The organism is Streptomyces sp. NPDC006879 (assembly GCF_042869595.1).
GTDB lineage: Bacteria > Actinomycetota > Actinomycetes > Streptomycetales > Streptomycetaceae > Streptomyces.
Map to the genome: position 1 here is coordinate 1 of NZ_JBIAGC010000014.1, position 54,921 is coordinate 54,921.

Annotated in this window: 54 protein-coding genes and 2 pseudogenes (1 of these 56 only partly in view); 36 read left to right on the plus strand and 20 right to left on the minus strand. The window is 69.0% G+C overall.

All coding sequences use genetic code 11. The annotated features are described in order from the left end of the window. Positions 1–357: 357 nt before the first annotated feature. Positions 358–1,638 (minus strand): M6 family metalloprotease domain-containing protein, encoded by a 1,281-nt coding sequence (locus ACFYMC_RS13655; RefSeq protein WP_388523471.1) that lies wholly within the window; start codon positions 1,636–1,638, stop codon positions 358–360. A 392-nt stretch (positions 1,639–2,030) separates the two neighbouring features. On the opposite strand from ACFYMC_RS13655, the gene ACFYMC_RS13660 reads away from it, so the two are divergent. From ACFYMC_RS13660 to ACFYMC_RS13670, 3 genes are all read left to right on the plus strand, one after another. Next, the gene (locus tag ACFYMC_RS13660; protein WP_388523816.1) at positions 2,031–2,639 is read left to right on the plus strand and encodes a TetR/AcrR family transcriptional regulator; all 609 of its coding nucleotides are present in this window, start codon (positions 2,031–2,033) and stop codon (positions 2,637–2,639) included. Positions 2,640–2,909: 270 nt separating this feature from the next. Then, positions 2,910–4,442 (plus strand): MFS transporter, encoded by a 1,533-nt coding sequence (locus ACFYMC_RS13665; protein ID WP_388523474.1) that lies wholly within the window; start codon positions 2,910–2,912, stop codon positions 4,440–4,442. Between the two features lie 222 nt (positions 4,443–4,664). After that, positions 4,665–5,432, plus strand: a complete 768-nt coding sequence (locus ACFYMC_RS13670) for a dioxygenase (protein WP_388523819.1) — start codon at positions 4,665–4,667, stop codon at positions 5,430–5,432. A 234-nt stretch (positions 5,433–5,666) separates the two neighbouring features. On the opposite strand, the gene ACFYMC_RS13675 is transcribed toward ACFYMC_RS13670, so the two are convergent. Then, on the minus strand, positions 5,667–6,374 hold the full coding sequence (locus ACFYMC_RS13675) for a hypothetical protein (protein WP_388523477.1): 708 nt from the start codon (positions 6,372–6,374) through the stop codon (positions 5,667–5,669). Between the two features lie 258 nt (positions 6,375–6,632). Here ACFYMC_RS13675 and ACFYMC_RS13680 point away from each other — a divergent pair, with 258 nt between their 5' ends. Continuing rightward, on the plus strand, positions 6,633–8,114 hold the full coding sequence (locus tag ACFYMC_RS13680; protein WP_388523480.1) for a hypothetical protein: 1,482 nt from the start codon (positions 6,633–6,635) through the stop codon (positions 8,112–8,114). Positions 8,115–8,488: 374 nt separating this feature from the next. Further along, positions 8,489–9,478, plus strand: a complete 990-nt coding sequence (locus ACFYMC_RS13685; protein ID WP_388523483.1) for an RNA polymerase sigma factor RpoD/SigA — start codon at positions 8,489–8,491, stop codon at positions 9,476–9,478. A gap of 104 nt (positions 9,479–9,582) precedes the next feature. On the opposite strand, the gene ACFYMC_RS13690 is transcribed toward ACFYMC_RS13685, so the two are convergent. Continuing rightward, positions 9,583–10,551 (minus strand): helix-turn-helix transcriptional regulator, encoded by a 969-nt coding sequence (locus tag ACFYMC_RS13690; protein ID WP_388523486.1) that lies wholly within the window; start codon positions 10,549–10,551, stop codon positions 9,583–9,585. A 63-nt stretch (positions 10,552–10,614) separates the two neighbouring features. On the opposite strand from ACFYMC_RS13690, the gene ACFYMC_RS13695 reads away from it, so the two are divergent. Continuing rightward, complete coding sequence (locus ACFYMC_RS13695; protein WP_388523489.1) at positions 10,615–12,171, plus strand: MFS transporter; 1,557 nt, start codon at positions 10,615–10,617, stop codon at positions 12,169–12,171. Positions 12,172–12,360: 189 nt separating this feature from the next. Then, complete coding sequence (locus tag ACFYMC_RS13700; RefSeq protein WP_388523492.1) at positions 12,361–12,999, plus strand: class I SAM-dependent methyltransferase; 639 nt, start codon at positions 12,361–12,363, stop codon at positions 12,997–12,999. Between the two features lie 153 nt (positions 13,000–13,152). Here the strand turns inward: ACFYMC_RS13700 and ACFYMC_RS13705 are convergent, their stop codons facing one another. Both ACFYMC_RS13705 and ACFYMC_RS13710 read right to left on the minus strand, forming a co-directional pair. Beyond that, positions 13,153–13,941, minus strand: coding sequence for a DUF6227 family protein (locus ACFYMC_RS13705; protein WP_388523495.1), 789 nt, complete (start codon positions 13,939–13,941; stop codon positions 13,153–13,155). Between the two features lie 187 nt (positions 13,942–14,128). Beyond that, positions 14,129–15,196 carry a P1 family peptidase gene (locus tag ACFYMC_RS13710; protein WP_388523497.1) on the minus strand — a complete coding sequence of 356 codons (1,068 nt, stop codon included), beginning with the start codon at positions 15,194–15,196 and terminating at the stop codon, positions 14,129–14,131. 100 nt (positions 15,197–15,296) lie between these two features. Between ACFYMC_RS13710 and ACFYMC_RS13715 the strand changes: the two genes are divergently transcribed. Continuing rightward, positions 15,297–15,944 carry a vitamin K epoxide reductase family protein gene (locus ACFYMC_RS13715; protein ID WP_388523500.1) on the plus strand — a complete coding sequence of 216 codons (648 nt, stop codon included), beginning with the start codon at positions 15,297–15,299 and terminating at the stop codon, positions 15,942–15,944. 132 nt (positions 15,945–16,076) lie between these two features. Here ACFYMC_RS13715 and ACFYMC_RS13720 read toward each other — a convergent pair whose 3' ends face one another. Next, on the minus strand, positions 16,077–16,478 hold the full coding sequence (locus ACFYMC_RS13720; protein ID WP_388523503.1) for a rodlin: 402 nt from the start codon (positions 16,476–16,478) through the stop codon (positions 16,077–16,079). A 181-nt stretch (positions 16,479–16,659) separates the two neighbouring features. On the opposite strand from ACFYMC_RS13720, the gene ACFYMC_RS13725 reads away from it, so the two are divergent. Together ACFYMC_RS13725 and ACFYMC_RS13730 are read left to right on the plus strand one after the other, a co-directional pair. Continuing rightward, positions 16,660–17,211: a hypothetical protein gene (locus tag ACFYMC_RS13725; protein WP_388523505.1), complete on the plus strand. Its 552-nt coding sequence runs from the start codon at positions 16,660–16,662 to the stop codon at positions 17,209–17,211. Between the two features lie 119 nt (positions 17,212–17,330). Further along, positions 17,331–17,570, plus strand: coding sequence for a chaplin (locus ACFYMC_RS13730; RefSeq protein ID WP_388523508.1), 240 nt, complete (start codon positions 17,331–17,333; stop codon positions 17,568–17,570). 201 nt (positions 17,571–17,771) lie between these two features. On the opposite strand, the gene ACFYMC_RS13735 is transcribed toward ACFYMC_RS13730, so the two are convergent. From ACFYMC_RS13735 to ACFYMC_RS13750, 4 genes are all read right to left on the minus strand, one after another. After that, positions 17,772–18,107 carry a hypothetical protein gene (locus tag ACFYMC_RS13735; RefSeq protein ID WP_388523511.1) on the minus strand — a complete coding sequence of 112 codons (336 nt, stop codon included), beginning with the start codon at positions 18,105–18,107 and terminating at the stop codon, positions 17,772–17,774. Between the two features lie 180 nt (positions 18,108–18,287). Beyond that, positions 18,288–19,451 (minus strand): chaplin, encoded by a 1,164-nt coding sequence (locus ACFYMC_RS13740; RefSeq protein WP_388523513.1) that lies wholly within the window; start codon positions 19,449–19,451, stop codon positions 18,288–18,290. A 111-nt stretch (positions 19,452–19,562) separates the two neighbouring features. After that, entirely contained in the window at positions 19,563–19,796 is a 234-nt protein-coding gene (locus ACFYMC_RS13745; protein WP_388523822.1) for a chaplin, read from the minus strand. 246 nt (positions 19,797–20,042) lie between these two features. Beyond that, entirely contained in the window at positions 20,043–20,453 is a 411-nt protein-coding gene (locus ACFYMC_RS13750; RefSeq protein WP_388523516.1) for a rodlin, read from the minus strand. A 338-nt stretch (positions 20,454–20,791) separates the two neighbouring features. Here ACFYMC_RS13750 and ACFYMC_RS13755 point away from each other — a divergent pair, with 338 nt between their 5' ends. The 9 genes from ACFYMC_RS13755 (at position 20,792) to ACFYMC_RS13795 (ending at position 31,807) form a co-directional block, all read left to right on the plus strand. Further along, on the plus strand, positions 20,792–21,934 hold the full coding sequence (locus ACFYMC_RS13755; protein ID WP_388523519.1) for a DUF3344 domain-containing protein: 1,143 nt from the start codon (positions 20,792–20,794) through the stop codon (positions 21,932–21,934). 65 nt (positions 21,935–21,999) lie between these two features. Continuing rightward, positions 22,000–23,172, plus strand: coding sequence for a glycosyltransferase family 4 protein (locus tag ACFYMC_RS13760; protein WP_388523522.1), 1,173 nt, complete (start codon positions 22,000–22,002; stop codon positions 23,170–23,172). Continuing rightward, complete coding sequence (locus ACFYMC_RS13765) at positions 23,169–24,671, plus strand: exopolysaccharide biosynthesis polyprenyl glycosylphosphotransferase (RefSeq protein ID WP_388523525.1); 1,503 nt, start codon at positions 23,169–23,171, stop codon at positions 24,669–24,671. The genes ACFYMC_RS13760 and ACFYMC_RS13765 overlap by 4 nt, the downstream gene beginning before the upstream one ends. A gap of 113 nt (positions 24,672–24,784) precedes the next feature. Then, the gene (locus tag ACFYMC_RS13770; protein ID WP_388523825.1) at positions 24,785–26,026 is read left to right on the plus strand and encodes an O-antigen ligase family protein; all 1,242 of its coding nucleotides are present in this window, start codon (positions 24,785–24,787) and stop codon (positions 26,024–26,026) included. Then, complete coding sequence (gene murJ / locus ACFYMC_RS13775; protein WP_388523528.1) at positions 26,023–27,870, plus strand: murein biosynthesis integral membrane protein MurJ; 1,848 nt, start codon at positions 26,023–26,025, stop codon at positions 27,868–27,870. Before ACFYMC_RS13770 ends, murJ begins: the two co-directional genes overlap by 4 nt. Beyond that, positions 27,860–28,642 (plus strand): polysaccharide deacetylase family protein, encoded by a 783-nt coding sequence (locus ACFYMC_RS13780; RefSeq protein ID WP_388523531.1) that lies wholly within the window; start codon positions 27,860–27,862, stop codon positions 28,640–28,642. Before murJ ends, ACFYMC_RS13780 begins: the two co-directional genes overlap by 11 nt. Then, positions 28,642–29,841 carry a glycosyltransferase gene (locus tag ACFYMC_RS13785; protein WP_388523534.1) on the plus strand — a complete coding sequence of 400 codons (1,200 nt, stop codon included), beginning with the start codon at positions 28,642–28,644 and terminating at the stop codon, positions 29,839–29,841. Before ACFYMC_RS13780 ends, ACFYMC_RS13785 begins: the two co-directional genes overlap by 1 nt. An 8-nt stretch (positions 29,842–29,849) precedes the next feature. Further along, positions 29,850–30,629: a lipopolysaccharide biosynthesis protein gene (locus tag ACFYMC_RS13790; protein WP_388523537.1), complete on the plus strand. Its 780-nt coding sequence runs from the start codon at positions 29,850–29,852 to the stop codon at positions 30,627–30,629. Next, the gene (locus ACFYMC_RS13795; protein WP_388523540.1) at positions 30,626–31,807 is read left to right on the plus strand and encodes a GNAT family N-acetyltransferase; all 1,182 of its coding nucleotides are present in this window, start codon (positions 30,626–30,628) and stop codon (positions 31,805–31,807) included. Before ACFYMC_RS13790 ends, ACFYMC_RS13795 begins: the two co-directional genes overlap by 4 nt. A 5-nt stretch (positions 31,808–31,812) precedes the next feature. On the opposite strand, the gene ACFYMC_RS13800 is transcribed toward ACFYMC_RS13795, so the two are convergent. Then, a complete protein-coding gene (locus ACFYMC_RS13800) occupies positions 31,813–33,225 on the minus strand; it encodes a glycoside hydrolase family 26 protein (RefSeq protein WP_388523543.1) in 1,413 nt (470 codons plus the stop codon). Between the two features lie 146 nt (positions 33,226–33,371). Here ACFYMC_RS13800 and ACFYMC_RS13805 point away from each other — a divergent pair, with 146 nt between their 5' ends. The 4 genes from ACFYMC_RS13805 to ACFYMC_RS13820 all read left to right on the plus strand — a co-directional run bounded on the left by ACFYMC_RS13805 (position 33,372) and on the right by ACFYMC_RS13820 (position 38,752). Further along, complete coding sequence (locus ACFYMC_RS13805) at positions 33,372–34,739, plus strand: ATP-grasp domain-containing protein (RefSeq protein WP_388523547.1); 1,368 nt, start codon at positions 33,372–33,374, stop codon at positions 34,737–34,739. A 64-nt stretch (positions 34,740–34,803) separates the two neighbouring features. Continuing rightward, the gene (locus tag ACFYMC_RS13810; protein WP_388523549.1) at positions 34,804–36,066 is read left to right on the plus strand and encodes an NAD(P)-binding domain-containing protein; all 1,263 of its coding nucleotides are present in this window, start codon (positions 34,804–34,806) and stop codon (positions 36,064–36,066) included. Positions 36,067–36,365: 299 nt separating this feature from the next. Beyond that, a complete protein-coding gene (locus ACFYMC_RS13815) occupies positions 36,366–38,465 on the plus strand; it encodes a SpoIIE family protein phosphatase (protein WP_388523552.1) in 2,100 nt (699 codons plus the stop codon). 125 nt (positions 38,466–38,590) lie between these two features. Next, the gene (locus tag ACFYMC_RS13820; RefSeq protein ID WP_388523555.1) at positions 38,591–38,752 is read left to right on the plus strand and encodes a hypothetical protein; all 162 of its coding nucleotides are present in this window, start codon (positions 38,591–38,593) and stop codon (positions 38,750–38,752) included. A 32-nt stretch (positions 38,753–38,784) separates the two neighbouring features. On the opposite strand, the gene ACFYMC_RS13825 is transcribed toward ACFYMC_RS13820, so the two are convergent. Next, entirely contained in the window at positions 38,785–39,204 is a 420-nt protein-coding gene (locus tag ACFYMC_RS13825) for a DUF6299 family protein (protein WP_388523558.1), read from the minus strand. A 176-nt stretch (positions 39,205–39,380) separates the two neighbouring features. On the opposite strand from ACFYMC_RS13825, the gene ACFYMC_RS13830 reads away from it, so the two are divergent. Together ACFYMC_RS13830 and ACFYMC_RS13835 are read left to right on the plus strand one after the other, a co-directional pair. Then, positions 39,381–39,950, plus strand: a complete 570-nt coding sequence (locus ACFYMC_RS13830; RefSeq protein ID WP_388523561.1) for a DUF4352 domain-containing protein — start codon at positions 39,381–39,383, stop codon at positions 39,948–39,950. Between the two features lie 58 nt (positions 39,951–40,008). Further along, on the plus strand, positions 40,009–40,509 hold the full coding sequence (locus ACFYMC_RS13835; RefSeq protein WP_388523564.1) for a DUF5949 family protein: 501 nt from the start codon (positions 40,009–40,011) through the stop codon (positions 40,507–40,509). Between the two features lie 213 nt (positions 40,510–40,722). Here ACFYMC_RS13835 and ACFYMC_RS13840 read toward each other — a convergent pair whose 3' ends face one another. Both ACFYMC_RS13840 and ACFYMC_RS13845 read right to left on the minus strand, forming a co-directional pair. Beyond that, complete coding sequence (locus tag ACFYMC_RS13840; RefSeq protein WP_388523567.1) at positions 40,723–42,024, minus strand: cytochrome P450; 1,302 nt, start codon at positions 42,022–42,024, stop codon at positions 40,723–40,725. A 143-nt stretch (positions 42,025–42,167) separates the two neighbouring features. Then, positions 42,168–43,151: pseudogene (locus ACFYMC_RS13845) on the minus strand (low temperature requirement protein A); the annotation flags it as partial. 166 nt (positions 43,152–43,317) lie between these two features. On the opposite strand from ACFYMC_RS13845, the gene ACFYMC_RS13850 reads away from it, so the two are divergent. The 10 genes from ACFYMC_RS13850 to ACFYMC_RS13895 all read left to right on the plus strand — a co-directional run bounded on the left by ACFYMC_RS13850 (position 43,318) and on the right by ACFYMC_RS13895 (position 50,989). Next, complete coding sequence (locus tag ACFYMC_RS13850; RefSeq protein WP_388523571.1) at positions 43,318–45,015, plus strand: recombinase family protein; 1,698 nt, start codon at positions 43,318–43,320, stop codon at positions 45,013–45,015. A 724-nt stretch (positions 45,016–45,739) separates the two neighbouring features. After that, a complete protein-coding gene (locus ACFYMC_RS13855; RefSeq protein ID WP_388523574.1) occupies positions 45,740–46,252 on the plus strand; it encodes a hypothetical protein in 513 nt (170 codons plus the stop codon). Positions 46,253–46,378: 126 nt separating this feature from the next. Further along, the gene (locus ACFYMC_RS13860; RefSeq protein ID WP_388523577.1) at positions 46,379–47,551 is read left to right on the plus strand and encodes a phage major capsid protein; all 1,173 of its coding nucleotides are present in this window, start codon (positions 46,379–46,381) and stop codon (positions 47,549–47,551) included. Positions 47,552–47,566: 15 nt separating this feature from the next. Further along, on the plus strand, positions 47,567–47,743 hold the full coding sequence (locus ACFYMC_RS13865; RefSeq protein WP_388523580.1) for a hypothetical protein: 177 nt from the start codon (positions 47,567–47,569) through the stop codon (positions 47,741–47,743). A 604-nt stretch (positions 47,744–48,347) separates the two neighbouring features. After that, positions 48,348–48,776: a hypothetical protein gene (locus tag ACFYMC_RS13870; protein WP_388523582.1), complete on the plus strand. Its 429-nt coding sequence runs from the start codon at positions 48,348–48,350 to the stop codon at positions 48,774–48,776. Beyond that, complete coding sequence (locus tag ACFYMC_RS13875) at positions 48,776–48,958, plus strand: hypothetical protein (RefSeq protein WP_388523585.1); 183 nt, start codon at positions 48,776–48,778, stop codon at positions 48,956–48,958. Before ACFYMC_RS13870 ends, ACFYMC_RS13875 begins: the two co-directional genes overlap by 1 nt. A 142-nt stretch (positions 48,959–49,100) precedes the next feature. Continuing rightward, positions 49,101–49,343 (plus strand): hypothetical protein, encoded by a 243-nt coding sequence (locus ACFYMC_RS13880; protein WP_355629820.1) that lies wholly within the window; start codon positions 49,101–49,103, stop codon positions 49,341–49,343. Then, positions 49,315–49,839: a DUF6879 family protein gene (locus ACFYMC_RS13885; RefSeq protein ID WP_388523588.1), complete on the plus strand. Its 525-nt coding sequence runs from the start codon at positions 49,315–49,317 to the stop codon at positions 49,837–49,839. The genes ACFYMC_RS13880 and ACFYMC_RS13885 overlap by 29 nt, the downstream gene beginning before the upstream one ends. A 15-nt stretch (positions 49,840–49,854) precedes the next feature. Continuing rightward, the gene (locus ACFYMC_RS13890; protein WP_388523590.1) at positions 49,855–50,703 is read left to right on the plus strand and encodes a helix-turn-helix domain-containing protein; all 849 of its coding nucleotides are present in this window, start codon (positions 49,855–49,857) and stop codon (positions 50,701–50,703) included. Between the two features lie 88 nt (positions 50,704–50,791). Beyond that, complete coding sequence (locus ACFYMC_RS13895) at positions 50,792–50,989, plus strand: hypothetical protein (protein ID WP_388523593.1); 198 nt, start codon at positions 50,792–50,794, stop codon at positions 50,987–50,989. A gap of 378 nt (positions 50,990–51,367) precedes the next feature. Here ACFYMC_RS13895 and ACFYMC_RS13900 read toward each other — a convergent pair. After that, a pseudogene (locus ACFYMC_RS13900) lies at positions 51,368–51,574 on the minus strand (low temperature requirement protein A); the annotation flags it as partial. A gap of 254 nt (positions 51,575–51,828) precedes the next feature. Here ACFYMC_RS13900 and ACFYMC_RS13905 point away from each other — a divergent pair. Then, the gene (locus ACFYMC_RS13905; protein WP_388523595.1) at positions 51,829–52,044 is read left to right on the plus strand and encodes a hypothetical protein; all 216 of its coding nucleotides are present in this window, start codon (positions 51,829–51,831) and stop codon (positions 52,042–52,044) included. Between the two features lie 31 nt (positions 52,045–52,075). Here the strand turns inward: ACFYMC_RS13905 and mscL are convergent, their stop codons facing one another. From mscL to ACFYMC_RS13930, 5 genes are all read right to left on the minus strand, one after another. Then, a complete protein-coding gene (gene mscL, locus ACFYMC_RS13910; RefSeq protein ID WP_388523598.1) occupies positions 52,076–52,555 on the minus strand; it encodes a large conductance mechanosensitive channel protein MscL in 480 nt (159 codons plus the stop codon). Between the two features lie 123 nt (positions 52,556–52,678). Then, the gene (locus ACFYMC_RS13915) at positions 52,679–53,266 is read right to left on the minus strand and encodes a hypothetical protein (RefSeq protein WP_388523601.1); all 588 of its coding nucleotides are present in this window, start codon (positions 53,264–53,266) and stop codon (positions 52,679–52,681) included. A gap of 172 nt (positions 53,267–53,438) precedes the next feature. Continuing rightward, the gene (locus ACFYMC_RS13920; RefSeq protein ID WP_388523604.1) at positions 53,439–54,272 is read right to left on the minus strand and encodes an S-methyl-5'-thioadenosine phosphorylase; all 834 of its coding nucleotides are present in this window, start codon (positions 54,270–54,272) and stop codon (positions 53,439–53,441) included. Positions 54,273–54,404: 132 nt separating this feature from the next. Then, a complete protein-coding gene (locus ACFYMC_RS13925) occupies positions 54,405–54,707 on the minus strand; it encodes an FmdB family zinc ribbon protein (RefSeq protein WP_388523607.1) in 303 nt (100 codons plus the stop codon). 68 nt (positions 54,708–54,775) lie between these two features. Beyond that, positions 54,776–54,921, minus strand: partial view of an MFS transporter gene (locus ACFYMC_RS13930; RefSeq protein ID WP_388523610.1) — the 3' end only. 1,189 nt of this gene lie beyond the right edge of the window; 146 of the gene's 1,335 nt are visible here — the last part of the coding sequence; the start codon falls outside the window, past its right edge — the gene reads right to left on this strand; it ends in the stop codon at positions 54,776–54,778.

A 54,921-nucleotide genomic window follows, 5' to 3' on the forward strand; every position in this document is an offset into this window, starting at 1 on the left:
CCGGGCCGACAGATCAAACACAAGGCACAAGCAGCCAGCCAGAGTACGAGTCAGGCGCGGCCGGAGCGACACGACCATCATCACAGCCGGAGTAGCCCTAGTTCGTGTTCGCGACCGACCAGCGGCCAGCGACCTTTGACGTCTGGCAAACCGGGCTCCCGACGCGATCGAAGATCCTTCCTGTCAATTCATCTTATGAGCTGTCCCGCATGAACTGTCGGGCACATTTCTTGGTGCGCGACTCCAGCCGGCTGGTGCGCGACGCAGGCCGCGACGTGTCGTGTCGGGTGGTGCACCACGAGTGAGGCGCCCTCGTGGGTTTGGCGCCCACCGGCCACCAGCTACCGGGGACGGGGCTCATGGCCTGGTGATGCGGACCTGGTAGCTGCCGTCGTCCAACTCTGCCACGACGGTCACGCCGATGCCGGAGTCCTCGTCCCGGAAGGTCTCGCCCGCTATGAAGGGCGCGTCGGAGAGCTCGGCGTGCACGTTGGGGCGGCGGGTGCAGCCTCCGCTCGCGGCCTGGCTGTCGGAGACGGTGATCGGGCCCTGGCCGGTGTCGATGTCGGAGTCGACCTTGTAGATCAGCACGCCCGGCCTGCAGACGGCCTCGTCGTTGCCCGCCGGGGTACGCACCTCGACGGCGAACCCCGCGCTTTCGGAGATCGGAGCGAAGGCCAGTTTGGTGCCGCCGGCGACGGCGAGGGGGGACAGGACGTGTTCGCTGGTGCCGCGGGTCGCGGCGCAGCTGATCTGGCTGTTGTCGAGCCAGCCGAGTTTCCACTTGTGCCAGCCGAGGAGGTCGTTGTTGGCCCCCCAGTCCTCGGACATGACGTCCCAGTGGCCGACGGCTGCTCCCCCCTCGGAGGTGTACAGGTCGGGGAGTCCGAAGACGTGTCCGTTCTCGTGGGGGAGGACGCGGTAGCCGGTCTCCTGGTAGGAGCCGGAACCGTCGTCCTGGCGGCTGTACACGAACGACGTGTTGGAGAGCGGGACCCCGTCGGCGACCGGCGCTTCGGCGTTGCCGGAGAAGGTCACGGAGAGCACGGTGTCGAGCGCGGACGGGCCGGCGTTCGGCGTGATGAGGATGTTCACCAGGTCGTACTGGCTGAAGTCCACCTCGCTGTCGGCGGCCGTGACGATGTGCTCGACGAGCCGGCGGTAGCCGGGTTCGTAGGGGGAGCCGCGACCGATGCCGTACTGGGCGAAGGGCATGGGCATGCGCAGCCAGTCGCGTATCGGAGCTTCGGGCCGGTAGACCAGTCGCCCGTAGGAGCTGGTGCGGAACCAGTCCGCGGTCTGGGGGAAGAACTCCGCGAGTCGGTCGAGGGCGGTGCCTTCGCCTTCGGCGTCCGGGAAGTCGATCATCAGGTTCAGTGCGCGGACCTCGCCGGTGGAGCGGGAGTAGCCCGGCGGCGTCGGTAGGCCCTCGGACATCTGGACGCCGAGGGTTCCGGTGATCTGGCAGGGGGAGAGGGTGGACTCGTTCGTGGTGGCCGCTTTGGGCCCCGCTCCGCCGTTGGTGTGGGGGGAGGTTCCGGTGCTCGCGGTGGCGGTGAGGCCGAGGGCGAGGATGGTCAGGCCGACGTAGGCGCGGGCTCGACCCGGTGGGCGTATCCGGCGGCGGGTCCGCGGCATGCCATCGCCTCACCTTCGGGCCTGAGGCAGCCGGCCGATCCCGATCTGCGCTCCGTCCTGGTCAGCCTGTGTCGGGTGTGGGCCGTGCGCCCGTCGAGCGCGGCCGATCGGGGCGGGGGATGAGCTTCCTGTGAGACAGGTCACATGAGCTCATGAAATAACCGGGGAGCGCCTCCCCGTTTACTCAAGCGTCACTAAGTGGGGACTCGATCCCCGCTTGAGTGGAGGCAGCACAGTCAGCCAGCACTGAGGAGATCGTCGTGGACACCGCCACCGTCGAGGGAGACGCCCTGCGCGCAGCGGGTGGTCGCGGCGCGTGCCAGTCACATGGCGATGCCACTTCGCAGGCGTACGCCGGCTGCGAGCGCACCACGCGCCCCCGTAAGGACGCGTTGCGCAATCGGGAGCGCATTCTCGCGGCGGCCCGCGAGGCTTTCGTCGAACACGGCGCCGAAGTGGCCATCGATGAGGTGGCCCGGCGGGCCGGTGTCGGCAACGCCACTGTCTACCGGCACTTTCCCGACCGTGCCGCTCTCGTCCACCACGTGGTCCTGTACGTCATGGGCCGCGTCATGGGCGAGGTGGAGTCGGCGCTGGATGCTGAACCGGATGCCTTCGCCGCCCTGCGGCGCTTCGTGCACGCCGCCGCGGACGAGCGGATCGGCGCCCTGTGTCCCATCCTCAGTGCGGGCTTCGACGGCGAGCACCCCGAACTCCTCGACGCCCTCGACCAGCTCGGTGGGGCGGTGGAGGGCCTGGTCGCGCGAGCGCGGGCGGAGGGCGGTCTACGGCCGGATGTGGAGTCCGGTGACCTGATGCTCGCGTTGACCCAGCTCAGCCGCCCGCTGCCGGGGGGCGCCTGCCCGGACGCGGATCGTTTCGTTCACCGTCACCTCCAGCTGTTCCTCGATGGGCTACAGGCTCCCGCCCGGTCCGAACTACCGGGTGCCGCAGTGACGTTGGGGGCGCTGCGGGGAGCATCGGTGGAACGCCGCCCATGAACTGACCGCCAACACCGGCCGACAGCAAGCTCGTTCGGGGGCTGCGCCCGGTGCGGGTGCGCGCCGGGCGCCGGTGAAACTTCCGGCACCCGCCCCTCGCCCGCGCCGTCCATCCGAAGGCGCACCCCCCTTGACCGTACGACTCCACAAGTGCTCAACCCGCCCGCCGCCCGCATCCCTTGAGGCCTCCAGGTGGGTGGGCCGGTCCCATCCCGGCGCTTGTCGAGCAGCCCGAAATTTCATGTCACTCCTCACGAAGTGGGTACATCCGTGTCCAAGACCGCCGAGTCGCTTGCGCCGGCCCCTGATCCAAGTCGCTGGAAAGCGCTGGTCTTCATCGCCCTTGCCCAGTTGATGGTCGTGCTCGACGCCACCATCGTGAACATCGCCCTGCCCTCCGCCCAGCAGGACCTGGGCATCTCCGACGGCAACCGGCAGTGGGTCATCACCGCCTACGCCCTGGCCTTTGGTGGTCTGCTGCTCTTCGGCGGGCGCATCGCCGACCTGTGGGGTCGCAAGCGGGCCTTCGTGGTCGGGCTGGCCGGCTTCGCCGCTGCTTCGGCGCTCGGCGGCGCCGCCACCGGGCAAGCCACGATGCTCGGCGCCCGCGCCCTGCAGGGCGCCTTCGGGGCGCTCCTGGCGCCCGCCGCGCTCTCCCTGCTCGCGGTGATGTTCACCGACGCCAAGGAGCGTGCGAAGGCCTTCGGTATTTACGGTGCCATCGCGGGTGGTGGCGGCGCTGTCGGCCTGATCCTCGGCGGCTTCCTGACCGAGTACCTGAACTGGCGCTGGACGTTCTTCGTCAACATTCCGTTCGCGGTCGTCGCCGCGGTCGGTGCCTATCTGGTCATCCGGGAGCCCTCGGGTACCCGTAACCGCGCTCCGCTCGACATCCCGGGTGTGCTCCTGTCCACCTTGGGGCTGGTGTCCCTGGTCTACGGCTTCACCCGCGCCGAGTCCGAGGGTTGGAGCGATGCGACGACCATCGGCCTGTTCGTCGGGGCGGCGGTGCTGCTGGGGGCGTTCGTCTTCACGGAGTCCAAGGTCCGTTCCCCCCTGCTCCCGCTGCGCGTTCTGACCGAACGCAACCGTGGTGGCGTGTACCTGTCGCTGGGTCTCGCCGTCATCGCGATGTTCGGCCTGTTCCTCTTCCTGACGTACTACCTCCAGGTCGTGAAGGGCTATTCGCCGGTGAAGACCGGCTTCGCCTTCCTGCCGATGATCGCGGGCATGATCACCGGATCCACCCAGATCGGTGCCCGTCTGATGACGCGGGTTCCGCCGCGGCTGCTGATGGGCCCGGGCTTCCTGGTGGCCGCCACCGGCATGCTGATGCTGACCCAGCTGGAGGTCGGCTCCTCGTACGCGGGGTTGATCCTGCCCGCACAGCTGCTGCTGGGTCTGGGTATGGGTACCGCGTTCATGCCGGCGATGTCGCTGTCGACGTACGGGGTAGACCCGGCCGACGCGGGTGTCGCCTCGGCGATGGTCAACACCTCGCAGCAGGTGGGCGGTGCCATCGGTACGGCGCTGTTGAACACCATCGCGGCCTCCGCCACCACCTCCTACCTGGTCTCGCACGCTGCTGACGGCGCCGGGGGAGGCGCTGCGGCGCAACTGCTCCAGGCGCGGGCGATGGTGCACGGCTACTCCTCCGCCATCTGGTGGGCAGTGGGCATCTTGGTGACCTCCGCGGCGATCGCCCTGGCGCTGATCAACACCGGAAAGCCTGGTGCCGGCGCCGTGGCGGCCTCCAGCGAGGACGGCGAGGACGCGCTCCCGATCCCGGTGGCGGTCCACTGACGCCACCCGTGGAGGTTTCCCCTTCGTGAGGTCCGCCCCCGTTCCTGGCTGGAACGGGGGCGGACGCGTTGGTGGGGGGATTTCGGAGGTGCAAGAAAAGAGGTATGGTTGAGCATTCAACTAAATGCTGTTGACCCTACGGAACAGGCCTTGGCCATACCCCGCCGGAGGAACCCCATGAGCACCCCGCAGGAAGCGCCCGCCGTACCCGTACCGGCCCGGATGCCCGCCCTCTACCTCAGCCACGGCGCGCCGCCCCTCGCCGATGACCCCCTCTGGCCCGGGCAACTCGCCGCATGGGCGGCGGAGCTGCCCCGTCCGCGCGCCATTCTGGTCGTCTCCGCCCACTGGGAGGAGGCCCCGCTCGCACTCGGCTCCGTCGAGACCCTCCCGCTGGTCCACGACTTCTGGGGCTTCCCCGAGCGCTACTACGAGGTCCGCTACGCGGCTCCGGGTGCCCCCGAACTCGCCGCGGACGTGCGGGCCTTGCTCCGGGGACCGGGGAGACCGGTGCAGGACGTGCCCGATCGGGGGCTCGACCACGGCGCCTATGTGCCCCTGGTCGAGATGTTCCCGAAGGCGGACATCCCCGTGCTGCAGATCTCCATGCCCACCCTGGACCCCCGGGAACTGATGGAGATGGGGCGCCGGCTCGCCCCGCTGCGCGAGGAGGGGGTGCTGATCATTGGCAGCGGCTTCTTCACCCACAACCTGGCCGCGCTGCGGGGCCCCGCCGGCTCCGTGCCAGGCTGGTCCGCCGAGTTCGACGCGTGGGGCAGCGAGGCGCTGGCCGCACAGGACGTCGACGCCCTGCTGGACTTCCTGCACGAGGCGCCGTCGGGACGGCTCGCCCACCCCCGCACCGAACACTTCGCACCGCTGTTCGTGACCTTGGGCGCCGCGCACGCCGCGGGTGACCTGGCGGCGAACCGGCAAGTGATCGACGGCTTCTGGATGGGCCTGGCCAAGCGCTCCGTACAGTTCGGCTGACCGGCTCCCGGTGAGGTGCGGGCGGCCTCCGTGAACGTGCGGAGACCGCCCGCGGGGCGCATCGTGCTGGCTCGGACCGGGTGCGGGGGCGCGCGTCACTGGGTGTGACGCGGCTGCGCGCCGATCGTGTTCGAAAGGTGGCGGGGGCCGGTCTTCCGTTGGCCGGCCGGGTCCGAGCCGGACCGCCGACTCAGCTCCGTCCCGTGCCGCCGAGGTCGCGGGGCACGCGCCGCGTCACGAATTGCCGTTGTCGCCCGGCGCGGGATGGCCGGGAGTGAGTTCCATCCAGTTCTCGTCGCACGTCAGGATGCGGGTTCCCATGTCGTTGTCGATCTCACAGGTGGTCTCGTAGACGGCGCCGTCCGTGGTGAGGACCTCGATGGAGACGCCGTCGGCCGAACTCGTCTGGGAGGCGATGGAGATGGCGCACGCCCCGTCCGGGAAGCCGTACTGCGGGTCGCTGCCGTCCGTGAGGTCGTACCAGAGGAAATCGCTGGGATCCGGCTGGAGGTTCCGGATGCCGGCGTAGGCGCGGTCGCCGGTGAGCACGGCCTTGACCTCTTCGGCGTTGCTGGGCTTGTAGGCGTCGACATCGGAGCACGGTCCGGGGGGACCCTGGGGGCCGCGGGGACCTTGCGGCCCTTGAGGCCCCTGCGGTCCGGGGGGTCCGGGGGGTCCGGGAGGTCCGGGGGGACCTTGGACGCACTTGGTGTCTCCCCCCTGGCTGCCCGCCGTCTTCGGCTTCGCCGGCTGCACGCTGCACGGGTTGTCCCCGCCGCCGGTGTCCCCCACGCTGGCGCTGGTGGACCCGAGCTGGGGGGCTGCCAGTGCGGGGCCTGCCAGTCCGGTGCAGAGCAGGGCCATGGACGCGACGGTGCTCGCCGCGAGCCACCTGCCCCGCTGCGGCCCCGGCAGGGGCGTTGGTTTGTGGTCAGGACGCATAAGTGGGTCTCCCTATGGTCGGCTGATCTCAATGCGTCGTGGTGCGTCAGGGAGCTTTACTCCTGACCCACCGCAGGAAGTGGGACGCCGGGCCGCGGCCGGGGCGTGCATCACCTCCGCGCAGCAGTTCAACCACCCGGACGACGCAGTCCCGCTGGGCGTTCGAGCCGCCCGGCCATCGGGGAAGGAACAGGCATCCGAGTGTCATCCGGGTGTGCCGCATTGCGCCCGTCCCCGGCCCCGGCGAGAGTGCCGGGCATGTTCCGAACTCGCACCCGCAGGACCCGCACGCCCCTCACCGCGATTGCCACCCTGGCACTGGTCGCCGCCGTGCTGGCCGGGTGCGGTGGTTCCGGTTCGCCGGGCGGCAGCGCAGGCCCCCAGCTCGGGCCGGCCGCCGTGCGGGCCGCCCTGGCGGCCGAGGTGCAGCGGGACATCGCGGCTGCCTGGCCGAAGATGACCGAGGTGTGGACCGGTAGTGACCACGGACGGCGGGTGCTGATCCTGGCCGGTGCGCCCGGCGAGGGCGCGGAGGTCATCGATGTTGCCGGGGTGACCCGGGCCACTGCCGCCGACCTCGCCCGGGCCCGGATCGAAGTGCCACCGAGCGGATACGCCAAGGCCACCTGGCGGGGACGCGCAGCCGTGGTGATGGCCGGGCCGGACCCCGTCATCGCAGCCGAGGCGATGAGGGTGCCCGGGGCACGGGCGGCCACTTCCCGGCTGATCGCCACCGCCGCCACCCGCGAGAGTTTCCGGCTGTACGACCAGCGCCCGGGGACCGACCGGGCCTGGCCCGCCCTGAGCGACACGGCCGAGGAGCATCTCGGCCACGGAGCCCCCCTCCCGCCCTCGGCCGCCCCGCGGTTGTACCGGGCATCGCTCATCAACGCGCTGCGCCTGGCCTGGTTGGAGCCCGAGCGGCGGCCCCACCACCTCGCCGCCGCGGCCTACTGGCAGGGCCGCTGGGCGGACGGCTCACCCGAGGAGTACGCCGCGGCCCGGCACCTCGACCTCCTGGAGGGAGTCGGTGGCTATGTGCAGACCGCTTCCGCCCTGCTCATGCCGCACAGCGGGAACCCGCGCACCTACAAGAAGCAGCTTGCCTACGACGCCTTCGCCCACCGGACCGGACCGGCTGATCCTGACGCGGAGAGCCGTGAGATCGGTGGCCTGGCCTGTCTGATCATGGCCGAGCAGGAAGGCGCCGGCGAGGAGGTCGAGGGCTGGCAGGAACAGCTGGTCGAGAGCGGCACCACGCCGGCGGAACTGCTGCTGGACGAGATTGAACCGGCCGGTCAGCGCGAGGACACCGAGCTCGCCCGGCGGGTCGCCGAGGAGACCGCGGCCGAGCGGACAGTCCTGGCCCGTACGGTCGACCCGATGCTCAAGGCCTACCGCGACCGCACCACGACGCTCCTGCTGGTCCCGTCCACGGCCCTGCGCGGGCCCTTCCTGGCCGGCGGTCAGCACATCGGCCCCGAGGGCTCGCCGCGCCAGATCTACGGCGGTGTCCAGGCCGCGTACGAAACGTCCTCCGGCGCGGTGGAGTTCACTGGGCGACCGGCCTTCGAGGACACCGTTGACTCCAAGCGCTACCTCGTCGTCCCGATCGACCCGGCCGACCCCGCGACCCGGCTGACCGGACGGCACCTCGTACTGGCCGCGCCGCGCCTGGCAGGATCCCTCGACGTCACCGCGACCACGCGCAACGGCCGCCGGCTCCTCATCGCTCGTTGAGCCCGCGGGCGGGCGAGGTGGCTGGAAGGGTCCCGTCTGTCGAAATCTCGCCGTTGGCACGGGCAACCCGCCGCGCGCGTGAGCCGTCTTTGGGTACGGGAGCGGGCCGCGGCAGGGGCTCCGGGCCTCCGGTGACCCGGGAGCCACATCAGTGACCCACTCCTGACCTGCGCCTTCGTGGGACCGGACCGTCTCCGGGCGGGAAAGTCGCGAAGGATACTGCAAGATCGCAAAAATGGAGGACCGGCGCGGGAATTCTGTCCCGATTCCAGTCGTTGTTTCCTTCGGATGGCGATGCTCGGGAGAGTGTCGGCAGCCACTAGCAGACAGCACAAACGCCACACCGCGACCGAACTCATCGCAAGGGAGCACGCATGGCAACCCGCGCCGTCGCCCGTCGTAAGTCCGACACGGCTAGCACCGTTCGCGCCGTCAGCGGGGAGATCGCCGACCGCGACTTGGTCGGCATGTACCTGGACGAGATCGCGCGCACTCCGCTGCTGGACGCCGCGAAGGAAGTGGAACTCTCCCAGATCATCGAAGCCGGTGTGTACGCCCGGCAGATCCTGGAGGGGGCGGTGGACAAGGAGCAGCTGGGGAGCTCGGCCACCACCGCCGAACTGGAGCGCCTAGTGGCCGAGGGGGAGAGCGCCAAGGACGTCTTCATCCGGTCCAACCTCCGCCTGGTGGTCGCCGTGGCCCGGCGCTATCCGCGCAGTGGCCTTCCGTTGCTCGACCTGATCCAGGAGGGCAACGCGGGCTTGGTGCGGGCTGTTGAGAAGTTCGACTACGCCAAGGGTTTCAAGTTCTCCACCTATGCGACGTGGTGGATCCGACAGGCCATCACCCGCTCGATAGCCGACCAGTCCCGCACCATCCGACTCCCCGTTCACCTGGTCGAGGAGCTCGGCCGGATCCGTCGGGTCCAGCGCGAGTTCAACCGGGAGCACGGCCGGGATCCCGAGCACACCGACATCGCCGCAGAGCTCGACACCACACCGCAGCGCGTGGGCGACGTGCTCGACTGGGCCCGAGACCCGGTCAGCCTGAACATGTCGGTGGACGACGAGGGCGAGACCCAGTTCGGCGACCTGCTGGAAGACACCTCGGCGGTCTCTCCCGAGCAGTCCGTCATCTCACTGCTGCGCAGCGAAGAGCTCGAAGACCTGATAGCCAAGCTGGACCAGCGCACGGCATCCATCATCAAGATGCGGTACGGCATCGACGACGGCCGGGAGCGTACGCTGACCGAGGTCGGCAAGCAGCACGGACTGACCCGGGAACGCATCCGGCAGATCGAGAAGCACGCCTTGTTGGAGCTCAAGCGGATGGCGCACGACACCGGCTTCGACGCGGTGGCCTGACCTCTGGTAGCACGCGTCCCGCGTGCACCTCACCTACCGCCCCCGGCGCCTCACCCCCCCCCTGGCGTCGGGGGCTCTCCCCGCCTCCCTGCCGGCGGCCCCGGTCAGGTCCGGGCGCCCGCGCCGCTGAGTCGGGCGCCCAGCTGCGCCGCGCACCGGGCCAGCTCCAGTGGTTCCCGGACGGTGAACGGGTGCCCCATCAGCGCCAACCGGGCGCAGAGCCAGTCCATGGACCCCGAGGACTCGAAGCGTGCCCGGCACCGGCCCTGCCCGGCCGGCTCCACCAGCACGTCCAGCCAGCCGGGGGAGCCGGCTGCCACCACCTCGGCGGGCGCCTCGAACTCCACCTCGACCTGGTAGGCCTGTTGCCGTGGGTGGATCGAGCGGGCCACGAACGCCGCGGCATCGCCCAGCGGCAGTTCACGCGGGGTGAAGCGGGCCCCCGTGGCCAAGGGCTCGCTCACCCGGTCCATTCGGAAGGTCCGCCAGTCGGCCCGGTCGAGGTCGTAGGCGACGAGGTACCACCGCCAACCGGTGCTCACCAGACGATATGGCTCGGTCAACCGCTTGCTCTCGGTCCCGTCGCCCGCCCGGTAGGCGAACCGGAGCCGCTCGTGTCCGGTGGCCGCCGCAGCCGTGGTGGTCAGCGCCTGCGGGTCGATGCTCGCCCCGTCCCCGCGGGTCAGCGGCAGGGTCGCCGTCTGCAAGGTGCTGACCCGGCGCCGCAGCCGAGCCGGAAGTACCTGTTCCAACTTGGCGAGAGCCCGTACGGAGGCCTCCTCCACACCCTCGATCGCGTGGCTCGCGCCGGCCCGCAGACCCACCGCGATCGCCACGGCCTCCTCGTCGTCCAGGACCAGCGGTGGTAGTGCCGTACCGGCGACCAGCCGGTATCCGCCGACCGCTCCCATGGAAGCCTCGACGGGATACCCGAGCTCCCTCAACCGGTCGATGTCCCGGCGGATCGTGCGCGAACTGACCCCGAGCCGCTCGGCGAGTTCGGTACCGGGCCACTCCCGTGGGGTCTGGAGCAGGGACAGCAGTGTCAGTAGTCGTGCAGGAGTGTCCGTCATGGGATCCAGCCTCGCCGGTATGTAGGACGCATTCTGTCCTACATACCTTCTACCGTCTCCTTCATGAGCACCGAGACGCCAAAGTCCCAAGCCGCGCCGCCCGCCCCCGATGCAGAGGCAGTGGCCACCGCACCCGACCGACGCCGCTGGTTGGCCCTGGCGATCGTCATGACCGCCGCCTTCATGGACCTCGTGGACGTCACCATCGTCAACATCGCGATACCCAGCATGGAGCGCGACCTCGGCGCCTCGTTCTCCGCGATCCAATGGATCACTGCCGGATACGCACTCGCCTTCGCCGCCGGCCTGATCACAGGAGGCAGGCTCGGAGACATCTACGGGCGCAAGCGGCTCTTCCTGATCGGCATCTCCGGCTTCACCCTCGCCTCGGCGCTCTGCGGCTTCGCCGCCAACCCCGACATGCTCGTCGCCTCCCGACTCCTCCAGGGCGCCATGGCGGCCATGATGGTCCCCCAGGTGCTGGCCATCATCCACGCCACCTTCCCGGCCGAGGAGCGCGGCAAGGTCTTCGGCATGTTCGGCGCGGTGGTCGGGCTCGGAGCCGTGTCCGGGCCCCTGCTCGGTGCGCTGCTCACCCAGTGGAACCTCTTCGGCCTGGAATGGCGCCCGATCTTCCTCATCAACCTGCCCGTGGGCATCGCCGGCATCCTGCTCGGCCGCCGCTTCATCCAGGAGTCCAAAGCCCCCAAGGCGTTGCGCCTCGACCTGGTCGGCGTCGTACTCGCCACCTGTGGTCTGCTGCTCCTGATCTACCCGCTGACCCGCGGGCGGGAGCTCGACTGGCCGCTGTGGGGATTTCTGTGCATGGCCGCCAGCCCGCTGGTCTTCGCCGCCTTCGTCGCGTACGAGAAGCACAAGACCCGTAAGGACGGCTCACCGCTCGTGGAGCTCTCGCTCTTCCGGGTCAAGAGCTTCGCTGCGGGCGTCACCGTACAGTTGACCTTCGGCATCGCCTGCGGGATCTTCTTCCTGGTCTGGACGCTGTACATGCAGATCGGGCTCGGCTGGAGCGCCCTTCGGGCCGGAACCACGGGCATTCCTTTCTCCATCGCGGTTTCCGTCGCAGCGGGCGTGTCGGTTCAAAAGCTGGTCCCGCGTTTCGGGCGCAAGGTCCTCCAGGCTGGCGCCCTGGTCTTCGCGTCCGGACTGCTGCTCTACATCTGGGAAGCCGGTCGGTACGGCATGGCGATCACCTCCTGGCAGATGGCTGCCCCACTCGTCGTCATGGGACTGGGGATGGGGCTGATCGTCGCCCCGCTCACCGACGCCGTACTCGCCGATGTGCCGCGGGAGCATTCCGGCTCCGCATCGGGCCTGATCAACACCACCCAGCAGATGGGCAACGCCCTCGGCCTCGGCCTGGTCTCGGTCGTCTTCTTCGGCGTCATCGACGAGGAGTCGCTCCGCCCAGAGACCCTCGGTCCGGCCTTCGTCGACGGTTTCCAGAACGCGCTCTGGTGGGTCACCGCAGTCGTGGGCGCGATCTTCCTGATCATGTTCGCGCTGCCGGCCCGACAGCGGGCCCATGCTGAAGCGGCTGCCCTCGACGTGGAACCCACCTCGACCACGAGCGCGAAGGAGGCCGTCCCGGCTGCCTGAGCCGTGCACAACTCGCCGGCCCTGTCGCCCCGCTATGGGGGCGGGGCCCAGGCGTGTGGCAGGGGCCAGGAAGCGGGCAACCAACGGGAATGCCGTGGAAGGGGGTGCAGCCGAGGGGTTTGCAGACGTAGGCTGCGCGCCACCGTTGAAAGCGTTCAACACCGCCCTCCACCGAGAAAGCGGCCGAAGATGTCTGATCCCTCCGCAGCCGACAGCGCGACCACCCCCACGCCGAGCACGGCGTCCTCGGACTACACCCGGCGCCTCGTCCACCTGGAGACGTCCGGGATCAAGCGCCTGCTGCCCACCCAGGCGCCCTACCGGTGGAACCTGCGCAGGCTGCGGCTGGGCAGAGTCCTCGACATCGGCTGCGGGCTCGGGCGCAACCTCCTCAACTGCGAGCCGGGCAGCGTCGGCGTCGATCACAACCCGCATTCCGTGCAGACCTGCCGGGATCGGGGTCTGATCGCCTACACCCCCGAGGAACTGGCCGCCGCGCCCGACTGCGGCCCCGGGTCCTTCGACAGCCTGCTGTGTGCCCACGTGCTGGAGCACGTCGACGAGGAGACGGCCTCCTCCCTGTTGGAGCAGTACCTGCCGCTGGTCAGGAAGGGCGGCCCGGTGGTGCTGATCACTCCGCAGGAGGTGGGTTACCGCACCGATGCGACCCACATCCGCTGGGTGGGTTTCGAGGAACTGCGTGACCACGCCTGTCGGGCCGGCATCGAGGTGAGGCGCAGCTACTCCTTCCCCTTCCCCCGACCCGTGGGCAAGGTCTTCCCGTACAACGAGTTCGTCCTGGTGGGCAGGGCTCCCCGGCAGGACTGAGGGCCACGATTGCTCCTCGGCAGGCCAGCGAGCATCGGCGACGGCGGGCCGGGAGACGGAGGGCGCGAGTCCTGCGGCGCCCTCCCGCACCCATCAGCCGTCGCCTCCAGCACTCTCGGGCTGTCGGTGGCGTGGTGACGCGCGCGGGCGACCTCACCCCAGCGCGTCGCTGACCCGGGCGCGTAGTTCCATGGCGCTGCGGGCGGTCTCCTCCGTCAGGTAGACCTCGCACATGTGGCGACCATCGGGGGTGGCGGTGTGCTCTACCTCCCAGAGGCTGCACTCGCTGCCGTCGAGCAGCACGAATGCGTGCTCGTACAGGGTGAATCCGGCGCCCCGACCACTGGCCGACCGGCACTGCCCGAAAGCCTGGGTGATCTGGTGGGCACAAGCTCCGCGCAGCCGCTGCGCCATCTCCTCGCCCGGTCGGTCCAGGTTCTCCGCCCGGCGTAGTAGCCTGCGGGCGTGGTCAGCGGACTGGTCCACGGCGTAGGGACGGGTGGACTCCACCGGACCAGAGGCGGCACACAACATGCTTCCCAATAAGCCTAGTTGTGGGTCCCCGCTCTCTGGGGAGAAGGCCAGGTCCACGGCCGAGTCGAACCGCTCGTCCACTGCCCAGTCGGCGACTATTCGGTCCGCGGCCAGAGCGGCCTCGGCCTTGGTCGCGAACAACTCGTGCCGGGGGGCCTGCGACTCGTCGGCGCGGTGCACCAACTCCCACAGCACCACGGGGCTGCCATCGCCCAGCAGGTAGCCGTGCCGATACGTGTCGCACCGCAACCCGGTCAACGAGCTACGGCAGGAAGCGTGCAGCGATGAGCTGTGGGCGAAGGCCTCGGCGAGGCTGTCCACCAAGCCATCAGGCAGGTCATAGGAGTTGAGGGCGCGACCCAGGAGTCGCTGGAGGTGCGCCTCGGCTGTCTCGTACGGATCGCTCACCTTGGTTCTCCAGGCCGTCGCTACACGTCACTCTTCGGATGCTCAACGTAGCCCCTGGCTCTGACGCCGTGTCCGGGCTTCGGAAAAACGTCCGGACCCCCACCCCCGGTTCCCGGTCGGCTCGCTGGCTCCTGGCCGCGCATGACCAGGGCGAATCACCCCGCCCCGGGCGTCGTCGTGCGCCTGCTCACAGTGCCCCGTACAGGTCGCGGTATGCCGGAAACAGGCCGCCGGGTCCGTCAACGCCCTCGGCTGCTCGGACTGCCTTGACCACGGCGCGGGTCACCATGTCCGCCCCGGCCGCCAGCACTTCGTTGAACAGGGCCAGGTCAGCCACCTCGTAGGTGTCCGTACAGAGGGCGAACACGGTATCCCCGTCGTTGAGCAGGTGCACGGGACGCACGGCGCGCGCGAGGCCGTCGTGCGCCGTGCCGGCGAGCTTCTGCGCCTGCGATTTCGACAGCCGCGCATCGGTCGCAACCACGCCGAGGCTGGTGTTGAGCGGTGGGCGCACCGAACCGGCCACGCGCTGCGAGGTCACCCTGTGCGCCTCCTCCAGTCGCCGCCGCGCCCCCTCGTGGACGTCGCTTTCCGGAAAGGCCGGCGGGCCGGCCTTCGGCCCGGCGCCGAAGTAACTCCCGTACAGCACACCGGTATGCGGGTCCAGCACCGAGCCGACCGCGTTGACCACCGCCAAGGCGCCCACCGTCACGCCGGAAGCCAGCCGGATGCTCGCCGAACCGACCCCGCCCTTGAGTCCGCCGGCGACCGCGCCGGTCCCTGCCCCCACCGAGCCCTCGACGACGGGAGATCCGGGCGCGGAGCGGGCCGCCGCCTCCACCGCGGCCCGGCCCAGTCCCGCGTCCGGACGAGCCCACCAATCGCCGCCGCGCCCGAGGTCGAACAGGCCCGCGGCCGGCACCACCGGCACCACCTGCGACGGGTCCTGTCCGACCGGCACCCCACGTCCCTGTTCCTCCAGCCAGGCAACCACCCCTGAGGCGCTGTCGAGCCCGTACGCGCTACCCCCCGTAAGGACGACGGCGTCGATCCGCTGGACCAGGTTGCGCGGATCGAGCGCGTCGGTCTCCCGGGTGCCGGGTCCACCGCCGCGCACGTCCACGGCGGCTACCGCCCCGCCTTCGGGTGCCAGTACCACCGTGGTCCCGGTGAGGGCGAGTTCGCCGGGGTGCCGGGCGTGGCCGACCCGGAAACCCGGGACGTCGGTGAGTGAGTCCGTGCGTTCCAAATCCATGCGTCCCTCCGTATCACGATGGTCGTGGTGTGTCGTCAACTTCCGTACCAGTGAGTGGGATTACGAGATGTTTCGCCCCTAATGCGGGAAGATGGGTGCCATGGCAACGAAAGTGGCGGGTGAGGCGATCCCCCAGCAGCAGGGGCGCACCCGCGGTCACACGACCAGCGAACCGGCAGGATCCCCAAGGGGATTCGCCTGGCTGCTCGTGGTCACAGGAGCAGCAGGGCTACTCGCTTCCTGGGTGATCACGATCGACAAGCTCAAACTCCTGCAGGACCCGAACTACACACCGGGCTGCAGCATCAACCCCGTGGTGGCCTGCGGCAACATCATGAAGAGCGAGCAGGCCTCGGTTCTCGGGTTCCCCAACCCGATGATCGGCCTGGTCGCATACGGGATGGTGATCTGCGTCGGTGCCAGCCTGCTGGCGGGCGCTCGTTTCGGCCGGTGGTACTGGCTGACCCTGCACGCCGGAACGGCGCTCGGTGTGGTGTTCTGCGCCTGGCTTCAGTTCCAGTCGCTCTACCGCATCCACTCGTTGTGCCTGTGGTGCTGCTTGGCCTGGGTCGCCACCCTCACCCTGTTCTGGTACGTCACCGCACACAACGTCCGTACCGGTGTCCTGCCGGCCCCGCGTGCGGTGCGTGGCTTCCTCGCCGAGTTCCCCTGGGTGCCGCCGGTCCTGCACATCGGTGTCATCGGGATGCTCATCCTCACCCGTTGGTGGGACTTCTGGACCTCCTGAACACCACTCGGGTTTCTTTCCCGCACAAGAAGTTCACTCAGAACATGGAAGGACCCCGGCAGCCGGATTGCTGCCGGGGTCCACGCCCATCGCTCCACGGGCTTTTGTGCCCGGCCGGAAGGGGGAGCGGGACTAGTTGTTCGCAGCGCCGTTGGCGGAGGCGACGAAGATGTTGTCCAGGATGTGCGACAGCGGCTCGTCGCCCTTGGCCTGGGTCGAGTTCTCCGTGCACTGCTGGGTCTGCGGGGCGGACAGGATCGGGATGTCCTGGACGCCGACGTTGACCAGAGCCAGGATCGACTGGGCGTTGACCTTGGCGGGGACGCCGATGCAGGGCTTGTTCAGGGTGCCCTGGACGAGGCCCAGCTGCGGGCTCATGTCACCGTGGGTCTTGGAGTTGCCGTAGGCCTGGGTGGAGCCGTTGCCGTTGAACGTGGTGACGCCACCGTCGTTGCCCGTGGCGAGGGCCTGGGCGGCGCCGGCGCCGAGGACGGTCGCGGTGACCGCGGCGGTCGCCATGATCTTCTTAAGCATTGTGATTGGTCCTTTTGTCGCACGAGTGCCCGCTAGTGGAGCGCTCTGATCAACGGCGCGGCGGTGGTTTGGGTTCTGCTGCTTCACTCAAACGGCCCGACCAGTTGCGCACAGTGGACCGAGTTCTCACGGTGGGTGAAGGGAGTCGTCCGAATCCCTACCCCCTCCAGAAGGAACTTTCATGTCCCGCAGAGCGCTGTCCCGCGCTGTCCTTCCCTCTCTCATGTCCACAGCGCTCCTGCTCGGCGCCGCCGGCGTCGCCGGGGCCGTCGACGGTCGGCCCGGCCGCCAAGAAGTCCAGGAAGCCTCCGCGCAGTTCCCGCGTGCTCAGGCTGCCGCGGAGGCGGTCGAGGACCGCGCGGTGGGTGCCGCGGCCCCCACGGACCTTATCGACGACCTGCTGAGTGCGATCGACAGCCTCATCGAGTCGCTGCTCGGCAACATCCCCGGGTTGGACATCCCGCTCCCGGAGCTTCCGCCGATCCAGCTCCCCGAACTCCCCGACGTCCCAGACCTGCCGGAGGTGCCGGTTGACCCCGCGCTGCCGGAGGTGCCGGAGCTGCCGGAGGTGCCGGTTGACCCCGCGCTGCCGGAGGTGCCGGAGCTGCCGGAGGTGCCGGTTGACCCCGCGCTCCCCGAACTCCCCGACGTCCCCGGCGTCCCCGGCGTCCCAGACCTGCCGGAGGTGCCGGTTGACCCCGCGCTGCCGGAGCTGCCGGTGGCCACCACGTAGGACTATTGAGCTGAACAGGGCCAATCAGTGAACGAGCCGTGTCATCTCAAGGGGTTATCCGTTTCGTTCGTTGTGAGCCCCGGTCAGGGGCAGAACGTCGAACAGAAGGTGCATTCCCCATGAAGACTGCCAAGAAGGCCGCCCTGGTCCTGGCCACCGCCGGTCTCGCCGCGGGTGCCGCTGCCGGTTCCGCTGCTGCCGACGCCGGTGCCGACGCCGTTGCCGCACACTCCCCCGGTGTGCTCTCGGGCAACCTCGGCCAGGTGCCGGTGCACGTCCCGGTCAACGTCTGCGGCAACACCGTCGACGTCATCGGTCTGCTGAACCCCGCCTTCGGCAACATCTGCGTCAACGACTAGTCGTCGTCCTGAACGACACTGCGGCGCCACTGGAAATCCAGTGGCGCCGCAGCGTTGTGCCCAGGAAGGCGAGATGGGGCCGCCCCCGAGGAGGGGTCCGTCATCCCCGGCAGGCGTGAGGTGCCAGGTACGGCACCGTGCCGAGCAGTTGGATCGCAGAAGCGGTCGAACCACCGGGGCGACGGGACAACCCTTGTGGAATCAGCGGGAGTTGACCTTCAGTCCACCAAGCATGGGGGAGACCTGGGAGAGACCTCCCGCAGCTTCCAGCACCTTGGCGGGTGCCTCGTTGCGGAACTTCTGTACTCCGGCAGCTGTTTCGAGCAAGCCCTGCACGGTGTCACCCTGTTCGGCCACGGCGTTCTCCACGTGGGTCGGAAGGTTCTCACTGGTCGGAGCCAGGGCGTTGACCACCTCGGTGACCCCGCCGTTCGCACTCAGGGACGGGGACGTCGGGTCGGCGGCGAAGGCGGGGGCCGCCGAGCCCAGTGCGGCGACGGTACCGGCGACGACAGCTGCGACCTTCGAGTACTTCATTTCGCATCCCTTTCTCGCACGGCGCTGATTGCGCCGCTTCCGTCCTGCGTAACGATCCGTTCGTGCCACAGAAACGCCGGCTTTTCGTACACCGCGGGAAATTGGGCCGGGCAAGCCAAAGGCCGGGGAATCCTGGTGGGATTCGCCGGCCTTTGGAGCTCGTTTCCTTCGCCGTGGCGGTCAGCGGGCCGCGGGACGACTCCGGCGATAGAGCAACGCGCCTCCCAGGAGTAGCCCGGCCGCGGCTGCGGCGGCGCCGACGGGCTGCCCGGAGGCGCCGGTGGCGGCCAGTTCGGGCTGGACCTGCTGGGCGGGGGACTGCGGCGCCGACAGGCGCGGGGTCGATGCGGCCGGCGCGGGGGAAGGCGCGGGGCTGATCGCATCGGTCGTTTCGGTGGTACCGGAGGTCATGGCGACCGGGCGGTCCCCGGCTGGGGCCGCGGGCGGCTGGTCCTGCGTGGTCACGGGCGGGCGCACGGGCTCTGGAGCCGGCTCGGGCGCGGGGAGGACCGTGTGGGCCACGGGCTCCAGGGCGGGTTCCTCGACTTCGGGTGCCTCGGGTCCCATCGGGTGGGGCTCGGGCCAGGAGGGGAAATCGATCTCCGGGCGCGGTTCCGGTTGGGCCTGCGGTACGGGCGGCGGCGCCTGGGCTTCGGTTTCCTCGCAGTCCTCGTCGCTCTGTTCGGGCAGGTGAGGGGGCTCGGGACGTTCGGGCCGGGGGTGGGGCGCGGCCTGCGGTTCCGGTTGGGCCTGCGGCACTGGGGGCGGCGCCTGGGCTTCGGTTTCCTCGCAGTCCTCGTCCGCCGCCCTCAGCTGCTCCGCGTCGGGCTTGCGGTGCTTCGCCTTGTGCTTGCGCACGGGTTCCGGCCGTGGCTCTTCGTACGCGGGCAGCAGTTGGGCGTCGGTCACCTCGGGCATGGCTTCGGGCTCGATGGCCTGCTGTGCCGGGTAGTACTGCTGGGCGTAGTTCTGGTACCCGAACTGCTCGAACGCGGTGGTGGGTCGCGCACCTTGAACCCGGTCGTAGCCGCCATGCTCGTGGCTCTGGTGAACCGGACCCGCCTCGCCGTAACCTCCGCTGTCCGCGCGGTGGCGTCCCTGCCCGCCGTTCGCGCAGTTGTTGCCCATGGCCGGGTTGGCGAGGGCTGCCCCGTCCACCGTGTTGCCGCACACGTTGGGAGCGAAGGTGATCGGTGCGGAGATGCTGTTGCCGGACAGGATGCCCGGAGAATGGGCGGCTTCGGCACTCGCTCCGGTATGCGCCTGCGCGGCCCCGCTGCCGAGGGAGAGCAGGCTGGACGCCGCCGCAGCGGTCAGCACGCCCTTGCTCAGTACCTGTCGCATGGTCTTTCCCTGTTCTTCCTGTTGCCAGAATCGAAGGTGGCCCCGGCGTGCACCGCCGTGCACGCCGGGGCCACCCCGAGGAGGTCGCCCTTGCGGGCCAGGTGCCGAACGTCAGGCGTTGACGCAGGTGTTGCCGAAGGTGGGGTTCAGCAGGCCGATCACGTTGACGGTGTTGCCGCAGACGTTGACCGGGATGTGGACCGGCACCTGGAGGACGTTGCCGGAGAGCACACCCGGGGAGCCGATGGCCGCGGCATCAGCGCCGGCGTCCGCCATGGCGGTACCCGCGCCACCGACGGCCAGCATGACACCAGCGGCAACCGCAGCAGCCTTCTTGTACATGATTCTCCATTCTTTCCCGCAGCGCCCGGATAACACCGTGGCGGGAATAGCAACGAGCGGGACCAGGGAAAGGAACCGCTATTTCGAAAGGGCCTTCCGCGTTCCCCTGATGGTGATCTCGGAAAATGCGCACATGTCATTTCCGGGGAGGGATCGCAGGTTGAGACGGCAGGGCCGCCGCGACTCGATGGCGCGGCGGCCCCGGCGGCGCGGCAACCGGCCGCACCGGTAACCAGCCTGAGATCAGGGCTAGTTGTTGGCGACGCCGTTCGAGGAGAGAGCGTAGATGTCGTCCAGGATGTGCGACAGCGGCTCGTCGCCCTTGGCCTGGGTCGAGTTCTCCGTGCACTGCTGGGTCTGCGGGGCGGACAGGATCGGGATGTCCTGGACGCCGACGTTGACCAGGCCGACCAGCGACTGCAGGTTGCCCTTGACCGGCAGGCCGATGCAGGGCTTGTTGAGCGAGCCCTGGATGAGCGCCATCTGCGGGCTCATGTTCCCGTAGGTGGAGGAGTTGCCGTAGATCTGCGAGGCGCCGTTGCCGTTGGTGGTGGTGACGCCGCTGTCGTTGCCCGTCGCCATCGCCTGCGGCGCCATGGCCGCCCCGGCACCCACGACGGAGGCGGTGACTGCCGCCGCGGCCATCATCTTCTTGATCACTGTCGTCCCTTTTCTGAAATGACTGCCCGGTGGAGGAGCATCCGGATCAACTGCGCCCCGAGGGTTTGGGTTCCGGTGCTTCACTCGGATGGCGGCACCTGAGGCGGAGGGCTGACGCCAGGGAGGGCGCGACCTTCTCCGCGTCACTCGCTTCGCCGCTCGGCCCGAAATTCATTCGGGCAGAAGTGTGTCGCGTACTGCCATAACGACTCGCCCCCCATAGGGGTGCGTAGTTTCGCCCAAAAGGCCGTACGGGCATGTTCGGCGTGATTCTTGGCCCGATTTCTGACAAAGTGCACTCCTGTTTTGTCGCCCTGATCGAAATCGGAGACCGGGTCATGCCGAAGGCTGCGGTGGCGGCGAAGTCCGCATTCCTGACCGGCCGTACGGCCGCCCGTACCGTCGGCCTGCTTTCCTGTGTGGCACTCCTTTCTTGCTTCGGATCGCCGCCGGCACTTCCGGCCCCCGCCCCGACTGACGAAGCACCCCGGATCGCTTTTACGCAGCGTTATCACGCCGTGCAGCACGGGGGTCTGGCCCGGGCCTCCAATGCGGGCATCACCTGCCGCAAGCGGCTACCCGCCGCCGCGGGCCGGGCAGTGGCCTGCGCCGGCGTCCGGCGGGGCGGGGCGGGGGTCAACAGCGACTACGAGATGTTCTACAGCGATCTCGACGACGATCCGAACACCTACAACTCCACCCGTGCCGAGCTGGTCCTCCCCAAGGGAGCGCGGGTCAGTTACGCGCGCCTGTACTGGGGCGGCAACCTCAGGGTGAGCGAGCAGAAGCCGCCCGAGGACAACGGCCGCGTGCTGATCGCCGAGCCCGGCGGTCGGTACAAGGAGGTGCTCGCCGACACGCGGATCGGGCACCGGGTGGACGCGTCGAGCGACGCCTATCAGGCGTCCGCGGACATCACGGCGTTGGTACGGCGGGCCGGAGCCGGACTGTGGACGGTCTCGCAGGTCAACATCGCCCGCGGCCATTCCGATCGGGGTGCCTGGGGCGGCTGGACGATGGTCGTCGCCTACGAGGACGAGAGCGCACCGCGGCGCAGGCTCACGGTGTGGGACGGATTCGAGCGGCTCGCCCCGGAGGGTCCGGCGATGGTCGAGGTCACCTCGGACGGCCAGCCCGTTCCGGCCGGCGGTGCGGGGACGGTGGGGGTGGTCGGGTATGACGGGGACCGCGGCTCCACCGGTGACTCACTCAGCGTCACTGCTGACAAGAGGGGCCGGGTTCCCCTCAGTGATCCCGAGAATCCCGCAAATGATGTGATGAATTCTACTATCACAGAATTCAGTCAACCCCCATTCAAGCGACAACCCGAACATATTAATACCCTCGGATATGACGCCGATGTCTTTGATCTCAGCGACGCACTTACCCATGGGGCCCATAGTCTGAAGTTCAGATTCGAAGCCGAACGTGGGGGGCATTTTATCGGTGCGCTCTTCGTACAGGCAGACGTGCGCCGCTGATTGTTTCGACTCGGTGTTGCTCCCACTGAGCACAGCCGTCCGTCGAGGTACGGAGATGACCCCACGTGCAGTCAGAAAAAGAGACCGGCCTCACGGTCTTCCACCTCGTCCAGCCCGTGGAGGGCGGCGTCGCCAGGGTCGTCACCGACCTTGCGCGGGCTCAGACCGAAGGCGGCCTTCGGGTCATCGTCGCCTGCCCGCCGGGCGGCGAACTCGCCCATGCCGCCGCCCGAGCCGGCGCCAAAGTGCTCGCCTGGCCCGCCAGCCGAGCCCCGGGAGCGACTCTGGCGGCGGAAACCAGGCGCGTGCGCCGGCTCGTACGCCACGTTCAGCCCGAGATCATCCACGCGCACAGCGCCAAGGCCGGCCTCGCCGGCCGGCTGGCCGTCCGGGGCACCATCCCCACCGTCTTCCAACCGCACGCCTGGTCCTTCGACGCCGTCAGCGGCGCGACCTCGACCCTCGCCCTCAGATGGGAACGCTACGGCGCGCGTTGGGCCAACCGAGTGCTCTGCGTCAGCGAAGCCGAGCGCCGTGCCGGCGAGATCGCCGGCATTCACGCCCGCTGGTCGGTCATCCGCAACGGCGTCGATCTGCGCCACTTCCGTCCGGGGGGCTGCGAGGAACGGTCCGCGGCCCGGGCCGTACTACCGCTGCTGTCGCAGTCCACGCCCCAGGGCCCTTTGGTGGTGTGCGTCGGCAGGCTCTGCCGGCAGAAGGGCCAGGACGTCCTGCTGCGGGCCTGGCCGGAAGTCACCGCAGTCACACCCACCGCTCGACTCGTCCTGGTCGGTGACGGCCCCGACCGCGCCCAACTCCAGGCCACCGCGCCCAGCGGGGTCCTCTTCGCCGGCAGCACGCAGGACATCAGACCGTGGCTTCAGGCCGCCGATCTCGTTGTACTGCCGTCGCGCTGGGAAGGCATGGCACTCGCTCCCCTCGAAGCCATGGCCTGCGGACGGCCGGTCGTGGTGACCGACGTCAGCGGCGCCCGGGAGAGTCTGCCACCCGGCCAGGCCGCGCAGTGCCTGGTGCCGCCGGAAAACCCGACGGCGCTGGCCAAGGCCCTCGGGGGCCTGCTGACGGAACCGGGCGCGCTCGAAGCCGGAGGACGCCTCGCCCACGAGCACGCGCGAACGGCCTTCGACGTGCGGCGGACCACCGCCGAGGTCACCGGCCTGTACCAGGAACTGCTGGGCCGGTCGAGGCCCTTGAACCAGGAGCGCATCAGCCGATGACGATGGACAGCGCACACGCACCACACCCCGGGCGGGAGGGCACCGGAACCAAGGTTCGACGCCCGGTCGCCGCCATCCACCCACCCCGTGCCCCGCTGGCCCTGGCCCGCCCTGCCTTCGGTGCGCAACGCGCCCGCCGCCGTGACGGTGCGCTGCCGCTGCTTGCCGGGGACGCCGCCGCCGTGCTGTGCACCGTCGCCTTCCTCCCCGGTCTGGACTGGCCCCGGGAAGCGGCTGCTCCGCTGGCCGCCCTCCTCATCGCGCTGCACGCCCAAGGCGGCCTCTACCGTCCGCGCCTGTCGCCCTCCGCCCTCCTCGACCTGCCCGCGCTCCTGTGTCGCACCCTGCTCGCCTGGTGCGCTGCCGCAGCCGCCGTCGCGGCTGTGTCGCCCCGTCAGATCGCCTCATTCGGCGTGCTCGCCGCCGCGATCGCCCTGCAGAGCACTCTCGTGTGCCTGTCGCGCGGCTGCATCCACCAGATGCGCCGCCGCTCCGTCGCCAGGCAGCCCCGCTCCACCTTGGTCGTCGGCCGCGGCGGGGCCGCCCGGCAGATCACCGCCGCGCTCTACGGGCGCCCCTCCTACGGCATGCGCCCGGTCGGGATCATCGATCCCTCGGCCACCGCTGAAACGACGGAGGAGGAGGGCCGACAGAACAACCTGCCCGTCCTCGTCACGCACGAGGACGTCCGGCGCGCCGTCATCCAGAACTCCGTCACCTCCGTCGTCTTCACCCGCCCGCCCGCATCGGACGAACGCACCGCCGTGCTGGTCCGGCTGCTCCACCGGCATGGCTGCCGGCTCTGGCTCGCGGACGCTGACGGCACGACCCGCACCGCCGGGCTCCGTGCCGAGAGCGCCGACCAGCTGTGGGGATTCGCCGTGCGCCCGCTGCTGCCGCGCCCCACCCGCCCTCTGGAGCGGATCGCCAAGAGAGCCATCGACGCGTCCCTGGCCGGGCTGGCCCTGTTGGCCGCCGCGCCCGTGCTGGCTGTTTGCGCACTGGTGGTCCGCTTCGCCGACGGACCCGGGGTGATCTTCCGGCAAGAACGGGTCGGTCTGGACGGACGCCCCTTCACCCTGTTGAAGTTCCGCACCCTGCGGCCCGCCGACGAACACGAGTCCGCCACCCGTTGGAACATCTCCAACGACCACCGGATGGGTCGCGTCGGCAGCTTCCTGCGCAAGTCCTCCCTCGATGAACTGCCGCAGCTGTGGAACGTGCTGCGAGGCGACATGAGCTTGGTCGGTCCGCGGCCGGAACGTCCCTTCTTCGTAGCCAAGTTCAGCGCCACCCACCCCGGCTACGAGGCGCGCCACCGAATGCCCGTGGGCATCACCGGACTCGCCCAGATCAACGGGCTGCGCGGCGACACCTCCATCGAGGACAGGGCGCGCTTCGACAACCACTACATCGACACCTGGTCGCTCTGGCAGGACCTGTGGATCCTCGCCCGCACCGCCGCCTCCGCCTTCCGGTTCCGCCTCGGAGGGAGCTGAGCGTGACCACCGCCCTCCTCGCGGCGCCGTCCAGCGACGGACCCGCCCGGCTACTCGAAGCATGGCGTCGTCACTGGCCGCTGCTGCCGCTGGCCGGCACGGTCCTGCTGCTGATGGTGCCCGTCCCCGCCGGCGACGTGACCACGTCCGGCAAGGTCGGACCCGCCGACGCCGCTTCCCTGCTGCTGGTCGCGTGCTGCGCGGTGCAGGCCCTGCGCGGACGGGTGCGGCCCCTGACTCTGCCGGGCGCGCTGGTGTTCGGGCTGCCCGTGGTCGCCCTGGCCGTCGCCACCGTCACCGCGGGGGACCCCGGGGCCGCGCTACCCGGCTTCGTGCGCTACCTCCAGGTGTTCGTCCTGGTGCCCGCGGCGGTGGTGCTCCTGGTGCGCGACGCGAGTGGGTTCCGGCTGGCCGCCGGATGCTTCCTCGTCCTTGCCCTGATGCAGGGAGCGGTGGGAGTAGGGCAGTTCGCCACCGGCACCGGTGCCTCCTATCAGGGTGCCGACGTCCGCGCCGTCGGCACCTTCGGCCCCGGTGACGTCATGGGCATGGCCACCATCGTGGCCTACGGCCTGGTCATCGCCACCGCCTTCGCACTCGCCCCGCAGAGCAACCTCCCCCGTAAGCGGCGCGCCGCAGCCGCGGGCTGCGCCCTGGTGCTGGCCGTACCACTGGCCCTTTCCTTCAGCCGTGGGGCCTGGATCGCCACCGCCGGCGCCGCACTGACCGTGATGCTGCTGGCCGGAGTACGGCGGGCCGTCAAGGCGCTGACCGTACTGGCAGCCGCGGGGGTCGTACTCGTCGGAGGCTTCGGTGTCGGCTCCGAGATGATGGTGGAGCGGCTGGGCAGCATCACCGAGGTCAGCTCCGCCCCCGACCAGTCGGTCACCGACCGCTACACCATGTGGGCCGCCGCCGCCTCGATGTGGCAGGAGCGCCCCGCGACCGGGGTCGGCCTCAAGGGCTTCCCCGCCCACCGCGACGGGCACGCCTCGCTGGGGCTCTCCTCCGGCAGCGACACCGCCGGCGCGGGCCAGGCCTACCTGCGCCAACCGCTGCTCTCCCCCCACAACATGTACCTGCTGATCCTCAGCGAGCAGGGACTCATCGGCATCACCGCCCTCGCCGGCGGCTGGGCCGTGATCCTCTTCGCGGGCGTGCGGAGGATCCTGCGGCCGGATCCGGCCGGTGGGCCAGCCCGGGACTGCGGGCTGATCGCCGTCGGCCTCCTGGTCTGGCAGACCACCGACTTCCTGTACGCCGACATCGGCGGCCCCTCCACGGTCCTGACCGGAGTGGTCATCGGACTCGCCGCGTGGTGGGCGCTGACCGCGCCCACCGGGACCACCCGGTGAGCGAAGAGCGGAACGCGCCCGGAGGCACCGGGCCGTCCCCGTCCGCACCGAGCCCGGTTCCGGCCGCGCCCCTCACCGAAGGCGACCGGCCGCCACCCCCCGGTCCGCCACCGGCAGCCGCACCCAGGGTGCAGGGCCACCCCGCCGCCCGCGGCGCCGCGACCGCCTGCGCCGTACGGAAGCCGCCGCCCGGCGCCGAGGCGAGATACGCCCCGCAGCCGACGCAGGCAGGCGTCGGGGAGCCGAGCAGTCCGCCGCCGCTGGGACGGTTCCTGGCCAAGGCCGCAGCCGTCACCGCCGGTCTGACCGCGGCCGGTGCCGCACTCGGGCTCATCCGGGACCAGACCATCGCGCACCTCTTCGGAGCGGGACCGGACAGCGACGCCTTCTTGATCGCCTGGACACTGCCTGAGATGGCGTCCACGCTGCTCATCGAAGACGCCATGGCACTGTTGATGGTCCCCGCCTTCTCCCACGCGCTGACCCGGCGTGCCGCGGCCCGCAGCGGACTGTCGCGGACGGAGGCCCGCGCCCAGGACCCGGTGCGGTTGCTCGTCGGCGCCACCCTGCCCAGGCTGTTCCTCGCCCTCGTCGCCGTCGCCGCCCTCCTCGTCCTCGCCGCGCCGCTGGTGGTCGCAGTCCTCGCACCCGGCCTGTCCGATCCCGCCCTAGCCGTGGACTGCACCCGGCTCACCGCACTGACCGTCCTCAGCTTCGGCATCGCCGGGTTCTTCAGCGCTGCCCTGCGCGCCCACCGCACCTTCCTGCCCCCGGCAGCGATCTACGTGGCGTACAACGTGGGGATCATCACCACGATGCTGCTCCTGCACTCGGTGTGGGGGGTGCGGGCGGCTGCGGCCGGGGTCGCGGTGGGTGGCGCGCTGATGGTGGCCGTGCAACTCCCCTCGTTCGCCCGCCGGGTGGGTCTGCGTCGGGTCCGGCGCGGCCCGGTCGCCCGCAGCGAACGCGAACGGGACCGCCCCACCCTGTTGGCGTTCGGGATGCTCGCACCCGTCATCTTCTTCGCAGTCTTCCGTCAGTCCCAGGTGCTCGTTGAGCGGTTCCTCGCGGCTTCGCTGCCGGCCGGGGCCATCTCACACCTCAACTACGCGCAAAAAGTGGCCCAGATGCCGATGGTGCTGTCCCTGATGATCTGTACCGTCACCTTTCCCGTGGTTGCTCAGGCCATGGCGGGCGGCGAACGGGAGCAGGCTCGCCGGCGAGTGGAACGGGACCTCGCCCTGGCCGGGCTCTGCGTGCTGATGGGGACCGCCATGGTCGTCGCCTACGCCCCCCAGATCATCGAAGTCCTCTTCCAGCGCGGTGCCTTCGGACCGGAGGACACTCGGGCCACTGCCTCCGTCATGCGGGTGTACGCGCTCGGGCTGCTCGGCCACTGCCTGGTCGGGGCACTCGGCAGGCCCTTCTTCTCGGCAGCCCGGCCCACCTGGTTCCCGGCCGCCGCGATGGGAGCCGGGCTGCTGGTCAACGTCGCGGCCGGGGTCGTCTTCGTAGGGCTGTGGGGAACCTACGGGATCGCCGCGGCCAACGCGGCCGGCATCACCGTCACCGCGGCCCTGCTCCTTCGTGGCCTCGGCTCGCAGATCATCGCCATCCGCGTCCGTCGGGTCGCCCTCAGCCTGCTCCGGCTGGCGGGTGCCGCCGTCGCAGCCGGCGGTACCGGATGGCTCGCCGCCCCACTGATCCCGCATCCGCTGCTGAGCGCCGTGCTCGGCTGCTTCCTGGTGCCCGCCATGTTCCTGGCTGCTGGGCTCGCCCTGCGGGCCACCGAAGTCACCGCCCTGTCCACCCTGCTCACCCAGAGGTTCCGGAATGTCCGCTGACACCGCCTCCCCGAGCGCACCCTGTGCGCCGGCCGCCCGCCGTACCCCCCGACCCAGGACGCCGTGGGTGCTGATGTACCACTCGGTCACCGAGTTCACCGAGGCGACGGAGGATCCGTACGGCATCACCGTCACCCCCAGAACCCTGGAGCGGCACCTGCTGTGGCTGCGCGCCAAGGGGTTGCACGGCGTATCGGTGTCGCAGCTGCGCAGGGCCCGGGCCGCGGGCCGTGGCCGCGGACTGGTGGGTCTCACCTTCGACGACGGGTACACCGACTTCACCGCGCACGCGCTGCCCCTGTTGCGCCGCTACGAGTGCACCGCCACCGTCTTCGTGCTCCCCGGCCGCCTCGGTGGGGGCAACGAGTGGGACCCGTTGGGGCCGCGCAAGTCCCTGCTGACCGCCGAAGGCATCCGTGCCGTGGCCGCCGCCGGCATGGAGATCGGCTCCCACGGGCTGCTCCATCGGGACCTGACCACCGTTGACGACCACGTCCTTGGGCAGGAGGCGCGGGTCAGCCGCGGGCGCCTGCACGAGCTCGTCGGCGCGGCGCCGGCCGGCTTCTGCTACCCCTACGGAGCTTTGGACCGCCGGGTCCTGGGAGCCGTCCGGGAGGCCGGGTACGCCTATGCCTGCGCCATCGACCCGGGCCGCGTCGGCGGCCCGTACGCCATGCCCCGCACCCATATCAGCGAGGCCGACGGCGCTGGCCGACTGGGGGTCAAACGGCTCCGTCACCAGGCCCGCTACCTGCTGCGCAGGGCGATCTGATGCCCGGCACCGCCCCCAACCCCCTCGAACGACTCAGAGCGCTGCACATCATCACCGGCCTCGGCGTCGGCGGGGCCGAGCAGCAACTGCGGCTGCTGCTGCGCCACCTGCCGCTGCACTGCGAGGTGCTCACCCTCACCAACCCCGGCCCGGTCGCCGAAGGCCTACGCGCCGACGGGGTGCGCGTGGTCCACCTCGGCATGACCGGCAACCGGGACCTGGGCGCCCTGCCCAGGCTGGTGCGGTTCATCCGGCGCGGCCGGTACGACCTGGTGCACACCCACCTGTACCGGGCCTGTGTCTACGGGCGGTTGGCGGCCCGCCTGGCCGGCGTCAGCGCCACGGTGGCCACCGAGCACTCGCTGGGCGACGACGGCATCGAGGGCCGGCCGCTGACCACCGGGGTGCGCGGCCTCTACCTGGCCAGCGAACGTCTCGGCGCCGCCACCGTCGCGGTGTCCGACACCGTCGCCGCCCGGCTGCACGGGTGGGGGGTTCCGCCGGCGCGAGTCCACGTCGTACCCAACGGCATCGAGGCCGCACGCTTCCGCTTCGACCCGCAGGCCCGTCGTGTCGCCCGGGCCCGCAGTGCGGTTCCGCAGGACGCCTTCGTCGTCGGCGGAGTCGGTCGGCTCGTGGTGGGCAAACGCTTCGACGTGCTGGTGCGTGCGGTGGCTGCGCTTCCGCAGGCCCGGCTGTTGCTGGTCGGCGACGGGCCGGAGCGGGCCGCACTTCAGGACCTGGCCATCGAACTCGGTGCCGAGGACCGGGTGCACCTGCTCGGCGAGCGAGATCCTCTCGGGGACGGCCCCGATGGCCGGACCTCCGGCATCCCGGCGCTGCTGGCGGCCATGGACGTGTTCGTCTCGCCTTCCCGGGAGGAGGCCTTCGGTCTGGCCGTGGTCGAGGCCCTCGCCGCGGGCCTCCCCGTACTGCACGTCACCTGTCCCGCCGTGGACGACCTGCCACCCGCTCAGGCACCCGGTGCCAGGCGGATCGGCCCTGGGGTGGAGGAGATCGTGCGCGCTCTGAGCGCACGCCTCGCCGAACACCGGGGGGACGAGGTCCGCCGACTGCCCCCGCCGCCCGTCGTGAACCACTACGACATCGCCCGCAGCGCCGAAGCCCTCGTCGGGGTCTACTCCCGTGCCCTCGCGTCCGTCCCCGCTCCGACCCGTCCGTCCTCTTCCAGGAAGTGAGTACGCCCATGACCGAGTCCGTCGAGAACGGCCGCTCCGCAGTTTCCGGCGCCAGTGGCCGACCTCAGCGCTCCGGAGGCCGCCGGGTCCGCCGAGCCCGCGCCCGACTGCTGCCCCCGCCGGCCTGGTGGCCGCTGCCCGCCTGCGCGGCGCTGGGCCTGGCAGCCGGCTTGGGGTACGGGCTGCTCAAGGCGCCCGAGTACGTGGCCACGAGCTATGTGGTCGCCGTTCCCGGGAAGAACGCGCAGCCCGCCACCGCACTGGGCTTCGCCCAGGCCTACGCGCGGATCGCCACCGGCCCCGCCACTCTCAACTACGCGGCCCCGAGAGCGGGGGTATCGGCCCGTCAACTTCACACGCGGGTAAGGGCGGAGACCTCTCCGGAGTCGCCGATGATTGCCATCACCGGGACGGCGGGGCGCCCCCAGGGCGCCGCCGACATCGCGAACGCGGTCTCTGACGCGCTCACTTTGACCAGCAACCAGTCGGCCGCCAACACCGGGGTCCAGCTGCTGATGTTCTCCCAGGCGGTTGCCCCCACGGAGGCCGCTTCCCCTTCGGCCCCCATCAGTGGCGCCGTCGGGCTCTGCGCGGGTGGCCTGTCGGGGGCCCTGGCGCTGCTGGCCCGCCCCCGCCGCGGTCGCCGCTCGGGTCCGCCACTGGCAGCCACCACCATTACCACCGTTCCCGCGCAGGACTCCGGTGAGGCCTCGGCTTCTCAGTCCTCCGTCAAGTCCGCGACCGGACAGGGAGTTGTCGGCGCCGGAGCGAAGGAACCGGTGCGATGACCGTATGCACCTCGCCGGGCCCTCGGGTCGCGGCAGACGCAGCACCACTCACGGTCACCCTGTGCCGGGACCCGCGCGGGTTCGCCGCCCTGGAGGCGCAGTGGAACCGGCTCCAGCGGTGCAGCACGGCGGCCACCCCTTTCCAGAGCCACGCCTGGCTGCACTCCTGGTGGCTCAGTTACGGCCGGGAGGGGAGGCTGCGGCTCGTCCTGGTCCGACGTGGCGAACGCCTGGTGGGCGCAGCCGCCCTGATGCTCGTCCACCGTCCGCTACCGCTGTTGGTACCGCTGGGCGGGCCGATCACGGACTACTTCGACGTGCTGGTGGACGCGGCGGAAGCCGCAGCCGTGGTTCCGGCTCTGGCCAGGGGGCTGTACCGGGCCGCCCGGTCAACGGTGATCGACCTGCGGGAGGTGCGGCCGGGAGCAGCCGCCGAGCGGGTGGTCCAGGCATGGCCGGGAGAGCGGCGTCAGCTGACCGACTCGGCCTGCCTGGAACTGCCCGCGCTCGATTTCGACCAGTTGCTGACCCGCATGCCCACCTCGAACGCCCAACGCACCCGGGCGAAAGCGCGAAAGCTTGACGCGCTCGGCATCGTGGAGCGCCAGATCGCGCCCGAGGAAGTACCGCGTGCGGTGGCCAACTTGTTGCGCTTGCACGAACTCCAGTGGCGCGGGCGCGGGGTCACCCCGGAGCATCTGCGTCCCCGGTTCGCCGAGCACCTGACCCGGGCGACGCGGCGGATGATCCGCAAGGGCGAGGCCAACCTCACCGAGTTCCGTCTCGACGGGCGGGTGGTGGCCGCCAACGTGACCCTGTTGTCCACTGGTATCAGCGGCGGCTACCTGTACGGGGCTGATCCCGAACTGCGCAGCCGCAAGGTCGACGTGGCGACGATGCTGCTACGCCACGACGCCCGGCGTGCGGTGGAGGGAGGCCAGGCCGCTCTGAGCCTGCTGCGCGGTACCGAGCCGTACAAGAACCACTGGCGACCGGAAACCAAGGTGAACCAGCGGTACCTTCTGGCCCGCGGCACGCTCGCCCCCATGCTGCGGTTGTACGAATCGCAGCTCGCTGGACGGGAACGGGCGGCCGACGCCCTCCGCGAGACGCTGCCCACCGCCCGCGACTGGCGGGCTCGCCTGAAGAACTGGCGGGCGGGGGGCGCGCGTCCGTGACGGGCCTAGAAGGGCCAGCGGTCGCCCCAGCTGAAGCGCACGCACACCTCGCGCCGTCCGATGAGGTTCTCCAACCAGTCCCCGAGCCCGAGGGGCACACACCAGCTCATCGAGTTGGGCGGCTCGGCGGGCGGCGCCGGAGGCGGCGTGGGCGCCGGCGGCTCGGTGGGGCTGGGGCTGGCGGTTGCGGTGGGGCTGGGTGCGACGGTGGGGCTGGGGCTGGCGGTTGTCGTGGGGCTCGGTGTTGCGGTCGGGGTATGCGTCGGCCGGGGCGGCACCGTGGGGACGGGCGGAATGGTCGGGGTGGGGACCGGCGGGATGGTCGGAGTCGGGATCGGCGGGATGGTCGGGGTGGGGATCGGCGGGATGGTCGGGGTGGGGACCGGCGGGATGGTCGGAGTCGGCTTCGGGGTCGGCTTGCCGTACAACATCGCGCGGAACACCTGCGCGGACCTGGGGTTGGACCCGCACTGCCACACGCCGTGCGGGCAGTAGTCGGTGATGGTGTGGTAGACGGGCTCGTGCCGATCGATCCACTGGAGCATCCGGCGCATGTACTCCGGGTTGTCGCCCCGACGCCACAGTCCCCACTCCGGGAAGGAGATCGGCTTGCCGTGCTCCTTCGCGAAGTCCACGTGGTGCTGGAGCCCGTAGGGCTGGGTGACCTGGTCGTCGAAGGTGGTGCCCGGCGGCTGGTCGTAGGAATCCAGTCCGATGATGTCGACGAAGTCGTCACCGGGGTAGCAGCGGGTCCAGGCGATCGCATCCGTCCCGCGGTTCGCGGTGAAGTCGAAGCGGAACTCCTGGCCGGGCACGGAGCGCATCGTGGTCACGACCCGCTTCCAGTAGGCCTTCCAGTTCTCCGGGTCCGGACCGCACCGGTGGGTGTAGGTGAGGCCGTTCATCTCCCAGCCGAGCACGATCACCGTGTCCGGCACACCCAGGTCCACGAGCCTCTGCGCAAGCTTCTTGAAGTGCTGGTCGAAACGTCCCCGTGCACCTTCCCTGATCAGTTGGCGCACCTGGGCGTCGGACACCCGGTTCTCGTTGCGTTCTTGCATCGGCACGTTCAGGACGAGGATCCGGTCCTCCTGTTCCTGCCGCCAGCGTGCCCAGGATTCGATGAATCCGGACCTGCCCTCGATGTTCACCCACAAGTCGCCCGGCAGGTAGGTGTGGCCCACGCGCATGTCCCGCCCGCCGAGCCAGCGGGACAGTTGTGGGATTCGGGCCACTCCCTGCTGTCCGTAGTGCAGGTAGGCGCCCATCGGAACGTCCGAGGTCAGTACCGGCAGCGCCCCCGGGCCGGGGGCGGGGTCCCCCTCCGCGGCGGCGAGGGCGGCACCTGTGGCGAGCAGGCCGGCAGTGACCGTGCCGATGCAGGTGCCCGCCAGAATGCGTCGGGGAAAGGCGACCATGGTGACTCCTGGGCAGTGCTGATCTTTACGGATGCACATCAGTTAGGCATGAAGTCCGACTAATGGCCTGCCTAGTGACGCTCCGGTAGGCCATTCGCTTTAACCGGCTGTACCTCCTTGGCCCGTCTAGGTGAAAGACCCGTTTCATGGCAGCGTTCGACACCGCAGTGCCCGTCCTTCTGCTCAGGCTCGACCGGAATCCGTTCCACCACGGCACTCTCGGTGCCGTCCGGTCACTGGGCCGCTGGGGGGTGGAAGTGCACCTGTTGCTCGACGGGGCGGAAGCCGGCGGTGGACCGGTGGCCAAGTCCCGTTACCTGCAAGCCGTGCACCGCAGGGCCACCAGCGAGGTCACGCCCGAAGCGCTACTCGTCTCCCTGAACCGCGTTCACGAACGCATCGGCCGTCCGGCGGTGCTGATCGCCATGGACGACCTCAGCGCCATCACCGTGGCCAGGCTGGCGCCCCGGCTGTCCGGCCGGTTCATCTGCCCCCCACAGGAGGACGACCTGCCCGCCAAGGTCGCCGACAAGGCCACGCTCGCCTTGCTCTGCGAACAATGGGGCATCCCTCACCCGGAGACCGTCGTCCCCTCCAGCGTTGAGGAGGCCGCCTCCGCGACCCGTCGGCTCGGCCTGCCGGTTGTGGCGAAGTGGAGCCGGCCCTGGCTTCTGCCCGCTGGGGTCGGACTGCGCAGCACCACCGTGGTCCGTACGTCCGCCGAAGCCCGGGCGCTCTACGCACGCAGCTCGGAGGCGGGCAGTCGGCTCCTGTTGCAACGGTTCGTACCGGGCGACCAAGACACTGACCGCTTCTTCCACGGATGTTTCGGTGCAGGGGGGCGCCCCCTGCTCACCGGCTCCGGCCGCAAGGCACTGTCCTGGCCGCTGGGAGCCGGACTGACCGCCGTCGGTCGCTGGCAACCCGATCCACAGGTGCAGGCGGCCGGCGAACGGCTGGCCGGCCACCTGGGCTACCGGGGGATCCTGGACCTGGACTTCCGACGGGACGAGGCGAACGGCGGCGTCTACCGCTTGCTCGACTTCAACCCTCGCCCCGGGGCCCAGTTCCGGCTGTTCACCGACGTGCACGGGCTGGACGTGGTCCGCGCGCTGTACCTCGATCTGACGGGGCAGCCGGTGCCGGCCCAAGCCGGCGGCCCGGGCCGCGTCTTCGTCGCGGAGAACTACGCGCTGCTCGCGGCGCTGGCCTCCACGGGACGTACCGGCCTCACACGATTGAGTGATGACCGACCGTCATGGAGAACCTCACGACCCGAGACCGCGTGGTTCTCCGCGGATGACGCGCTTCCGTTCCTGAGTATGGTTTCTGCCTTCCTGGGGCGCGGGGCGCACAAAGGAGCCCAACGGATCCTCGGTGCGATGAGCACCGGCCCCAGCCGTGGCAGCCGGCCAGCCGTACGGGCACCCCGGCAGCGCGGCGGTGCCCCGTCCGTGGGAGCGGTCGGCGACGGGCAGGACCAGTCCGAGAGGGCCACCCCTGCCGCTCGATGAACGTGTGACGACCGGCGTGGCCGCAGCGTTGCGGCTACCCGAGAAACAAGAGGTGAGGCGCCTCATGCACGACCTGGTAGTGATCGGAGCGGGTCCCTACGGACTCTCCGTCGCCGCGCACGCGGCCACCGCGGGACTTGACGTCAAAGTGCTGGGGCGCCCCATGGCCACCTGGCGTGACCACATGCCCCAGGGCATGTTCCTCAAGTCGGAGCCCTGGGCATCCAACCTGTCCACCCCGCTGGCTGGTCGCACCCTCGGCGACTACTGCGCCACCCGGGCGATGACGGCCAGCCACGGCAATCCACTGCCCATCGAGGTCTTCAGCTCATACGGGCTCTGGTTCGCCGGCCAGGCAGTCCCCGCGCTGGAGGAGCGCACCGTCACCTCCGTCGTGCCCTACGGGGCCGCCTTCAAGATCACAACTGGGGACGGTGGAACGCTGGTGGCCCGCGCGGTAGCAGTCGCTGTGGGCGTGCTGCCCTTCGCGCGCTACCCACGGGCCCTGCTGGAGCTGCCCGACGAGCACTACTCCCATTCCACCGGCCACCACGACCTCGGCCGCTTCCAGGGCCAGGACGTGACGGTCCTCGGCGGCGGGCAGGCCGCCATGGAGACCGCCGTGCTCCTGGCCGAGAACGGGGCGCGCCCCCGCCTGGTGGCCCGCGCCGGTCAGCTGCGCTGGAACACGCCCGTCAAGCCGCTGGCCCGCTCCCCACTGCGGGCCCTACGCGACCCGCACAGCGGTCTCGGCACCGGCTGGCGCAACTGGGCGTACGCCCGGACACCCTGGGCCGTGCGCCGACTGCCGGCCGAGCTGCGCAACCGCATCGCCGAGCGCGCCCTCGGGCCGGCTGGTGCCTGGTGGCTGCGGGAACGCTTCGAAGGGCAGGTGCCCGTACTGCTCGGCCGACGGCTGCGGGCAGCGGCCTTCGGGAAGCGGGTCCGACTGGAACTGCACTCCGCCGACGGACCGGACCACGTCCTGGAAACCGGGCACGTCATCGCCGCCACCGGCTTCGTACCTGACCTGGGGCGGCTGCGACTGCTGGACGGCGGGCTGCGGGACTCGCTGCGACGGGTCGCCGCAGGACACACCCCGGAGCTCAACGGTGGCTTCGAATCCTCCCATCCCGGTCTCTTCTTCGCCGGGCTGTTGGCCGCGCCGTCCTTCGGGCCGTCCATGCGCTTTGTGCACGGGGCGGACTTCGCCGCGCGTAGCCTGGTTCGTGGGGTACGGAAACACCTGGGGCGCCGGGGTGCCCGGCGCACCGGCGCGGTGGCCCCGCAAACCCGTCCCGAGTATCTAGAGTCCTTCATGCCGTGAAGGAGAACTGACGGTGAGGGCGGCTGTCGTGAGCGAACGGTCAGAGCAGGCCCAGGGGCGTGGTTGGGTACGCATCCCCGCCAGCCGCGTGGAGCAACCGGCGCCAGTGGCTCCACCCCCGTTCACGGCAGCGTCTGCGCGGGCACCCGGCACGGGGGCCCAGGACGAACAGGTGCCCATCTACCAGTCCCTCCTCAGGCGCTGGCGAGAGGCCGGGCGGACGTTGCCCGGCCATCCTGATGAGGAGTGGGAGCGACTGGTCTCCCAGCCGTGCTGGCCCGGCCCTTAGGCGGTGTCGTATGTCGGAACCCGAGCCGGGAGAAGTGCCCGAGCCGGCGCTGGAGGACGCGCACGGCCCCGTGCGCAGCGCCCGGGAGCGGCTCGCGCTGAACAGGATGGGGAGTTTCGACTGGGACCTCCAGGCCGGCACCTTCAACCTCGACGCCCCCGGCCTCGCGGTCTTCGACCTCACGCCGGAGGAGTTCAGCGGCACCCCGGAAGGCCTGGGCATCCGAGTGCGCCCCGAGGACGGCATCCGTCTCGACACCGCCGTGCAGGCGGCCGTCGAGAGCGGAGAGAGCTCCTACGGCTCCTACTTCACCCTCAACCGGCGGGACGGCAGCGAGCAGTGGACCCATACCCAGGGCAAGATCCTTCGCGATGACCAGGGCCGTGCCCTACGCATCGTGGGCATCGTCCGTGACGCCACCGCCGAGATGGCGCAGTCGATGATCCTGCGCAAACTCGAAGCGGCCCGGCAGAAGCAGGCCACCATCGTCCAGCGCACCACCGAGGCGCTGTCACGGGCCGTGACCGTGGACGACGTGACCGCGGTCCTCACTGGTGTGGGGGCGTTGGAACGGCTCGGCGCGGAGGGGCTCGCCCTCGGGCTCGTGGAGAACGGCGCGCTGAAGATCATCGCGCTGAGCGGGGAGTCCTTGGAGATCCTCGAAGAGCGCCGGTTCACTCGACTGGACGGTTCGCTGCCACTTTCCCAGGCCGTTCTGACCCGCAAGGCCCGGTTCGCCACCTCGCTCGCCGCACTCGCCGACGAGTTTCCCCTGCTGGGGCCCTATCTGCGCCGCATCCGCTTCGACGCCGCCGCCTATCTTCCGTTGATCGCCCAGGCCAAGGCCATCGGCGGGCTGGTGCTCTTCTACCGCACCCGCACCGAGTTCAGCCCTGAAGAGCGCAACCTCTGCCTGGGCCTGGCCGGCATCGTCGCGCAGTCGCTCCAGCGTGCGCTGCTGTTCGACCAGGAGCGCGAATTCGCCACCGGACTCCAGGCCGCCATGTTGCCCCGCCGGATTCCCGAGATCACCGGCGGCGAGATCGCGGTGCGCTACCACTCCGCGTGGAGCGGGCGCGAGGTCGGCGGAGACTGGTACGACGTGATCTCGCTCCCCAGGGGACGGGTAGGGATCGTCGTCGGCGACGTGCAGGGCCATGACACCCACGCCGCCGCGATCATGGGGCAGCTACGGATCGCGCTCCGGGCCTTCGCCGGCGAAGGGCACGCCCCCGCCACGGTGCTGGCCCGCTCCTCGCGCTTCCTCGCCGAACTCGACACCGAACGCTTCGCCACCTGCATCTACGCGCAGGTGGACCTCAGCACCGGGGGAGTGCGCGCGGTACGCGCGGGGCACCTGGGGCCGTTGATCCGACACACCGACGGCCGAACCGGCTGGCCGAACCTGCGCGGCGGGCTCCCGCTGGGCCTGGCCTCGCTCTTCGAACAGGAGGAGTTCCCGGAAACCCAGCTGGATCTGGTACCCGGGGAGATGCTCGTCCTGTGCACCGACGGGCTCGTCGAGGAGCCAGGTATCGCCATCACCGCCGGGATGGAGGCCCTCGCCCATGCCGTACGCACCGGCCCGCAAGAAGCCGGCGCGCTCGCCGATCACCTGCTCGACCAGCTCTGGGAACGCTGGGGCTCGGGAGACGACGTGGCCATGCTCGTCCTGCGCAGAGCCCCCGACCCCGGCACCCACCGGGCACCGCGGATCCACCAGTACGTGCACCAGGCCGACCCCGAAGGACTCTCGGAGGCCCGTTACGCCCTCCGGCAGACACTGCGCGACTGGGGGATGGCCGAGCTCGCCGACGACGTGGAGCTGGCCGCGGGCGAGCTCCTCGTCAATGCGCTGCTCCACACGGACGGAGGAGCCGTCCTCACCCTGGAGGTGCTGCCCGAGCCGGTCCGGCGGGTCCGGCTGTGGGTCAAGGACCGCTCCAGTGTCTGGCCGCGCAGACGCACCCCGGGTGAGGCCGCAACGACCGGACGGGGGCTGCTGCTGGTGGACGCGGTGGCCTCGCACTGGGGAGTGGAGCCGAGGGGGGACGGCAAAGCCGTCTGGTGCGAGTTCAGCGTCCCCGCCGTCCCCGCCGGACGGCACTGACGTCTCGCGAGCCGCCGGCGGCGACCGAAGGGCTCGCACCCCGCGCCTGGGTCATCACGCCGAGTGGCGGCCCACCGGTCCGCGGGTGAACATCGCCTCATGGAAGGGACCCCAGAATGCAGTGGATGACCAAAGCGCGTGCCACCGGGCTGCTGGTGGCGCTCGTAATGATCTCCGGCATCCCGACCCTGGCCGTCCGCGCGGCGGGTGAGGCACCGGAGGGCCCGGGTTGTCAGTCGGTGGCCTTCATGTCGATGACGGGTGTGGGCCCCGCGTGCGGCAGGTGACCGCACGCGGTTGAGCCCATGGCGCCCCTCGCTCAGCGGTGGTCGACCAACTGGACCGGGACCGGTGCCGGTGAGGCCAGCAGCCGCACCGGCGGGAAGCCGGAGCCGAGGCTGGTCAGCTGCGGCCTCACCTCGGCCGCACCAGCGTGGAAGGGCGTGTCGGCCGTGTTGATGGTGACGCTCCACTCGTGCTCCGCGCCGTCGCACCTCGCAGCCCGCCCCCCGACCCCCTTGGCGAACCCGTCCTGCGCCAGGCTCGGCGAGAGGTAGATCCTCCCTGAGGGTGAGGTGTTGACGCAGCGGTACGTCCCGGAAAGAGTGACGGTGTCTTCCTTGGTGATGTGGCCGTATTCCTGTACGGAGAATTCAGACGTCCGGGATTCTGCCTGGGCCGGTACGGCGAAAAGGGCGGCCATGGTGGCTGCGGCCAGCACGGTCTTGAGGGTGCGCACGAGTGCCTCCGAGGAAGAACGAGTAAGTGATCGGAAACCGACGTACCGAATTGTGCTGATCCGGAGCCCGCAACTGGCCGCCCTGCGGATCGTGTCGGTGAATGCATTCGGGTGCGTCGCTGCGTGACGATGGCCGCGAAAGCCCGCGCCCACCCCCACGCCCCCGAGGGACTTCCATGCGCCGTCTCGCGACCGCTCTGCTGCCCTTGCTCCTGCTCGGCGCCACCGCCTGCCAGAGCGCCGCCGAAGTTCCGGTGGCCGACCCCGTCGGCGCGGCAGGAGTCGCCGGCGTCGACCACGAACCACCAGCTCCCGACGGGCCCACGGCCAAGGGGGTCGGCCGGGTCGGTGACACCATGAGCTTCCGGGGGCGTGACGTGGGCCGGCACCTTCAGGTCACGCTCAATGCCTATGTCGATCCGGCGGTCAGTGTGGAGCCCGACCGGCGGCCCCTGGATGGAACCCGTTGGGTGGCGGCTGCCCTGGCACTCGTCAACGTGGGAGGCGCCTCGTACGGATCAGTCGGGCGGATGTGGGCGGTGGACGCCGAAGGCCACCGCTACCCGTCCGTGGTCAGCGGTGAACTCACCACGGGCCGCCCGCTCGTTTTCGAGGCTCTCGCGGTGGGTGAGAAGGCGGAGGGATGGGTGGTGTTCGAAATTCCCAAGACAGTGCACATTGCGCGCCTGCACTACCAAGATGCGAACAGCCAGGCGAATGGGCGTGGTGGGGTCTGGGTCGTTTAACCCACCCGGGTGAAAGCAGACGCGGTACGGGGTTGAAAGACGGCTAGGGTGCCGGGTCATGACCTCGACTCAGACCGAAGCCACCGGATTCAACGCCGCTGCGCTGGGCACCCTTTCCGTGCTCGCCTGGATCGGCGATCCCGAAGAAGGCCACGATATCCCCTACCTCCTCGCCTACCCGTTGGGTGACGGTGCGCAGGGCCCGGAGGCGGGGGTGGCCGCCGCGCACGCCCTCCTCGACCGGTGCGGGCTGAGCGTCGGAGACAAGGTGACCGACGGCGTCAGCAAGCCGGGGTTCCCGGTGACGGTCATGGTCGAGGCAGGGCAGGCCGCACTGACCATGCCCGGTTTGAACGCCCAGTGCACGGCGCCGCCGGAGTGGCTGGAGGCCGCCGACGAGCAGGGGCAGGTCTACTTCCTCTTCGCGACCCGCCCGTGGCCCGAGGCCCAGCCGGGTCGGGAGATCACCGCTGAGATGCTCCAGGGCTTCGCGGGCGACGAATCGGTGTTGACCACCTGTGCACATGTGGTCCTCCCGGTCACCAAGTTGCGCAAGTAGCAGTACCTCAGGGGCGCCGCGGGTCGGTGTCCACCGGGCTCCCAGCCTGCCCGGTGGGCACCGGCCCGCTCCTATGCGGGAGCACGTCGGAGCCCCGCAAAGGAGCGGGCCGCCAGCCCCTGGAAGCCAGGAGGAGTCCCGCGGGCCATGGGGCCCACCGGAGCGTCGGACGGTACCGCGGGCTCGCGCCGCCGTGCCGAAGACCGGACAGCATCAGGGGCCGATGGCGAACTGGAGTGAGCGCACTCGGTTGTCGAAGTTCGACCCGGCGAGCTCCGGTAGGCCCACCGCCCGTAGATTCACCTGACGGGTGAGCAACTCCCGGAACAGTGCCTTCATCTCCACCCGCGCCAGATGGGCGCCCAAGCAGAAGTGCGGGCCACCACCTCCGTATCCCAGGTGTGGATTCGGGCTTCGAGTGATGTCAAAGCGATCAGGGTCCCGGAAGACCGTCCCGTCCCGGTTGGCGGAAGCGTAGAAGAGCACCACCTTGTCGCCGGGGCATAGGACGCGGCTGCCGACGGTGCACTCGGTCGTGACCGTGCGGCGGAACTGGATGATCGGGGTGGAGTGACGCACGATCTCCTCCACCGCACCGTCCGCATGCCTTTCGTAGTCCGACACCAGCAGTGCGCGCTGTTCCGGGTGCTCGGTCAACAGTGACAGTCCGTGGGCGATCGCATTGCGGGTGGTCTCCACCCCGGCGACCATCAACAAGGAGAAGAACGAGCCCAGTTGGCGGGAACCCAAGGTCTGGCCCGCCACGTCTGCATGGACCAGTGCCGAGATCAGGTCATCGCCGGGTGAATGGCGACGGGCCCGGCCGATGGCCGCGACCATCCGCTGCATCCGGGCCAGGGCCCGCAGCCCCCTACCCGGAACGCGCAGGCGCGCCTTGAGCCCGCGATCGACACCGATGTACTCCGAGGCGTGATTGACCCGGTCCACGATCTCCGGTCGACAGCGCTCCGGAACTCCCATCATGTTGCAAATGATCTCCAGCGGTAGCCGGGTGGCGACAGCGGTGACGAAGTCCGTGGGGCGATCGGCCAGCAATTCGTCCACGATTTGGGCCGCGACCCGGTCGATGTCCCGCTCGGCCTCGGCCAGAAGGCGGGGAGTGAAAGCGCGCGAGACGATCTTGCGGAGTCGGGCGTGCTCAGCGCCATCGAGGTTGACCATCGAATCACCGAACAGGGTCCGCACCCAGCGGGCCGGCTCCGGCGTGGTCACCCCCGGGGAGCTCGCGAACACCTTGGGAGACCGGCTGGCGAGCACCACGTCCGCGTGTTTGACCAGCGCGTAGAAGCCGCGAGCTGGCTTGCGTCGAGAAGCCGGACGTTCGGTGAACCACACCGGGTCCGCCAGCTCTCGAAGCCGGGCGAAGGCAGCGAGCCGATCGGCTGGTGGCTGCCTCCAGAAGGCCGGATCGGCAAGGTCCTCGACGCCTGTGGGGGCAGTACCAGAGGCGCCAGCGGTCCGACCGACCGCCCCTGACCGTGCCGGAACTGTCATCGCAGTGCCCTCCTCGATCGCGAGGGGGCAGCCTCGCTGCTCTGCCGCAGGAGGGCCGCCACCTTCAAGCTGCAGAACGGGCAACACGGCCCGGGCGGTCGATGCAGGCATCCGATTCCTCCGAAGGAGGCCTCGGTGGTCGCTCAGATTGACAGCGCCGGGCTGCTCGGGTCGTTCGCGCTCGGCCGCGCCGAGAGGGCCAGCCCGATGGCGACGCTCGCAGCCAGTACCAGTCCGGTTGCCGGCACCGCCCACTCGCCCCCGTAGGTGCACAGAAGGATCACAAGGCAGGAGAGGGGCAGTACCAACTGCTGGGCCACAGTGGTCTTGAAGAAGCGCGCGTGCAGTAGCCACACCGTCAGGAGAAACACGGCGACTGGGATCGTCACCGAAGCGTTCGCCGTGACCTGGGAGATCTCGGCCTTGCCGACTGCGTGCTCCACGGCGACCTCCATGCCCGCGCCGATCGCAGCCGCCGAGCCGAAGATGACGTAGTGCCCGTATCCCCAGGGGATGGCCTCACGGTTGCTGTTCAGCCGCTGGTGAGCTGGCACCGCGAAGTAGATCCACCAGGCCGCGAAGACGATCAACAGCCCACCGGCCGCCAGGGGCAGCAGCTCGTCCCAGGCGCTGTGCTCGTCGACTGCCGACTGCACCGCCACCGTGCCGGCCGCGATCGTCTCGCCCAGCACGATGATGGTGAACAGGCCGTAGCGCTCCACGATGTGGTGCGGATGCCATGGCGTCGGGTGGTGGCGCTCGGCGAGCATCGGAACCGACAGCTCCGCTGCCACCATCAACAGGAACAGCCACTGCCTGAGGCCGTCGGGGACGAAGAGCAGGATCACCCAGCCTGTTTGGCAGGCCACGAGCCCGGCTGCGTAGGTCAGGGCTGCCCGGCGAGCGCTGCCGGTCTCTGCGCGGGCCGCCCGCAGCCACTGCGCGGTCAGTGCGGCTCGCATCAGGAGGTAGCCGATGACCGCGATCGTCCAGTCCTCCTCGAATGCCCGGGGCACGCCAGCCGCGAAGACCTGCACCCCGGCGATCTGGACCAGGGTCGCGAGGCGGTAGGGCACGTCGTCGCAGTCGTAAGCGGAGGCGAACCAGGTGAAGTTCATCCACGCCCACCCGTGGACCAACGGAGCAACACCGTTCCTGACCTGCGAAAACGCGAGTTCAGGCGGTCCGCTCCCTACAAGACGTCGAAAGCGTCTCTCCGGCCGCGCGGGCTGACTGGAATCCCTTGCACTCTAGGCAGGCCAAGGAGCGGCCACCTTCGGCGATCGGGATCAGATGGAACGCGACGACTTGGCCACCCTGCGGGCGCTGGGCTTCAAAGACGAGGAACTGAAAACCCTTGGGCTTTGGGACGTGCCGACTGGGAAGCCTGCCGACTTGGCAGAGGCATACATCAGGCGGTCGAAGAAGCGGGATGACCTGGCCACGCTGAGGGCGCACGTACGGGACGTGTGCCGCACCGCTGCTGCGCAGGGCAAGACCATCCGCCACGTTTGGTTTGAGCAACGGAGCGCGAGTAAGGCGCACGTCCGGCGCGAGCAATTCGATAGCGCCATAGCTGCACTCCTCGAAGGGCTGTCGAAGACCTTCTACGTCTGGAAGACCGACCGGCTTTCGCGGCGCGGAATGGGTCAGGTTGGCCTATTGCTCGATGACTTCGATAAGCGGGGGGCTCGTCTCGTCAGTGTCACGGAGGGGCTCGACTCCGCCCAGGGCGGCCGCATGATGTTCGCCTGGCTCTCCGAGCGAGCCCGTGAAGAGGCAAAGGACATTGCCCTTCGCACAAAGACGGGCGGTGACGCACACAAGGCGGAGGGGCGTTGGCCGGGCGGTGTAGCGCCGTACGGGCTTCACAGTCCGAAGGGGTTGGGAAAACTCACCCAGAACCCCAAGGAGTACACACACGCACGGAAGCTGATTGCCGAACGCCTCTTGAACGGAATCACGCCTGCCGAGATCGCAAACGATCTGAATCAGCGCAAGATCTCAACACGAAAGGGGAAGCAATGGCGGGCGCAGACCGTGATTCATCTCGCGCATTCTCCTAGCTGGGCCGGTCTGATTCCAGACCGAGAGAGGGCAACTGATGAGTTCGGCACCCCGCTGGAAAAGTGGTATCGGGGCGGCCCGCTCATGGGTAGCGATGGGCACCCCATTGCATGCGGTGAAGGCGTAGTCACCTTTGCAGAATGGCAGAAGATCCAAGCAATCATCACTGGTCGTTCTCGCCCGGGAAGCGCCATTGGAGATCGCACGCGCGGGGTGCGTAAGGCGGCAACCATCATGACGGGGATACTGCGATGCCCGTACTGCAAGGGGCCAATGGGGAACGGGGGCGCAAATTATCGTTGCCTTGCGCGCATCAATCAAGGTGTCTCGGTCTGTGTTGGGGTAGCCACCAAGCGGGGCCGCGTCGATGACGCTATGGAGGTGATTTGGACGAACCACATTCTGAGCCTCCCGGTGGACTCGCCCACCATCCATGCAATTGCCCGCCGCTGGCTGTCATATGAGGACCCAGCGAAGGAAGCAAGGAGGCAGGCAGTCTTGGCCGCACTCGACCGGGCGGCATCACGAGAACTCAAGCTCAATAAGGAATTCTTCCTGGGCGCGACAGGTGGCATGGATGAAGCCACCTACGATCTCTTGCGCGCTGATCTGGCAGCGCAGATAGCCGGACTCAAGGCAGAAGTAGCCGATCTTGCAAAGGTGGGTGACCTTACCCCGCTGATGAGTTCGGAAGCGTTGGCGGTTCTCTGGAATGGGGGTGGTGTGGAAAAGCGTCGCGCCCTAATTCAGGCAGCTGTTAAACGGGTTACAGTATTGCCTCCGAAGGGGAAGGGGGATCGCACTCCGATTGAAAAGCGTCTAGTCATCGAGTGGCGAGACAAGCAAGACGCGCGAAACATCGACGCAGCCATGGGGTTCATAGAGCGGCGTCGCCTTGAGCAGGAGGCCTTGCAAACCGCTTAGTGGCCCACCTAAGCCCCGAACTGGCCCCGCTGGTGACATCCGACCGGCGGGGCTTTTCGCTGCACCCTACAATCCCTTTCACTCCAGCATCCCTAGAAAGGCGGCGAAATTCGACGGATCTGACTGATCACGCGCCCTACTTATGTCGAATATCTCTGGAGACCCACGCATGAATACGACGAGATTCACCGAACTGCTCAGCGCACTACGGGAAGCCGAAGGCGCAGCATGGGACGGCGTAGCCAGAGGGGGTGACCGGACGCTGAGACTGCATCAGGTCGTAGCGCGGGCCTTGCGGGCAGCCGAGGTGATCCTGAGGGGCGAGCCGTGCGCGGGGCCGGAATGCGGCCTGACGGTCGAATACAGCGGCGCAGGACGGCCCGCCCGGTACTGCTCTCGGCGTTGCCGAGACCGCGCTGCGTACCGGGCGAAGCGGCAGCGAGAGAGCGCGGGCCCTCTCGCTTCCTCGGACCTTGGTGGTGACGAGTGACGAAATGATGAGTAGTTCTGTTCCGTCTATAGAAACATAACCAAAGCTTTTATAGCTGCAATCCGAAAGTGACGTCATCACGTCACTCGTCACTCTTGCCCTTCGCCCCTTGCGCTGTGATCTCCGCGCCCGATTGGCGTGAGGCACTGCCCCAAGGGTCACCTACTGATCAAGTACGTGCCCCGGCTTCAACGAACCGGGGCCTTTTTCATGCACTGAGACTGGAGACGCATCGTGTACTACAACCCAACTGACGTGACTGAGAACGAGATTGATGCACTCGTTGACACCCCTGACGAACTCACTAAGCGCGTGAACCCCGAGCTTGTCCGGGCGTTCATGAAGTGGGACACCGCCCGCGTCATGTCCGGGGAGAGTGGCCCCGTGGACGTACGTGCTGGGTTTGCCCGTGGCGGCTACCGGCTGATAGCCGATCCGTTCCGGCCCTTGTGGGAGTTCCGGCCCGCACTTCGTACGGACGTGCTCCGATCCCGGCTTATCATTCGCCGCCGTGAAGCACGGCCCATGTCGTGGAAGACGAAGGGCGGCTCTATCCGTGTGGTGGATGGTGTGAAGGTGTTCACGGGCGAATGTGAAGTGTGCGGTAAAACCTATGAACAGAAGCGTCCGGAGGGGCAGAAGCGCCGTTGGCCGCTGATGTGCTCGGACGAATGCCGAGCAGAACGTAACCGGGAGCGCAAGCGCGAGTGGGCAGCGAAGAACCGCGCTGAACGCAAGGCCGCGTAGACACTTACTAATCCCTTTGGAGGGGCTTTCCGAGATTCGATCTCAGCCCCCAGCCGGCCTGGACCCCCAATTTTCGAAGGTCCGGGCCTTTCTGTTGCCTTCAAGAGGATTAGTGAGGTGCCTTCGTTGAGTCATGCCGAGATAGCCCGCGTTGCCATAGAGAAGCGGGAGACCGCTGCCAACAAGCTGCGAGAACTGGCGGAACGAGTGGGTAAGCGTTCCTTCACGCCAAGCGAGACGAAGGAGGAGGGAAAGCTACTCAGCGAAATCAAGGAGCACGACGATACGGCCAAGCGTCACATTGCTGCGTCTGCCGCTGAGGAAATGGCAATGCGTGTGAACTCTCCGCTTCAGCAGATGGGCACCACGCGGGGCCTTTTCCCCGGTCAGCCCACCGGTCCGGGTGTTAGCGCCGGTGAGCTTCTGAGCCGGTCCCTTTCGGAGTCGCGCGGTATCACCACGACCGGCACGGGTAAGGCTTTCAGCCCGGAGCAGACGGCCGCTCAGTTCGTCGACCTTCTGGCCCCTCAGTCGGTCGTTATGGCGTCCGGTGTGAGCCGTGTACAGACGAACGCCGAGACGTATTCATTCCCGGTGATCCGGTCCGACTTCACGGCGGGTTTCGTGGGTGAGCTTGACGATCTGCCGACCGGTGGTTTTGGTGCTGAGCCGCTGAAGGTCACGCCGAAGAAGCTTGCCGCCGCTGACATGCTGGCGAACGAGCTTGTGGAAGACGGGGGGCCGAACTTCCTGAATCCCGTTGCCAAGTCGCTCATGCGGTCGGTCGCACTGGGCTTCGACCGTGAGGCGCTGATTGGCACCGGTACCGGTAAGGGATTCGTCGGAATCTTGAACAATGTGGGAATCCAGATGCACGCGGTGGCGGGCGGGCTCAAGGACCTTGACCCGTTCGTCACGGCATTCGGCAAGCTGGAAGCGGCGAATGCGAAGGCCACGGCCATTGTGATGAGCCCCACCGCGTGGGCTGGACTGATGGCGCTTCGTGAGGCGTCCGGGTCGCTGAAGCCTCTTCTGAGCGAGTCGGCCGGTTCGCCTACCGCTGGTGTTCAGCGCTCGATTCTGGGTGTGCCGGTATGGCTTTCCTCGTTCATGCCGGATGCCGACATTCTCACCTACGAGGCAGACCAGGTGTTTGCCATCTGGCGTAAGGATGCTGGATTCCAAATCTCTGATCAGTTCGGATTCCTCAAGGACGGTACTGCCGTGCGTGCTATCGCTCGCGCCGCTATCGCTGTCCCGAACGCCGCTGCCGTTTGCAAGATCACCGTTACCTCCTAAGAGGAGTTCTCAATCATGTCTTTCTTCAACACCACTGAGCCGACCGTGACCATCCGCATGACCGGCTACATGAGTTACGGACCCACCACTGACGGCATTCCGTCTCACCTCCTGGAGAACGGCCAGGCGTACGACGTTCCGAAGAGCGAGGCTGAGTGGCTTCTCTCCGCTGAGCTTGCCGAGCGAGTCTGACTCGTGTTCGTGGAAATACTCTCAGGGGTGCGCATTGACCGCGTACCCCTGGGGGTCGGTATGTGTGTGCAGTGCCCCAGTGACGTAGGGGGCTATCTCATCGAAATGGAATGGGCGCGCAAGCGGGGGGCTGCCCACAAACTCAATGACGGCCGCTCGCTGATCGCATTCAAGGTGCGAGAGATTCCGGGCACAGCAGAGGAGTTGAGCGAGTGGTCATCGTGGATGCGTCCGGCGTGGATGCGACCCGATGGCCGCGCGGTACTCAGCGGAGATAACAGGCAACGTATTGCGGTTCGCTGCCGATTGTGTCAGCGATTCGGATACAGACTCAAGGACCGGTTGCCTGAGAAAGCGCGACGTGATGAGCGCTCGGATTGCTGGGTCATCGAATGTAACCGTTGCCGCTCCGTTGACGGGAAGTCATCACGCGAATGAGCGCGCGTGCCCCACACTGACAACCGCTGAGGGGGCGTACGCAGTGCGAAAGTTCAGACCGATTTCCGCTCAGCGATCCCGTCCTCAGAACGGGAAATCTCTACGTAACGAACAGACCCTTCGGCGTTGTTCGTTTTCCCCGACACCCCAGAAAGGAGGGGACCTCTTGAAGGTCACCACCTGCCAACACAAGCCGTGCGGAAAGCCGTTCGGCAAGAACGCCGACGCGAGACAGCGCTACTGCGACAGCCGTTGCCGGGTTGCCGCGTCACGCGCTCGCAAGGCGATGGCATCGAACGGCAGGCTTGCCACCGTGACGGCGCTGAGCGCCCCTGAGAGCGCCCCGGAACGGTTCGATGACGTACGGGCGCTCTGGGGCTCTCTGATCCGCCAAGTAGCCGCTGACGGCTTCATGGTCATCGGCGCAAGCGGGCTCCCCGTCGCCCATCCCGCGCTGAGGTACTTCACCGCGCTGCACTCCGCCATGCGCGACCTTGAGGCCGGTACCGATTCCGGCAGCACGGAAAGCCCGCTCGAACAGATGCAGCGCCTTGCCCAACAGGCGCTTGACGAGCTTGATCCGGAGGACTTCTGATGCTTAATCAGCAACCCGTGAGTCCCCAACTCTCCGCGCTGGCGTGCCGATTGGGGGATGCGGCCGATCCGCCCACGCATCCGCTGTGGGTGCCGTTCGCGGGTCTCTTCGCTGCGGAGCTGGGCCGTGCCCCACTGCCCATGGACCTGTTCGCCTGCATGGTCTGCCCGTGCCACTTCTGACCCCTGCCCCCGTGGTTGGCCTCCGCTCGCGGGGGTCGCTGCGGGGGCTTTCGTCGTGGCCGGACAGGCCCTCTTGACGGGTCCGCTCGGGAGAGTGAAGGTCCTAGAACGATGTAGAACCCAAAGCTAGCCGGAGGCGGTCATGGCACTACGGTTCATCGCGAAAGACCCCAACACCGACGGGGCGAACTGCCCGACGGTGTGGGTGGATGAAGAGCGTCAGGAACTCTTGTTCCAGGGCTGGGATGCGGACGGCGAAACGCTCGCTGACTGTCTCAAGGCTGGGCCGATTCCTGACGGTGAAGGCGTCGTTCGGCTGCCCATGCGAATGGTGGCCGCTATTCGGGAGGCATGTGATGTGGCGGAGCGCTCCACCGTTCGGTGAGCTGCTGACGGGGTGTCGGAAGTCGGCATTGCACCTTGAGATGCGCGACCACTACGACGACCCGGACGAAGCTCCACGTGTCGAGGCATGGAAGGCAGGGAAGAGGCCGGACCCGAATTATCGGGATTCCTGGTGGCGCCCATGGCTGGACATGGTTTCGGAAACGGTAGGGCGCGGCGTAGAAATCCGGAGAGCACGGATCGTGTCGGAACCCGTCAGCGAGTACACCCGCTATCTCTATGACGGAACCTTCACCAACATCGCCGCTGGCGAACAGATTCGTTGGTTGCCCCGGAAGAAGGCTTCGGGAATCGCCCTGCCGGGAAACGACTTCTGGCTGTTCGACGGCCGGTTGGTGAGGTTCGGCTATTTCTCCGGGGAGGGGGCTTACCTGGGAGATGAGGTAACCGACGAATCTTCGATTGCCAAGCTCTGCGCCGAAGCCTTCGAAAGCGTCTGGAGTAAGGCAACACCGCACGAGGAATACAAGGTCTGACGGATTCAACGACTCATGTCCGCGTCGCCTTCATCGAGTGTCCAAGCTGCCCGCAAGGCGGTTGCTGACCGGTTGCGGGAGATCCGCCGGGACGCCAACCTCACGGCCAAGGACGTTGCCGACCGAACCGGCTGGTACAAGTCCAAGGTGTCTCGCCTTGAGAACGCCGTTACACCTCCGTCAGATGACGATATCCGGGCATGGTGTCGCGCTTGCGAAGCCGACGGGATGGCCGCTGATTTGATAGCGGCGTCCCGGTCGGCCGACAGTGCATACGTCGAGTGGCGCAGATTGCAACGCACGGGATTGCGACGGCTTCAAGAATCCTATGTTCCGCTCTTCGAGCGAACAGAGACGTTCAGGATCTATTGCTCAAATGTGATTCCTGGGCTGCTCCAAACGGAGGGGTATGCCACAGCGCTGCTCGGCTCCATCGCTGCTTTTCGTGGAACGCCGGATGACGTAACGGATGCGGTCGCTGCACGGATAGAGCGCTCCCGGGTGATCCGTGAAGGCAATCACCGGTTCGCATTGCTTGTCGAAGAGGCGGTTCTGCGACATAGGGTCGGCGGAGCGGAAGTGATGGCGGGTCAACTCGGCTACCTCCTTTCCGTAATGGCTTTTCCTTCGGTTTCGCTAGGCGTGATTCCCTTCTCCGCTGATCGGCGAATGTGGATGATCGAGACGTTCAGCGTCTACGACAAGAAGCGCGCACAGGTGGAGACGCTGACCGCGCAAGTGAACGTGACCGCTCCGTCAGAGGTGGACCAGTACCTCAAAGCCTTCGCGAAGTTCTCAAAGCTGGCCGTTTTTGGATCGGATGCCCGTTCCTTGATCACCTCCGCCATTGACGCGTTGGAGTGATGCCCGTGGAACTCCGTGGAACTGATTGGGAGTTGGACCCTCTCCGTTCCTAGCGTGGTGTCCAGACGGACGACGTGAAGGGGTCGGCATGAGCGAGCTGAGAACGTACCCGAGTGCCCCGGTAGACCTGCCGCTAAGGCTGGACCCGGAACCTGTACCCGCGCCCGGGTGCGCCGGTTGCCGGGAACTGGTCAACGTCCGGGACCGTGCCCGCACAGGGGGCGACATGACCGCTGTCTCTGACTGCAACGTCCTCATGCGCAAGCACCCCGAGGGGCATCAATGAGCCGCACGGTCATGCGGTACGTGAAGCACGTCATCACTCGCGTGCCGGAGGGCGGGGTCACGGCCGAACTATTCTGCACGGCGCACGGGTGCGGCCAGTCATCGGGCCCTCAGGGCGACCCGGACGGCGCGCAAGACTGGGCCCTACGGCATACCGGTCGGACCGGTCACGACGTGTTCCGGCGCGAGTACACCGACCATGCCCGCGTGACCCGTGTCGAGTAGAGCCCCGGCCCGCTGAGCGACGGCGAGCAAGGCAGCTCAGCGGTTCGGCCCGACCCCGTTCGTACGCTGCCTCCGTAGCGCGCGGGCGGGGTTCTCGTGCTCGGGCTAGGCGCTGACCAGGCCGGACGCTAGGCTCAGGTCAACCTGTTGCACCGTTAGGCCACGCCCACCACACGCCGAAGAAGACGAAGAGGTAGCCCACCACCCCGTCCGCCGTGTGGTGCTCGGTGATCGAGTGGACCAGTTGCGCGCCCGCCTGGGCGACGGCGACGACGAAGCAGAGGTCGAAGAAGAGTTCCAGTGGGGTCGCTGTGCGGTGCCCCTCGGTGCGGTTGCGGGCGGTCATCGGTACGTACGCCATGGCGACAGGAGAGCACGAAGGACCGGAACCGGCTGGTCGGACGCGCGGCCGGCTCCTGCTCAGCCCCCCGGGCGGGTCTCTTCGGAGAGGCCCCGCCAGGCGTGCGATCACAGTGGGGACCCGCCCGCTTGGGCTGCGCCGGGCTCCTTGGCGGTGTGCGGCGCGTCCAGGGCCCTCCGGTAGGCCCCGGGGGCCCGGCCGGGGGCTCAGGAGCGGCTGGGGTCCGAGCCGGCCCGCGGCCGTACCCTGGAGGCATGAGCACCGCCGCCACTCCCGGTCCGCGCAGGACACGAAGCGCGTCCGAGAGCAATGCCCCCAAGGCCAAGCCGAAGATCGATTTCGATGATCCGCTGGACCGGCCGTCCGCGGATGACTCCGATCGTGGCTGGGGTGACCGGCCGCTCGCCGATTCCGGGAGCGCCGCGGATCTCGCGCGCTTCCTCGACGAGAAGCCGCCGCACCACCTCTGAGCCCGTCCACGGCCTGGTCCGGTGAGTGGGGTCAGTACTGGGGACCGCGCCCCTGCCCGTTGTTGCGCTGGGCCATCAGCTCGTCGCGGATCTCCTTGAGCACTTCGAGCTCGGTGACCTCCAGGGTCTCCTTGACGCCCTCCTTGGCCTTCCGCCGGTCTGCCATCCGGGCCAGGTACTTCGCCATGGGCAACACCATCAGGAAGTAGACCACGGCAGCCGTGATCAGGAAGCTGAGCGTCGCGCTGAGCACGGTGCCCCACATGATCGGGATGCCGGTCATCACTTCGCCGGTGGCAGGGTCCACCTCGCAGGGAGACTTCAGGCAGGAGCTGTACTGGTCGAGGTCCTGGGTGCCGATCGCGCCGACCAGGGGGTTGATGACGCCCTTGACCACGGAGTTCACGATGTTGGTGAACGCGGCGCCGATGACCACCGCAACGGCCAGATCGACCACGTTTCCACGGGTCAGGAATTCCTTGAAACCTGCCCAGACGCCCTTGTTGCTCACAGGTGAGCCTCTCTTCGTATCTACGGAACACGGAGTCAACGGTTCCGAAAAATACGGCAGTCCGGGCCCACCCTGTCCAATCGAGCCGCACGTGCGGCTTACTCCACCGCTCAAGTGCACGGGTCAGCACAGCGATACCGCCAATCGGGAGACGGTGGCGGCCCCGACGAGCCGCTGGGCGGTGCCACGGGGTACGGAGAGGACCACCAACGCGCCCTCGGCGAGGCCCTCTTCAGGCCCTGGCACCTCGGTGACCTGGGCTGCCGTAGCCAACACCCGTGGGCGAGATGGTTGCTGTGCGGGGCTGCTGTCCACCGCCACTACGTCGACCCGGTCTCCCGGGCGCAGCAGGCGCACCGTCGCGGCGTCCGCGATCCGGACCGGAGCCGATACCAGGCGAGTGGCCTCGGCCCTGGGCGGGGGTGCTGCGGCCGGTGGCGCGCCCGGCCGGCCCGCCATGGTGACTGCGGGCGCGGGGCCGGTCGGGTGGGGAGGCTTGGAGGGCTCCTCGGCGCCGAAGGCCGCGCAGGCCAGTCCGATGGCCGCCGCGCCGAGCGCGGCGGCCACGGCCTGGCGCCGGTGACGGCCGGAGCCCGGCGGCCATCCGAATCGTCTGCCGACCCGCAGTGGTTTGAACTCCGGGATCTCCCGGGGCGCCGGATAGGCGCAGCCGGAGAGAGGGGCGACGGATGGGGTCGAGGGGGAGGGCATGGGGCCACCGCCGATCAGCGTCCGCTGTGAGCCGGACCCCCGGGTCCGGCGCCCGGACCCGCCGCCCGGACATTCCCCAGGGTCCGCCCACGGTCCGCGGGCCGCCGGTGACTGTGGACAGCCTGAGCTCTGTGGATAAGCCGCTCACCCGTGTGGGGGAGTATTCAGAGGATCAGGGCAGTTCGATCCCCAGCTCCCAGCCGTCGTGCGCGCGGGAGCACAGGCAGTCCCGCGCCTCGTTTCTGGGAAGCTCTGCCACGGCGTCGAAGAGCACTTTGCGTAGCCTGCCCACGTTCTGCCCGAACACCTGGAGCACTTCGGTGTGGGAGACGCCCTCGCCGGTCTCGGCGCCCGCATCGAGGTCGGTGACCAGGGCCACGGCGGTGTAGCAGAGCCCCAGCTCTCGGGCGAGCACCGCTTCGGGGTGGCCGGTCATGCCGACGACCGATCCTCCCATGGCCGCGTACCACCGCGACTCGGCGCGGGTGGAGAAGCGCGGCCCCTCGATGACGACCAGCGTGCCGCCGTCCACCGGTTCCCATTCCCGGCCGCGGGCGGCGGCCAATGCCACGGCCCGGCCGGTCTGGCAGTACGGGTCGGCGAAGGTCGTGTGGACCACGTTGGGGACCTGACCGTCCGGGCGCGGTACCCCGTCGAAGTAGGTCTGGACGCGGGCGCTCGTACGGTCGATCAGTTGGTCCGCGACGAGGAGCGTGCCCGGACCGTATTCGGGTCGCAGGCCACCCACGGCGCAGGGCGCGAGTATCTGGCGGACGCCCAGCGAGCGCAGGGCCCAGAGGTTGGCCCGGTAGTTGATCTTGTGGGGTGGGAGGTGATGGCCACGGCCGTGACGGGGGAGGAAGGCCACTTGCCGACCGGCCACCGTGCCGAGGAACAGGGAGTCGCTGGGCTTTCCGTACGGTGTGTCCACCTCGTACTCGGAGACGTCCTCCAGGAAGGAGTACAGGCCCGAGCCGCCGATGACACCGATCTCTGCGTTCGCCATGGAGCACACCCTAAGGGCGGGTGGGCTGAGCTCCGCGGGACGTGCAGCGGCCGAGGCCCCCACCGCCGGCGCGGCGGAGCCGCCGGGCAGTCGGCCCGTGCGAGGTGGGGGGCCGCGAGGTGCTGGTGCCGGTCAGGCAGCCGTGGTGCTGCTGGCGGAGCCGCTGCTGCTGCTCGTGGCGGGGGCGCTGGGCGACGAGGAAGCCGCCGCAGGCGCCGGGCTGGCCGGCTTGGACGCAGGGGTGCTCGACGACGACGAACCCCGGCTGTCATTGCGGTAGAAGCCGGAACCCTTGAAGACGATGCCGACCGCGGAGAACACCTTCTTCAGGCGTCCCTGGCAGTTCGGGCACTCGGTCAAGGCGTCGTCGGTGAACTTCTGGACCGCCTCAAGGCCCTCGCCGCACTCGGTGCACTGGTACTGGTAGGTCGGCACTTGTCTTCCTCCTGGCACTCTCACTCGATGAGTGCTAACGACGGTCCATAGTGACGTATTCCGCTGGATCAGTCCACCGTCACCGGCACTCGGTGACCGATGCCACGCTCCGCGCGGGTGTCCGCACGGGGCTGCCGGGCGGTTTCCCCGTGCGCTTGCGCGGACGCGCTGACCACCCGACCGGGCGCGTTCGGTGCCAGTCGGGCGCGCAGCA

What these genes read in the sequence shown, in the direction of transcription:
- ACFYMC_RS13765 (WP_388523525.1), top strand. Translation starts at nt 23,169, where the DNA reads ATGACGATGGACAGCGCACACGCACCACACCCCGGGCGGGAGGGCACC.
- ACFYMC_RS13835 (WP_388523564.1), top strand. Translation starts at nt 40,009, where the DNA reads ATGACCTCGACTCAGACCGAAGCCACCGGATTCAACGCCGCTGCGCTG.
- ACFYMC_RS13850 (WP_388523571.1), top strand. Translation starts at nt 43,318, where the DNA reads ATGGAACGCGACGACTTGGCCACCCTGCGGGCGCTGGGCTTCAAAGAC.
- ACFYMC_RS13725 (WP_388523505.1), top strand. Translation starts at nt 16,660, where the DNA reads ATGTCCCGCAGAGCGCTGTCCCGCGCTGTCCTTCCCTCTCTCATGTCC.
- ACFYMC_RS13815 (WP_388523552.1), top strand. Translation starts at nt 36,366, where the DNA reads ATGTCGGAACCCGAGCCGGGAGAAGTGCCCGAGCCGGCGCTGGAGGAC.
- ACFYMC_RS13780 (WP_388523531.1), top strand. Translation starts at nt 27,860, where the DNA reads ATGTCCGCTGACACCGCCTCCCCGAGCGCACCCTGTGCGCCGGCCGCC.
- ACFYMC_RS13710 (WP_388523497.1), bottom strand. Translation starts at nt 15,196, where the DNA reads ATGGATTTGGAACGCACGGACTCACTCACCGACGTCCCGGGTTTCCGG.
- ACFYMC_RS13865 (WP_388523580.1), top strand. Translation starts at nt 47,567, where the DNA reads ATGTCTTTCTTCAACACCACTGAGCCGACCGTGACCATCCGCATGACC.
- ACFYMC_RS13800 (WP_388523543.1), bottom strand. Translation starts at nt 33,225, where the DNA reads ATGGTCGCCTTTCCCCGACGCATTCTGGCGGGCACCTGCATCGGCACG.
- ACFYMC_RS13895 (WP_388523593.1), top strand. Translation starts at nt 50,792, where the DNA reads ATGAGCGAGCTGAGAACGTACCCGAGTGCCCCGGTAGACCTGCCGCTA.
- ACFYMC_RS13805 (WP_388523547.1), top strand. Translation starts at nt 33,372, where the DNA reads ATGGCAGCGTTCGACACCGCAGTGCCCGTCCTTCTGCTCAGGCTCGAC.
- ACFYMC_RS13830 (WP_388523561.1), top strand. Translation starts at nt 39,381, where the DNA reads ATGCGCCGTCTCGCGACCGCTCTGCTGCCCTTGCTCCTGCTCGGCGCC.
- ACFYMC_RS13890 (WP_388523590.1), top strand. Translation starts at nt 49,855, where the DNA reads ATGTCCGCGTCGCCTTCATCGAGTGTCCAAGCTGCCCGCAAGGCGGTT.
- ACFYMC_RS13700 (WP_388523492.1), top strand. Translation starts at nt 12,361, where the DNA reads ATGTCTGATCCCTCCGCAGCCGACAGCGCGACCACCCCCACGCCGAGC.
- ACFYMC_RS13785 (WP_388523534.1), top strand. Translation starts at nt 28,642, where the DNA reads ATGCCCGGCACCGCCCCCAACCCCCTCGAACGACTCAGAGCGCTGCAC.
- ACFYMC_RS13685 (WP_388523483.1), top strand. Translation starts at nt 8,489, where the DNA reads ATGGCAACCCGCGCCGTCGCCCGTCGTAAGTCCGACACGGCTAGCACC.
- ACFYMC_RS13695 (WP_388523489.1), top strand. Translation starts at nt 10,615, where the DNA reads ATGAGCACCGAGACGCCAAAGTCCCAAGCCGCGCCGCCCGCCCCCGAT.
- ACFYMC_RS13755 (WP_388523519.1), top strand. Translation starts at nt 20,792, where the DNA reads ATGCCGAAGGCTGCGGTGGCGGCGAAGTCCGCATTCCTGACCGGCCGT.
- ACFYMC_RS13740 (WP_388523513.1), bottom strand. Translation starts at nt 19,451, where the DNA reads ATGCGACAGGTACTGAGCAAGGGCGTGCTGACCGCTGCGGCGGCGTCC.
- ACFYMC_RS13680 (WP_388523480.1), top strand. Translation starts at nt 6,633, where the DNA reads ATGTTCCGAACTCGCACCCGCAGGACCCGCACGCCCCTCACCGCGATT.
- ACFYMC_RS13715 (WP_388523500.1), top strand. Translation starts at nt 15,297, where the DNA reads ATGGCAACGAAAGTGGCGGGTGAGGCGATCCCCCAGCAGCAGGGGCGC.
- ACFYMC_RS13920 (WP_388523604.1), bottom strand. Translation starts at nt 54,272, where the DNA reads ATGGCGAACGCAGAGATCGGTGTCATCGGCGGCTCGGGCCTGTACTCC.
- ACFYMC_RS13690 (WP_388523486.1), bottom strand. Translation starts at nt 10,551, where the DNA reads ATGACGGACACTCCTGCACGACTACTGACACTGCTGTCCCTGCTCCAG.
- ACFYMC_RS13820 (WP_388523555.1), top strand. Translation starts at nt 38,591, where the DNA reads ATGACCAAAGCGCGTGCCACCGGGCTGCTGGTGGCGCTCGTAATGATC.
- ACFYMC_RS13790 (WP_388523537.1), top strand. Translation starts at nt 29,850, where the DNA reads ATGACCGAGTCCGTCGAGAACGGCCGCTCCGCAGTTTCCGGCGCCAGT.
- ACFYMC_RS13655 (WP_388523471.1), bottom strand. Translation starts at nt 1,638, where the DNA reads ATGCCGCGGACCCGCCGCCGGATACGCCCACCGGGTCGAGCCCGCGCC.
- ACFYMC_RS13840 (WP_388523567.1), bottom strand. Translation starts at nt 42,024, where the DNA reads ATGACAGTTCCGGCACGGTCAGGGGCGGTCGGTCGGACCGCTGGCGCC.
- ACFYMC_RS13720 (WP_388523503.1), bottom strand. Translation starts at nt 16,478, where the DNA reads ATGCTTAAGAAGATCATGGCGACCGCCGCGGTCACCGCGACCGTCCTC.
- ACFYMC_RS13730 (WP_388523508.1), top strand. Translation starts at nt 17,331, where the DNA reads ATGAAGACTGCCAAGAAGGCCGCCCTGGTCCTGGCCACCGCCGGTCTC.
- ACFYMC_RS13905 (WP_388523595.1), top strand. Translation starts at nt 51,829, where the DNA reads ATGAGCACCGCCGCCACTCCCGGTCCGCGCAGGACACGAAGCGCGTCC.
- ACFYMC_RS13875 (WP_388523585.1), top strand. Translation starts at nt 48,776, where the DNA reads ATGCTTAATCAGCAACCCGTGAGTCCCCAACTCTCCGCGCTGGCGTGC.
- ACFYMC_RS13770 (WP_388523825.1), top strand. Translation starts at nt 24,785, where the DNA reads ATGGTGCCCGTCCCCGCCGGCGACGTGACCACGTCCGGCAAGGTCGGA.
- ACFYMC_RS13915 (WP_388523601.1), bottom strand. Translation starts at nt 53,266, where the DNA reads ATGCCCTCCCCCTCGACCCCATCCGTCGCCCCTCTCTCCGGCTGCGCC.
- ACFYMC_RS13670 (WP_388523819.1), top strand. Translation starts at nt 4,665, where the DNA reads ATGCCCGCCCTCTACCTCAGCCACGGCGCGCCGCCCCTCGCCGATGAC.
- ACFYMC_RS13880 (WP_355629820.1), top strand. Translation starts at nt 49,101, where the DNA reads ATGGCACTACGGTTCATCGCGAAAGACCCCAACACCGACGGGGCGAAC.
- ACFYMC_RS13810 (WP_388523549.1), top strand. Translation starts at nt 34,804, where the DNA reads ATGCACGACCTGGTAGTGATCGGAGCGGGTCCCTACGGACTCTCCGTC.
- ACFYMC_RS13795 (WP_388523540.1), top strand. Translation starts at nt 30,626, where the DNA reads ATGACCGTATGCACCTCGCCGGGCCCTCGGGTCGCGGCAGACGCAGCA.
- ACFYMC_RS13675 (WP_388523477.1), bottom strand. Translation starts at nt 6,374, where the DNA reads ATGCGTCCTGACCACAAACCAACGCCCCTGCCGGGGCCGCAGCGGGGC.
- ACFYMC_RS13735 (WP_388523511.1), bottom strand. Translation starts at nt 18,107, where the DNA reads ATGAAGTACTCGAAGGTCGCAGCTGTCGTCGCCGGTACCGTCGCCGCA.
- ACFYMC_RS13885 (WP_388523588.1), top strand. Translation starts at nt 49,315, where the DNA reads ATGTGGCGGAGCGCTCCACCGTTCGGTGAGCTGCTGACGGGGTGTCGG.